The sequence below is a fragment of the Nonomuraea diastatica genome (assembly GCF_004349015.1).
In the GTDB taxonomy this organism is placed as follows: domain Bacteria; phylum Actinomycetota; class Actinomycetes; order Streptosporangiales; family Streptosporangiaceae; genus Nonomuraea; species Nonomuraea diastatica.
This window is the reverse complement of the sequence record NZ_SMKP01000030.1, coordinates 1-55,898: the sequence shown is the minus strand read 5'-3', so window position 1 is coordinate 55,898 and position 55,898 is coordinate 1. Positions and strand designations below refer to the sequence as shown.

Genomic DNA, 55,898 nt, shown 5'->3' with positions numbered 1-55,898 from the left:
AGGAGCGTGGGCTTGGCTCGCATAGTGTCACCGTCGGGCACGAGGGCGGGGCCCTCGACGTCCACAAACAACGACGTGCCGTTCACCATGACGCGCATGGAGGGTTCCTCCCCGTAAATGTTGGTCTTGCGACCAAGTCATGTGACCAACAATAGCCAGTTCTGGTTGGATATGCGTTCATGGATCTTCTCCTCGACCGGCTGCGCGCGGCCGGGTTCGACGCGGTCACGGCGCAGGCCGTTCAGGGCGGGGTGGTGGCGCTGGCCGGGCTGGCGACCCTGCGCGACGGCTCCCGCGTGTTCGCCAAGACGCTGCGCGCCGACGTCCACGACCTGTTCGAGGTCGAGGCGGAAGGGCTGCGCGTGCTGCGTGGCGCGGGCGTCACCACGCCCGAGGTGCTGGCGGTCACGCCCCGCCTGCTCGTGCTGGAGCCGTTACCGCCGCGCCGCGACGACGACGAACGCTTCTGGGAAGACCTGGCCCGTGCCCTCGCCCACCTGCACACGACCACGCGGAGCGACCGGTTCGGCTGGCACCGGGACGGCTGGCTCGGGCGCCTGCGGCAGGACAACACGTGGGACACCGACGGGCACACCTTCTTCGCGCGGCGCCGGATCCTGCGCTGGCTCCCGGAACCACTGGTGGAAGCGGCTTTCGACGCCGCGGAACGACGCACGCTCGAACGTCTCTGCGCCGCCCTGCCCGACCTGCTGCCGCCACGGCCGCCGGTGCTGACGCACGGCGACCTGTGGCGCGAGAACATCCTGTCCGGCCAGGCCGGCGGCCCCGCGCTGATCGACCCGGCCGTCTCCTACAGCTGGGCGGAGGCCGACCTCAGCATGTTGTGGTGCTCGCCGCGCCCGCCCGCCTCTGATCGTTTCTTCGAGGTGTACGCGGACGCGGCGGGTCTCGACGGCGGCTGGCGGGACCGCCTGCCCCTGTTCCACCTGCGGGAGCTGCTGAGCAGCATCGCGCACGACGACTACGCCGCCGAGTGTGCCGAGGCCGTGCGCGAGATCATCGCGCCGTTCGCCTAGCGGCGGCTCATCTCGCCGGCCGCCGGACCGTCGAGACCAGCAGGAGCAGGAGCGCGCTCTGGGCGAGCATGCCGGGCGCGAGCGGGGGCGCGTTGCCGACCGACTTCGTCAGCGCCGACCACCACTGGGCGAGCGGCGACAGCGAGTCCCACGCGGGGTCCATCGCGCCCATGCCGTGGTTGACGGACACGTGGGTGAACACGCCGTACGCCGCCGCGAGCAACACGATCAGGGCGAGCACCCTGACCACGGTGAGCGTGCCGGGGGAGTCGCGGAGCGCGACCAGCACCAGCGCGACCGTCAGCAGCGCCAGCGTCGCCCACGGGATCAGCTGCGTCGGGCTGCCCCAGTGGCGTTCGAAGGCGAGCTCGGCCGCGGCGCCCGCGATGCCGATCGCGACCAGGGCAAGCAGGCCGAGCCTGAGCATCGAGGGGCCTGCGGGAGCACGCCGGCGGCGGGCCGATTGCACAGTGGTGTCTTCGGCGGGGGTGGAGGACATGCGGGACACCGTCCGATGCGAAGGAGTCTTCGGTCGACTCCAAACTTCCCAGGCATCCTGGGAGAAAAATGGATGGTTTCTGAAGATCTGGTGAGAAATGCCGATGCACCAGCTGACCGGTACGGCGGCCCGCCGTACCGATCGCCGGCGGTCCTACATGTTGATCATGTGTCCGGCGAGGCCGTGCACGGCCTCCTTGACCGCCTCGCCGAGCGTCGGGTGCGCGTGTACGTTGCGCGCGACCTCGTGCACCGTCAGGTCCCACTGCTGGGCCAGGGTCAGCTCGGGCAGCAGCTCGGTGACGTCGGGCCCGATCAGGTGGGCGCCGATCAGCTCGCCGTGCGTGTTGTCGCTGATGATCTTGACGAAGCCGGCGCTGTCGCCCAGCCCGTGCGCCTTGCCGTTGGCCGTGAACGGGAACTTCGCCACCTTCACGTCGTAGCCCAGGTCGCGCGCCTGCGTCTCGGTGTAGCCGAAGCTCGCGACCTGCGGCTGGCAGTAGGTCGCCCGCGGGATCATCACGTAGTCGAGCTCCATGGTCTCCGCGTCGCCGATCGTCTCGGCCGCGATGATGCCCATGGCCTCCGCGGCGTGCGCCAGCATGAGCTTCGCGGTGACGTCGCCGATGGCGAAGATGTGCGGCACGTTCGTCCGGCAGCGCCCGTCAACGGCGATCGCCCCCCGGTCGGTCAGCGCCACGCCCGTCTTCTCCAGCCCGTAGCCGTCGACGCGCGGCTGGAAACCGATGGCCTGCAGAACCTTGTCGGCCTCGAGCACCTGCGTCTGGCCGTCCTTGGTGACGGTGACCTTGACGGAGGAGCCGGTGTCCTCGATGCCGTCGACGCGGGTGGAGGTCATCACCTCGATGCCGAGCCGCTTGTACCGCTTGGCCAGCTCGGCCGACACCTCCTCGTCCTCCAGCGGCACGACCCGGTCGAGGAACTCCACGATCGTCACCTTGACGCCGTAGTTGTGCAGCACGTAGGCGAACTCCACCCCGATCGCGCCGGCGCCCGCGATGATGATGCTGCCCGGCAGGTCCTCGGTGAGAATCTGCTCTTCGTACGTCACCACGCGCTCCGACAACTGCGTGCCCGGGATGAGCCTGGTGGTGGCCCCGGCCGCGATGATGCAGTGGGAGAACGTGATCGTCTCGCCGTTCACCTGGAGGGTGTTGGCGTCCAGGAACGTGCCCCGGCCGTCGTACTCCGTGATGGCGTTCTTCTTCATCAGGTAGTGGACGCCCTTGACCCGCCCGTCCGCCACCTTGCGGCTGCGCTGGAAGGCCGCGCCGAAGTCGAAGCTGACATCGCCGCTGATGCCGAAGGTCTTGGCCTCGTGGTTGAAGATGTGGGCGAGCTCCGCGTTGCGCAGCAGCGCCTTGGAGGGGATGCAGCCCACGTTCAGGCAGACGCCACCCCAGTATTTCTCCTCGACGACCGCGGTCCGCAGTCCGAGCTGGGCGGCGCGGACGGCGGCCGTATATCCTCCTGGACCCGCGCCGAGAACGACGACGTCATAGTGAGTGCTCATGAGTCGGACCATACCGTCCGGCCGCCGTCACCCCACACGTCAGACCTCCACGTTGTACGGCAGGGCGAGCTCGTCAGCGGGAACCCCCCGAATGCCCCAGTTGACCTTGGGCATCTCGATGATGGTGATCTCGACGTCTTCGGGATCATAGCCGGATCTCGCGTAGATCTCCCGGATCAGCGCCCGCTTGGCGTCGTCGCTGCGGCCGGTGAAGCAGACCACCTCGATGACGAGATAGCGCTCGCCGCGCTGCGGGCAGACGAAGTCGTCGGCGTCCAGCAGCAGGAACCGGTGGAACCTCTTCTCCTCGGGCAGTCCCCAGGCGCTCACCAGACACGACTGGACCAGGTCCGACACCTCACGCTGGCGGCCCGCCCACACGTCCCTGCGCCCGAACACCTTCACTTGTGCCATGGGGGCCAATATAGAAGGCGTGATCCGCATACTCCTCGCCGACGACGAGGCCATGATCAGAGCGGGCGTCCGGGCGATCCTCGCGTCCGACCCGTCGCTCGAGGTGGTGGCCGAGGCCGCCGACGGCAGACAGGCCGTCGACCTGGCCCTCAGCCACTGGCCCGACGTGGCGCTGCTCGACATCCGCATGCCCAGGCTCGACGGGCTGGCGGCCGCCGCCGAGCTGCGCAGGGCCGCGCCGGGCGTGGCCGTGGTGATGCTGACCACGTTCGGGGAGGACGACTACATCGCCAAGGCGCTCGACATGGGAGCCGCCGGGTTCCTGCTCAAGTCGGGAGACCCGCGCGAGCTGATCGCCGGGATCCACGCGGTCGCGGAGGGAGCGGCGTACCTGTCGCCCAAGGTCGCCCATCGGGTGATCACCCAGCTGTCGGGCGGCCGGATGGCCAGAGGCGCCGAGGCGCGTGACCGCGTCGAGAGCCTCACCGACCGCGAGCGGGAGGTGCTAGGCCTGCTCGGCGCCGGCCTGTCCAACGCCGAGATCGCCCGCAGGCTGCACATCGTGGAGGGCACGGTGAAGGCGTACGTCAGCGCCATCCTCACCCGGCTCGACGTGCGCAACCGGGTGCAGGCCGCGATCATCGCCTACGAGGCCGGGTTGGTAGCCTGACCCGTGATGTATCGCCTCGTGTTCACGCAGGTCTTGCGACGTTTCGACGCCGAGGCCGTGCACCACTTCACCGTGAGCGCACTCGCGCTCCTCGCGCGGCTGCCGCTGCTCAAGCGGCTGCTGCACCGGGCGTTCGCGCCGCACGACCCGGCCCTGCGGGTGACGGCGTTCGGGGTGCACTTCCCCGGCCCGCTCGGGCTGGCCGCAGGCTTCGACAAGGACGCCGCGTGCGCCGAGGGCATCGCCGCGCTCGGCTTCGGGCACGTCGAGGTCGGCACCATCACCGCCCACGGCCAGCCGGGCAACCCCCGGCCGCGCCTGTTCAGGCTGGTACGCGAGCGGGCGTTGATCAACCGGATGGGCTTCAACAACGCCGGCGCGGCGGCCGCGGCCCGCAGGTTGCGCCGCACACGCGGCGTCCCGGTCGTGGTCGGGGTGAACATCGGCAAGACCAAGGTGGTGCCCGAGTCCGAGGCGGTGGCCGACTACGTCACCGCAGCCAAAGAGCTCGCCCCCATGGCCGACTACCTGGTGGTCAACGTCAGCTCGCCCAACACCCCCGGCCTGCGCAACCTGCAGGCGGTCGCCCTGCTGCGGCCGCTGCTGACCGCGGTCAAGGAGGTCGCCGACAGCATGCCGCGCCGCACGCCGCTGCTGGTGAAGATCGCGCCCGACCTCGCCGACGAGGACGTCGACGCGGTCGCCGACCTGGCGGTGGAGCTCGGCCTCGACGGGATCATCGCGACCAACACCACGATCAGGCACGGCGGCGAGACCGGCGGGCTGTCCGGCCGCCCGCTCAAGGCCCGCTCGCTGGAGGTGCTGCGGCGGCTCCGGGCCAGGGTGGGCGACCGCCTCACGCTGGTGTCGGCGGGCGGCGTGGAGGACGCCGACGACGTCTGGGAGCGGCTCCTGGCCGGGGCGACGCTGGTGCAGGGCTACACCGGCTGGATCTACGGCGGCCCGCTGTGGGCCTCGCGCATCCACCGGCAGCTCTCCCGCCGGGTGCGCCGCCACGGCATGACGTCGATCGCGGACGCGATCGGCCGCAGCGCCCGAGACTAGGCTGGAACCGTGATCGCAGAGGTGCCCCTCACCGACGGTGTCGTCCTGCGCCCGGCCGCCGAGCGCGATGCCGAGGCCCTGCTCCACGCCTACGTCCGCAACAGCGAGCATCTGCGCCGGTGGGAGCCCCGGCGGCCGGCCGAGTTCTTCACCCTGCCCGGCCAGGTCTACCGGCTCAAAGACCTGCTCGCGCAGCAGGCGCAGGGCCGGGCGATGCCGTGGCTGCTCGTCCATGGCAACCGCGTCGTGGGCCGCATGACGCTCAACACGATCGTGCGCGGCCCGTGGCTCAGCGCCGACCTCGGCTACTGGATCGACGCCGGCTACGCGGGGCGCGGCCTGACCACCCGAGCCGTGCTGGCGGTGTGCCGGATGGCCGACCAGGACCTCGGCCTGCACCGGATCGCGGCGGGCACCCTGGTCGACAACGTGGCCTCGCAGAGCGTGCTCCGCAAGGCCGGTTTCGAGCTCTACGGCACCGCGCCGCGCTATCTGGAGATCGACGGGTGCTGGCAGGACCACCGGCTCTTCCAGCGCATCCTCAACGACCGTCCGGCCCTCTGACCGTCCGGCCCTGACCGGCGGCCGGGCGAGCACGTCCCAAGAGCGCCCGCCCGGCCTTCACAGCGGCGGTCCCGGGGGCGCCGCCCGGCTCACAGGCTGGGCCGGGTCGACTCCGGGTCGTGCGTCATGGCCTCGATGCGGACCATCCGTTCGGACATGGGCATCTCGCTCGGCCGGTGCGGGCGCCGCCGCTGCCACGGGTGCGGCCCCGCGAGCGGTCGATATTCCACCCCGATGGCGTCGAGCCGGCCCAGGTGCCGCTCCAGGCGGTCCGTGAAGCCCTCTGCGGCCCCGCCCGACCAGGCCACTTCGGCGAGCGCGCAGGCCCGCGGCCACAGCTTGTAGTCGACCGTGCGGGCGTCGGGCACGCGCTCGCTCCAGAGTTGCGCCTGCGCGCCCACGACCCGGGCGCGCTCGTCGTCCGTCCAGTCCTCGGGCGCCGGGCGGAAGGCGGCGACGTCCTCAAGGGTGATGGTGTCGCCGATGGCCCTCGGCTCGTCGGGGGAGCCGGACTCCGCGTAGTCGAAATACAGCGGGAACACCGGGGTCGCGACCACGTCGTGCCCCGCGGCGGCGGCACGACGGCCCACGCCCATGCCGCGCCACGGCATGACGATCGTGTCCTGGCGCAGCCCGCCTCCGACGAACGCCTCGTCCCACACCACGGTTCGCGTCCCCCGCTCGGCCAGCACGTCGGCCAGCCGCCGCAGGAACCACGCCTGCAACTCGACGGACGTGGACAGGCCCAGCGAGTCGCGGTAGGCGGTGATCTCCGTGGAGGCGGTCCAGTGGTCGAGCACCACCTCGTCGCCGCCGATGTGCACGTAGGGGGTCTCGCCCAGCGCCCCGATCAGCTCGTCGAAGATCGCGGTGAGGAACTCGACGGTCGGCGGCAGCGGCGACAGGATCGCGGGGGAGATGCCCCACCGGTCGAGCACGTCGTAGCGCTCGCCGGTGGCCCCCAGCGACGGGTAGGCGGCCAGGATCGCCGAGGCGTGCCCCGGCACGTCGATCTCGGGCACGATCGTGACGCACCTGGCGCGGGCGTAGGCGCCGATCTCCGCCAGGTCGTCGAGCGTGTAGTAGCCGCCGTGCGGGACGTCGTCGTACGCGTCCGGCTCGCCATGGGCGTTGACCGCCGTGCGCGGCCGGTGCGAGGAGACCTCGTGCAGCAGCGGGTAGGCCCGGCTCTCCACCCGCCACCCCTGGTCGTCGACCAGGTGCAGGTGCAGCCGGTTGAGCTTGTGCACCGCCATCAGGTCGATCAGGCGGAGGAGCTCCCGCTTGGGGAAGAAGTGCCGAGCCACGTCGAGGTGCAGCCCGCGCCAGGGGAAGCGCGGCGCGTCCTCGATCCGCACCCCTGGGACGGGCCACGACGCCTGCTCGGAGGCCCGGTAGGAAGCAGGGGGTAGCAACTGGTGCAGCGACTGGGCCGCGTAGAACGCGCCCGCCCGCCCGCCGGCCACGATCTCGACACCCCTGGACCCGGTGGTCAGCCGGTAGCCCTCCGCGCCAAGAACGGCGTCCTGCCGGACGTCGATCTCACCCGAGTCGCCCGGCCGCAGGTCGAGCAGGGGAAGGGCGAGCCGGACGGCGTCGGCCAGGTCGCCGGACACCGTGGCGCCTGAGGCCAGTTCGAAGGAAACGGAGAGATCACTGTGCAGCGTAGGGCGAGGAATCATGCTTTGAGATAGTGCTGCAATCCGTTGGCCAGCGCCAGCGCGATCTTCTGCCGGAACTTCGGGCGCCGGAACTTGGCCGCCTCGGCGGCGTTGCGCATGTTGCCGCACTCGACGAAGATCTTCGGCACCGTCGACAGGTTGAGCCCGCCGAGGTCGTTGCGGTAGTCGAGTGCCTTCCTGCCGATGTAGGTGGAGTAGGGCAGGCCCGTGCCCTTGGCGAAGGCGTCACGCACCGCGATGCCGAGCCTGCTCGAATCGTCCACGACCTCGTCGACCGGACCGTTGATCTTCTTGGGCATGATTACGTGGAAGCCGTGGTTGGCCGGCGCCGACCCGTCGGCGTGCACGGAGATCGCGGCGTCCGCCCCGGCCTTGTTGCCGATGGCGGCGCGCCGGGTGATGCAGGGGCCGACGCCGTCGTTGCTCGACCGGGTCAGCTTGACCGTGGCACCGCGCCTTTCGAGGATCTTGACCATCCGGGTGGACACGTCCCACGTGAACGCGGCCTCGCTGTAGCCATCGTTGGTGGCGGTGCCCGTGGTGTCGCAGGCCTTCTTCCTGGTCAGCACGTCGACCTGGCGGTTGATGGCCTTCGTAGCGCGGTAGTTGCCGCCGTTGTGGCCCGGGTCGATGACGATGACCATCCCGTCGAGTGGCCGCGCCTCCCGCGTCTCCTGAGGCCCGGCGGGCCTTTCGAGGGGATCGATCGTCTTGGCGGGCGCCGTGGACGGGGCCTGCTCCTTCGTGCTCGTGGTGGCGGCCCGACCTGCCGCGGCGTCACCGGAGCCGGTGGCGCCACACGCGGAGGCGATCAGGCCGCAGACGGCGAGGACCGTGACGGGAAGAGCACGCATGCCGTCCAACTTACGTGAAGCCAGGAGATCAGGACGGCTCATATGCCGAGTGCGGTGCGAACGCGTCGCGTCCTCGCCGGACGTGCTCTTACCAGACGCGCTCGCCGACCTCCTGCCGTTCGAGCAGGGCGGCCAGCTCCCGCGCGTCCTCGGCGTCGAGGCCGAGGACGACGCGGGGACGGCCCCACGGATGGTCGAGAGAGTGGGCGACGTAGCTGGCGACCGACTCGGCGGTGGCGTCGGCGCCCCGCCCCCGGCCCGTTCGCCAGTGGCCCCAGGCGCGCTCGAGCTCCGCCGCGGCGCGCTGGGCGCAGGACACCAGTTCCGGATCACGCATGACTGTTCCCCCGGATCAGACCGTGACCGGACCGAGCCGGCCACTCTTAGCATGACCCTGACGAGTAAACCGGCGCGTCGTCGCGCCGCCACGCGGCTTGACCCAGGTTTGGGCAACAGGAAACCTGCCGCGGCGCCGGCTTGCCGCGCAGGTTTCCCCTTCGCCTCAGGCGGGCCCCGTGCTCCGTCGCACGATCAGTTCGGAGCGCACCTCCCGCAGGCGGGAGCCCTTGGCGGGGTCTCCGATGCGGTCGCTGAGCAGCGCGGCCGCCGACCTGCCCATGGCACGGCGGGGCTGGTCGACGGAGGTGAGCGAGATGTGGCGGGAGGCCGCGAGGTGCGTGTTGTCGTAGCCGACCACCGACAGGTCCTCGGGCACGCGCAGGCCGAGGTCGGCGGCGGCCGCCAGCACGCCGAGCGCGACCGCGTCGCTGGCCGCGAAGATCGCCGTGGGCCGTGGGTCGCGGGTCAGCAGGGCGAGCGACGCCTCCCTGCCGCTGTCCTCGGTCGCGTCCGCGGCCTCGACCATGATGTACGGGGCCAGCGAGTGCCTGCGCATCGCCACGAGATAGCCCTCGCAGCGCGACGAGCGGGGGCCCTCGATGTGCGCGATCCGCTTGTGGCCGAGCTCGACCAGGTGGTCGATGGCCAGGCGGGCGCCGAGCTGGTCGTCGTCGACCACGATGTCGACGCCGTCGAGCTCGATGTCACGTTCCCCTACGACGACCGTAGGCGTGTAGGAGGTGGCCTCGATCAGCGTCTCGCTGGTCGGAGCGATGCCCAGCAGGACCAGCCCGTCGACTCTGAGCTCGAGGAAGGCCTCCACGGCCTCGTCCTCGAACGCGGGATCCCACTGGCTGTTCCCGATCAGCATGCGCAGGCCGTCGCCGTGCAGGCTCTCCTGAAGTCCGTCGAGGAACTCGGCGTAGAACGGGTTGTGCAGGTTGGCGACGAGCGCTCCCACCAGGTGGGTACGCCCTTCGACCAGGCTTCGCGCGACCGCGTTCGGCCGGTAGCCGAGCTCACGTGCGGCCTGCAGCACGGCCTGGCGCCGGTGCTCGCTCACGTGCGGAGATCCGCGCAGCACGAGTGAGACCAGCGATTTCGAGACGCCGGCTCGTTCGGCGACGTTGCGGATGGTGGGTCTGGGCCGAGGCAGGGTGTCTACCTCTCTGAGCTCGGCGATGGATGACGTGTTGACGGGCGGTCCTGACATGTGTCTCCCCCGCGATGCGGATATGGGCACCTGTCTGACCAAACGATCGAGTTAGCCGCAGGGTACGGCCTCCGTTACAGAGAGCCCGATATTGGCCGGACAGGCGGCACCTTCGGCTGGGGCACAGGTCGGATACTGTGCAGATGTGACACCAGGTAAGTCAGCTGAGAAGGCGCGTCCGGCTCGGCGCAGGCTCAGCGTCGACCGGCGTCGCGAGGAGCTCATGGCGGCGGCTCTGGAGCTGTTCAGCACGCGCGACGCGGAAGACGTCTCGATCGACGACGTGGCGTCGGCGGCGGGGGCTTCGCGGGCCCTGGTCTACCACTATTTCGGCGGCAAGCAGGAGCTCTACGTGGCCGCGCTGAGGAGCGCGGCGGAGCAGCTGGAGTCCCGGCTGCGGCCGCATGAGGGCGGCAGGCCGCTCGACGAGCTGGCCTCCGGGCTCAAACGGTATTTCGACTTCGTCGAGGAGCACGCGGCCGGGTTCGCCGCGCTCCTGCGCGGCGGTCCCGCCAACAGGGCGGGTGAGGTGGGCGAGATCGTCGACGGCGTGCGCCGGCGCCTCTTCCGCCTCATCCAGAAGCAGATGCGTGTCGAGGAGCCCAGCCCGGTGCTGCGCACGACGCTGAGGTCGTGGATCGCCTCCGTGGAGACGGCCGGCCTCGACTGGCTGGAGCACCGTGACGTGGAGCGACCGACGCTCGAGAAGATGCTGGTCGATCACATGGTCGCGCTGCTCGGGGTCGCCGCGAGGTATGACGGCGACGTCGCCGGGCTGCTGGAGCGGCTGGCGTAACGGCGGGAGACGGAAGCCGGGAAGGATGGCGCCGGGCGGGCGGCGCCAACTTCCCATGCGACGTCACGTCGTCACACGGTGGACCGGGCTCGTTGCACGCCTGGTCCACCCTCAACCCCCCTGAGGTCCGTGACGACCCTCTCGGCTACTCCGAGCGCTGCTGCGGGATCCCCGCGAGCAGTGCGCGGACCTCGGTCTCCCGGTAACGCCGATGACCGCCGAGGGTACGAATCGACGTCAACTTGCCCGCCTTGGCCCACCGCGTAACGGTCTTGGGGTCGACCCTGAACATGGTCGCGACCTCAGCGGGCGTGAGCAGCGGCTCGGCCTCGGGTGTACGAGCTGACATTTGTGCGGCCTCTCCTCCGTGTGGACCGGCTTAGCGATCCTGTGACTGCCTTTGCGCGTGTCACGGATGTCCCCCTATGGCGCAGAGCGTGCGGCTTTTCTGAGCCATATGCGGCATCACCCGATGTGACCATACCGCCACGCAGAGCGATTGGCGAGCCCTTCTTTGACCCAACTGCCCGCCCCCCGTGGCCATGTCACGCTCGGTGATTCTAGCGACACGGTTCGTGGTATCGCAGTGAAAACGGCAAACTACTCAGTTCGCAGAAGAGAGCAGCCGCGAGACGTGACCTACTCATGCAGGTCAGACGGCCGTATTGGGGTTCAGTTGGCAGATTCCAGTTGTTGCATTGACTTCCACCGCAGGATGACCCTCTGATACATGGCGTAGGCAAGTTCTTCTTGACCCGTGTCCAGGCCGGTGAGGGCGGCGGACAGCTCGGCGACCGACTGGTCGGCCTGCAGCGCGTCGTCGTCCATGAGGCGCACGAGGCCGCCGTAGTCGAGTTCGACCAGCGAGTGCGGGTGGAACTCCTCCAGCCACCTGGCGATGTCCTCGACGTCGAAATTGGGCGCCACGTCGCCGAGGTGCCGGCGCAGCACGTTGAGCGCCCGCGCAGCCCGCCGCCTGGCCTGCGCCATGGAGGTGACATAGATGAGGTTACGCCCCGTAGTCGTCGTCACGTCCTGCCCCGGGGTGGCGGAGCCGAGCACCAGCCAGCGCTCGTTGCCGTCGAACGGCACGAACCAGGCCGGTGGCACGTGCCACGTCGTGGTGCGGATGTGCGTGCGCAGCGCGGACGACCCCGCCCTGCGCTTGTAGCGATCGAAGTCGTCGGCGGTCTGCTCGGCGATCGTCTTGGGCACCAGACGGTCCATCAGCTTCGCCGGCGTGGCGCCACGCAGCCTTGAGAACGCCAGCCACGAGCGCAGACGGGTCTGCCATGGGCAAACGTACAGGCGGTCCTCAACGCGCCGCAGATAGGCGTTGGGGCTCTCCTGGGCGGGAACGGGCTGAGGGGGCATGCCGAGCAGACGCATGACCGACTCGTCGTGCTCCGCGTTGAGCGCGTTCGCGCGCCGCGGGCGGTCGCGTGAGTCGGCGTAGTCGGCCCACAGCTTGCGCTCAGGCTCGGCGAACGCGGTCAGTGGCTCATAGACGCGGAGGTAGGCGGCATAGGGCAGCACGGAGGCATCGTGTCACGAAGCGAACCCGCGCGCACTGTCGAGACTAGGCTATGAGGCGATCTCCGCCGCGAAGGTGCGGCGGACCGGACAGGGAGTCACTACCGTGACCGAAGTCTTCGGAGCGTCCCACAAGGACGTGCATGAGCAGGTCGTCTTCTGCGCCGACGAGCAGAGCGGCCTGCGTGCCATCATCGCCATCCACAACACGGCGCTGGGCCCGGCGCTGGGAGGCACCCGCTTCTATCCGTACGAGAACGAGCAGGCGGCGCTGGCCGATGTGCTCAACCTCGCCAAGGGCATGTCCTACAAGAACGCGCTGGCCGGCCTCGACCTGGGCGGCGGCAAGGCCGTCATCATCGGCGACCCGGCGCGCGACAAGAGCGAGGCGCTGCTGCGCGCCTACGGCAGGTTCGTCGAGTCGCTCGGCGGACGCTACATCACCGCCTGCGACGTGGGCACCTTCAGCGAGGACATGGACCTCATCGCCCGTGAGTCGCGCCATGTGACCGGCCGCACGCCGGCCCACGGCGGGGCCGGCGACTCGTCCATCCTGACGGCCTTCGGAGTGTTCCAGGGCATGCGGGCCTCTGCCGAGCGCGTCTACGGCACACCGTCGCTCCACGGCAGGAGAGTCGGCGTCGAAGGGGTGGGCAAGGTGGGTCACCGCCTGGTCGAGCTCCTGCGCGAAGACGGCGCCGAGGTGGTGATCTGCGACGTCGCCCCCAAGGCGGTCGAACGCGTGCGCGCGCGCCGCCCCGAGGTCGACGTGGTGGCCGACGCGCGGGCCATGGCGCGCTCCGACATCGACGTCTTCGCGCCCTGCGCGCTGGGCGGGGTGCTCGACGACGAGACGGTCACCGAGCTCCGCGCGAAGATCGTCTGCGGGGCGGCCAACAACCAGCTCGCGCATTCCGGCGTGGAGAAGCAGCTCGCCGAACGTGAGATCCTGTACGCACCCGACTATGTCGTCAACTCGGGCGGCGTCATCCAGGTCGCCGACGAGATCGAGGGCTTCGACATGGAGCGGGCCCGGTCCAGGGCCACCCAGATCTATGACACGACATTGAAAATCTTCGCGATAGCGGCCGACGAGGGCGTCCCTCCCGCGGTCGCAGCAGATAGGCTGGCGGAGCGCAGAATGTCGGAAGTCGGGCGGATACGGGCCATTTGGCTGGGCCACTGACGCCCCGCGCCCATACGACGTACCGAGCTGGGCACAAAACAGGTACGGTAATAGGCGAACGATAGGCTGACGCCCGGAGTCAGGCGGCGTCAGTGTGTGGTGCGTTAGCGACGAGGGGTCGGGGACGACCCCACACGAGGGGGTCGAGCCAATGGGGCGCGGCCGAGCAAAGGCCAAGCAGGTCAAGGTTGCTCGCCAGCTGAAGTACAACAGCGGTGGCACGGATCTTGACCGTCTTCGCGACGAACTCGGGGTCGGAGACTCCAGCCGCAATGACGACGCCGACGACCTCAACGATGAGCTGGCGGATCGCTATGCCGATTACGCCGATGACTATGGCGCAGGAGACGACGACGACGGCCGTGCCGGCCGCCGATAGCCGTTCTTCTGGGTGACGTGGCGGAGGGCCCGGCGATCGTGCCGGATCCCTGCCCGCACTCGTCGGGCCCCACGGGCAACCGTGGGGCTTTCGTCACGTGGGCGGCTTTTTCGTGGACCGGCTCGTTGAGGAAGCCGGTCATGACCGGTCAGGCGAAGATCGGGGCTCCCCGCCCCCGCAACCCGAGCATGGGCGGGCGGCGCTCGCGTTCCCAGGGCCTGCCATTCGGATGGAGCGCGATGGTCGAGGTGCTCGGCGGTGCGCGCGTCCGGGTGTGCGATCACCCGCTGCCGGAGGCCCAGGACGTCGGCCGTCTGTACGGATGCGAGGGGACGCACCTCGTGGCTAATGTGTCAAGGGCCAGGTCGTACCATTAGGTGCATGGATCTGGTGACAGGCGAGCCCCTCGCACTCGACCTGGTCAACACGAGTGTCCGCACGCCGTCGGGCCGCGACCACGACGCCCTGGCGACGGCGGAAGGTCTTCATACCTGGCTCGCCAAGCGGGCCGGCCGGCTGACCGTGCCCGAGGCTCCGCTCGGCCCCGACGACCTGGCCGCCGTCCGCGACCTGCGCGGCCATGTGGAGCGGGCTTTGGAGGCGGCTCGCCAGGCCGCACCGCCGCCGCCCGAGGCGGTCGAGGCGCTCAACCAGGCACTTCGCGTCGCCCCCGCGTATCCCTGTCTGGAGGTGCAGGGCGCGGTGCTACGGCGCGGCGCGGCCCGCGACGGCACGCCGCTCGACCGCCTGCTGACCGAGCTGGCCGAGGCCGCCGTGGCCCTGCTCACCGACCCCGGAGTGGGCAAGGTGCGCGGCTGCGAAGGGCCGGGATGTCGCCTGCTGTTCCTCCCGGCCCACCCGCGACGTCGCTGGTGCTCGCCCGACCTGTGCGGCAACCGTGTCCGCGTGGCCCGCTATTACCAGCGGCACAAGTGACCGGTCAGCGATAGCGCGCCCGGCCCTCGCCGGTGACGACCTCGCCCAGCACCCAGGCGTCGACGCCGCGGGCCGCCAGCACTCTGAGGGCCTCGTCGGCCGAGCCGGCGGCCACCACGGCGGCCATCCCGACTCCGAGGTTGAACGTGCGGTCCATGTCGTGCTGTGCGATCGAGCCGTGGCCCGCGAGCACCCCGAAGACGGCCGGCGGCGTCCACGACGAGCGGTCGAGCAGCGCGTCGAGGTGGCCGGGCAGCGACCTCGACAGGTTGTTCTCGATGCCGCCGCCCGTGATGTGGGCGTAGGCGTGCACCTCGGCAGAGCGCGCCAGCTCCAGGCAGTCGAGGGAGTAGATCCGGGTGGGCTCCAGCAACTCCTCGCCCAGCGCCCGCCCCAGCTCGGGCAGCTCGGTGTCGAGAGAGAGCGGGGCCTCGCGCAGCACGTGCCGCACCAGCGAGTAGCCATTGGAGTGCACGCCCGAGGACGCCAGCCCGAGCACCACGTCGCCGGCGCGCACCCGTGAGGGCCCCAGCAGGCCGGCGGCCTCGACGACGCCGGTGCCGGCGCCGGCGAGGTCATATTCGTCCGGGCCCATCGCCCCCGGATGCTCGGCGGTCTCCCCGCCCACCAGCGCGGCCCCCGCCAGCCGGCAGCCCTCGGCCACACCGCCGACGATCTCCGCGACGCGCTCGGGCACCACCTTCCCGCAGGCGATGTAGTCGGTCATGAACAGCGGCTCGGCCCCGCAGACCACGAGGTCGTCGAGGACCATGCCGACCAGGTCGATGCCGATCGTGTCGTGCTTGCCGTAGCGCTGGGCGATCATGACCTTGGTGCCGACGCCGTCGGTGGAGGAGGCCAGCAGCGGCCGCTGGTAGCGCAGCAGGGCCGAGGCGTCGAACAGGCCGGCGAAGCCGCTGGCGTCGTCGACCACCTCGGGCCGCCGTGCCCGCGCCACCCTGTCCTTCATCAGCGCGACGGCCCGGTCGCCGGCTTCGATGTCGACCCCGGCGGCCTCGTAGGTGCTCATGCCTTGCTCTCCAGGACGAACTTGCCCACGTTGTCCTCGTCGATGGGAATGGGGTAGGAGCCGGTGAAGCAGGCCATGCAGAGGCGGTCGGCGGGAATGGTGGTGGCCCTGGTCAGGCCCTCAAGCGAGATGTAGCCGAGCGTGTCGGCGCCCAGCGAGGCGCGGATCTCCTCGACCGTCAGCGAGCCCGCGATCAGCTCGGCCCTGGTGGCGAAGTCGATGCCGTAGAAGCACGGCCAGGCCACCGGCGGCGAGGAGATGCGGACGTGCACCTCCTTGGCGCCCGCCTCGCGCAACATCTTGACGATGGCGCGCTGGGTGTTGCCGCGCACGATCGAGTCGTCCACGACCACCAGGCGCTTGCCCTCGACGACCTCGCGCAGCGGATTGAGCTTGAGCCGGATGCCGAGCTGGCGGATGGTCTGCGAGGGCTCGATGAACGTGCGGCCGACGTAGGAGTTCTTCACCAGGCCCTGGCCGTAGGGGATGCCGCTCTCCTGCGCGTAGCCGACGGCGGCCGGCGTGCCGGACTCGGGCGTGGGGATGACCAGGTCGGCCTCCACCGGGTGCTCGCGGGCCAGCACGCGGCCCACCTCGACCCTGGTGACCTGGACGCCGCGTCCGGCGATGGTGGTGTCGGGGCGGGCGAGGTAGACGTACTCGAACAGGCAGCCCTTCGGCTCGGCCAGCGCGAACCTGCGCGAACGCACGCCGCGCTCGTCGACGGTGAGCAGCTCGCCCGGCTCGATCTCGCGGACGACCGTGGCGCCCACGATGTCGAGCGCCGCCGTCTCGGAGGCCACCACCCAGCCGCGCTCCAGCCGGCCCAGGACCATCGGGCGGACACCCTGCGGGTCGCGGGCCGCGTAGAGTGTCGTCTCGTCCATGAAGACCAGCGAGTAGGCGCCCTTGACCTGCGGGAGCAGCTCGGCGGCGGCCTCCTCGACGGTGCGCGTGCGGTCTTGAGCGAGCAACGAGGTCAGGACCTCGGTGTCGGTGGTCGCCCGGGTGGAGCCGGGGGCCAGGCGCTGCGCCAGCTCCGGCGTGTTGATCAGGTTGCCGTTGTGGGCGAGCGCGAGGCCGCCGACCTCGGTGGAGCTCAGCGTGGGCTGCGCGTTCTCCCACACGCTGGATCCGGTGGTGGAGTAGCGGCAGTGGCCGATGGCCAGGTGGCCGCGCAGGGTGCCCAGCACCGACTCGTCGAAGACCTGGGCGACCAGGCCCATGTCCTTGTAGACGAGGATGCGGCTGCCCTCGCTGACCGCGATGCCCGCGGACTCCTGGCCGCGGTGCTGCAACGCGTACAGCCCGTAGTAGGTGAGTTTGGAAACTTCCTCGCCTGGCGCCCAGACGCCGAAGACGCCACAGGCGTCTTTGGGAGCGTGGTCTTGGGAGTCCAGGTCATGGCCGAGCCGGCCGTCGCCCTTCAGCACATGCCTCAGTCTAGGTTGGCGGCTTCCGTGCTCGCACACTCGGGTCGGGGTCAGCCTATGTGGACTGACCTGCCCGCATTGGAGCCGTCGCGGATGATCTCCCCGGTCAGGTTGCGGTTGTCCGCCGAGCCGAGGAAGACGATCAGCGCCGCCAGGTCGTCCGCCGTGGACAGCCTGCGACTGGGGGTCCTGGACGCGACCTCGTCGAACACGTGCTGCGGGATCGGGTGCCGGCCCCCGGTGATGGTGAGCCCGGCCACGGCCACGTTGACCAGGATGCCGTCCCTGCCCGCCTCCCACGCCAGGGCGCGGGCCATGCCGTGCAGCGCCATCTTCGCGGTGCCGTACGGGCCGGGGCCCGGCTGTCCTTCCTCGGCCGCCCCTGACGAGACCAGGACGATCCGGCCGAACTTCCCGCGCCGCATCTGCGGCAGCGCTGCCTGGATCAGCAGGGCGTTGCCGACCACGTTGGCGTGCAGGGCGGCGGACCACTCCGCGGCCGGCACGTCCTCGAACGCCATGCTGCCGGGCATGACGGTGCCCCAGCGGACGGCGTTGGCCACGAGCGCGTCCACCGGGCCGGCCGCGGAGACGGCCGGCGCGACGGTCGCGTGGTCCTCCAGATCCAGATGTACGGCCGCCGCCTCGCCGCCCTCCTCCTCGATCCGCTTGACGACCTCGGCGGCGCGGTCGGCGCCCGAGTTGTATGTGATCGTGACCCGCGCGCCGGCCCGAGCGTAGGCGAGTGCGGTGGCGGCGCCGATGCCGGACGAGCCGCCGGTGACCAGTGCGTGCATGAGAGCCCCTTTGGAATGGATTAGCCGACTAATTAGCCAGCTAACAAGAAAGGCGGTGTGGCCACAAGGAGTTTTCGCCCGTAGTGAAACGTCAGGGCATGGCGCGGCGGATCAGCTGCGCGAGCAGGTCACGCTCGCCCGGATCGAAACCGCGCAGGAGGTCCTCGTCCATCGTGGTCCAGATCTCCTCAACGGGCTCGCGCAGCGCCTTGCCCGCATCGGTGAGATGGACGCGGGACACCCTCGGCCGGTCGGGGTCGGGACCTCGGTAGACGAAGCCCGTACGCTCCAGGCGCTGGAGGGTCTTGGTGACGGTGGGGGGCTCGACGCCGAGCCGGGCGATGAGCTCGCCCTGGGTCAGGCCGTCCTCCTTCCACAGCTGGTTGAGGAGCATCTCCTGCCCCACGTGCAGGCCGAGCGGGGACAGCGCGGCGGCCATCCGGTTACGTTGCGTCTTCACGACCTTGATCAGCGCATACGACAGGGTCTCGTCCAGCATCCCCCCATCTTGCCCGCGGGCAGGACCTTTGGCGCATGGTGACCCAAGGATGAGCGGCCTCTTACCGTGTCGTGCGGTTTAGGCGTCGCCCTGCGCGAAAGGGTGAAGTATCCGGCATGTAGACCCGTCGGGAGACGCAGACGTGACCACACCTGGGGACCCGGACGAGGCCCGCCGCGGACAGGATCCGCACGAAGGCCGTCCGGAAGAGGACGCGCCCCGCCACGCTCCGCCGCAACACGAGCCCGAGTGGTGGCGCGAGGGCACGCTGGACGAAGAGGCGCGGGGGCCCGTGCTCAGGCCGTACGAGCCGGGGCCCACGGGCGGTGACCGGACTCCGGAGGAGTGGTCCGCCGGTGGGCCCGGCGCCGGGCCCACCGGCGGCGCGGCGCCGGACGTTCCCGAGCACACCGGCGGGCGTGCCGGCGGAAGTGGCGCCGCCGAGTCCATGGGCGCCAGCGGTGAGTTCCGGAGCGCGGAGTCCGAGGGCGTCGGTCGGCGGGGTGAGGGTGCCGGATCGCGAGGCGAGGGCGCCGGTCGGCAGGGTGAGGGCCCCGGGCCGCAGGGTGAGGGCGCCGGTGAGGAGGGCGAGGAGCCGATCGCTCCCGCGCCACCCATCGTGCCGCGCCCGGACGTGCCGCCCACACATGAGCCCAGACCGGTAGGCGAGCCTCGCCATCCCGACCTGCCTACCTCGCCGGAGGTGCCACAGCCGACAGGGAGCGACGCCGAGGAGACCCAGGTGTTCCCGATCCCTGGTGGCACGCCGCCGTACCCGGGCTGGACGTCCACCCCGTCAGAGGGGGAGGTGCCGGGCAGGCCCGCGCCGTCGCGCTACGAGCAGGGCGACCAGCCGAGCTTCGCACCGCCGGGAGGCGGCTCGCCCGGGAAACCGCCGTCGCATGAGGGCGGCACCCCGGCTCAGGAGGGCAGTCGAACCCCGGAAGCCCAGGGCGGCCCGGAAGGCCGGCAGGGCGAGGAAAGGCGGCAGGGCCCGGAAGGTTGGCAGGGCCAGGAGGGTTGGCAGGGCCAGGAGGGCTGGCAGGGCGAGGAAAAGCGGCGGGGCCAGGAGGGCCAGGGTCAGGAGGGCCGGGGCGGGCCGCCGTACCAGGGCGGGGGAACGCCGCGGGACGACGAGCCGACCGTGCCGGGCACGGTGCCCTCCAGCCCGTACGGTGGCCCGCCCGGCTACGGCCCCGGCCCCGCATCCCCGTACGGCATGCCGGGGGCCGGTTACCAGCAGGCCAAGCCGGGCAGCGGCCTGGCCACCGCCTCGCTCGTGCTGGGGGTGGCCAGCCCGTTCCTGGTGTTCGTGTGCTTCACGGGTGTGATCACGGCCATTCTGTCGATAGTCTTCGGCGGCGTGGCCCTCGCCAAACGCGCCGGTAAGGGCCGCGCCATCGCCGGCATCGTGCTGAGCGTCCTGTCGCTGATCCTGTTCGCGATCGTGGCCATCTGGTTGTGGAACGTGGCACAGGAGTGCGCCGGCCTTCCCGGTCAGCTCGCCGACCGTTGTTTCGAGAGCCAGTTTCCCTGGATGGGCAGCGGCCGTTAGAGGGGGGCCGTTAGAGCGGCAGGTGCGCTGACAGGTCCGCGCGTGCCCCGCTGGCGGAGACGGCGCCGCTGGCCAGGGCCTCGGCCCAGGTGAGGCGGCCGAGCGCGAGCTCGATCCACGTGCGGCCGTCCATCTCGACCACGTTGGGCGGGGTGCCGCGCGTGTGGCGGGGCCCGGCGATGGCCTGCACGGCCGCGTACGGTGGCACGCGGACCTCGACGGTCCTGCCGGGCGCGGCGGTCGCCAGCCGGTCGAGCAGGTGGCGCACCGCCTGCCTGGCCGCGTCGCGCTCGGGCTTCCGCCCGCGGTCGTAGGCGGCCAGCACGGCGGCCACGAGGGCGTCGGGCAGGGCGGACGCGGGCCCGTCGTAGGCGGGTTGGTCGAGGGCGACGAGCTGGCCGTCGAGGGCCGATCTCAGCTTTTCCTGGTCGAGCTTGCGTGGTGGCACGCCACCATTGTCTCCCGGGAAGCGTTCATCAAGACGGAGTTCTTCGTTCACCTGTGGTTTCGCCGGTGGCCGTAGCGTTCCCCGCCGTACGACCGCACTTCGATGGAGGACCTGTGTCGAACCCCAAAGCGGGAGGTCGGCTGCTTCCGCTGATCTCCACCCCGCACAATGGTGGCCGATCCGCGCTGACCTGTCAGTTCCGCTGCGGCAACGCGTGCGCGCATGACGTGGCCAACACCACCGGCAACGCCTATTTCGGCGACGTGGTGAAGGAGGCGCTGTCGCGGCGCGGCGTGCTGCGCGCTGGGGCGCTCGGCGCTCTCGTGGCGGGCGTTGGCGTGGCGGGGGCGGCGCCGGCGCTGGCCGAGGAGCCCAAACCGGTACCCAGTGGTGGAAAGGGCGGGCGGGGCGGCGATCTCCGTTTCACGCCGGTGCGGCCGAACAAGGACGACAAGCTGACCATCCCGGAGAACTACCGCTCCTCGGTGGTGGTGCGCTGGGGCGACCCGGTGCTGCCCGACGCGCCGGCCTTCGACTTCGACAACCAGAGCGCCGAGGCGCAGAGCAAGCAGTTCGGCTACAACTGCGACTACGTGACGATGTTCCCGATGGGCCGCGACCGGGCGCTGCTCTGGGTGAACCACGAGTACACCGACGAGACCCTGATGTTCCGCGACTACCCGGGCGGCGCGGAGGCCACCGAGGAGCAGATCAGGATCGGCCTGGCCGGGCACGGCGGTTCGGTCGTGGAGATCGACCGGGAGGGTCGCGCCGGCGAGTGGAAGCTGGTCACCAAGGGGCGTCGCCGCTACAACCGGCGCATCACCGCTGAGACCCCCATGAAGTTCTCCGGGCCGGCGGCGGGCAGCGACCTGCTCAAGACGGACGCCGATCCCAAGGGCCGCAAACCCATCGGCATGCTGAACAACTGCGCGGGCGGCACGACCCCGTGGGGCACGGTGCTGACCGCCGAGGAGAACTTCGACCAGTACTTCGTCAACGGCGACAAGGTGCCGGCGAAGCAGAAGCCGTACGTCGAGCGCTACACGATCGCGGAGGGCACGCCGGAGATCAGCCGCCGGTTCGACCGGGTCGACGAGCGTTTCGACCTGGCCAAGCACCCGCACGAGTGCAACAGGTTCGGGTGGATCGTGGAGATCGACCCGTTCGACCCCGACTCCACGCCGATCAAGCGCACCGCGCTCGGCCGGTTCAAGCACGAGGCGGCCAACACGACGCTGTCCCGCGACGGCCGCCTGGTCGTCTACATGGGTGACGACGCGCGCTTCGAGTACGTCTACAAGTTCGTCTCGAAGGACCGCTACCGGCAGGGGGCCGACCGGCACAACCGCGACCTGCTCGACGAGGGCACCCTGTACGTCGCCAAGTTCACCGGCGACAGCCCGGAGAAGGAGATCGACGGGTCCGGCAGGCTGCCCGAGGACGGCGAGTTCGACGGCTCGGGCGAGTGGATCCCGCTGGTCTCGGGCGACAAGTCGTACGTGAAGGGGATGAGCGCGGAGGAGGTGCTGGTCTACACGCGGGTGGCGGCCGACAAGGTGGGCGCGACCAAGATGGACCGTCCCGAGGACATGGAGCGCAACCCGGTCACCGGCGGCGTGTACGTCGCGCTGACCAACAACTCCGACCGCACGGCGGCCCAGGCGGACGAGGCCAACCCGCGCGCCTCGAACAAGCACGGCCACGTCCTGGAGATCATCGAGCGGCGCGACGACGCCGCGGCGAAGAGGTTCTCCTGGTCGGTGCCGCTGGTCTGCGGCGACCCCGGCGACGCCAACACCTATTTCGCCGGCTTCGACAAGAAGAAGGTCTCGCCGATCTCCTGCCCGGACAACGTGACGTTCGACCGCGACGGAAACCTGTGGATCTCCACGGACGGCAACGCGCTCGGCACCAACGACGGCCTGTTCGTGATGCCGGTGCGCGGCAAGGAGCGCGGCCATCTGCGCCAGTTCCTCACGGTTCCGGTCGGCGCCGAGACGTGCGGCCCGATGGTCACGACGGACCAGCGCAGCGTGTTCGTGGCGGTGCAGCATCCGGGCGAGATCGACGGTGCCAATCCCGACAATCCGGGCAGCCGCTGGCCCGACGGCGACCAGCCGCGTCCGTCGGTGGCGGTCGTCTGGCACAAGAAGGGCCTGAAGATCGGCTCTTGACCTTAAGTCAACTTGAGGATCTAGTGTCCATGCCATGAGCATGGAAATGACCGCGTGGCACCAGCTGTATTCGATGAACAACCGGCAGGAGCGTCGCTCTGTCTCCAGGGCGACGCTCCGGCGTATCGCCGCGTTCGCCCGCCCGCACCGGCGCAGGCTCGCGCTGTTCCTGCTGCTCAGCGTGGTGGTGGCGGGACTGGCGGTGGGTTCACCGCTGTTGGCGGGCCGGGTGATCGACGCGATCTTCAACGCCGAGCCCCTCAGCGTGGTGGTCGTGGTGGCGCTGATGATCGCGGGCCTGGCCGTCGCGGAGGCGGGGATCGGACTGCTCAACCGGTGGTTGTCCGCGGGGCTGGGGGAGAGCCTGATCCTCGACCTGCGCACGGCCGTCTTCGACCACGTGCAGCGTATGCCGATCGCGTTCTTCACCAGGACCCGCACGGGCGCGCTGGTCAGCCGGCTCAACAACGACGTCATCGGCGCGCAGCGGGCGTTCACCGACACCTTGTCCAGCGTGGCGGGCAACATCGTGACGCTCGCGCTGACGCTCGTCGCGATGGTCGCCATCTCCTGGCAGATCACGCTGCTCGCGCTGTTGCTCCTGCCCGTGTTCATCGTGCCCGCGCGGCGCATGGGCACCCGGATCGCCGGGCTGCGGCGCGAGGCGGCCGACCACAACGCCGCCATGGGCACCCAGATGACCGAGCGGTTCTCCGCGCCCGGCGCGACCCTGGTGAAGCTGTTCGGCCGCCCCGCGCACGAGTCGGCGGAGTTCGCCTCCCGGGCCCGCCGGGTGCGCGACATCGGCGTACGCACCGCCATGACGCAGACGGTCTTCGTGACCGCGCTGACGCTGGTGTCGGCGCTCGCCCTGGCCCTCGTGTACGGGCTCGGCGGCTTCTACGCGCTGCGTGCCCAGCTCGCCCCCGGCGCGGTGGTGTCGATGGCCATGCTGCTCACCCGCCTGTACGCCCCGCTGACCGCGCTGGCCAGCGCCCGCGTGGACGTCATGAGCGCGGTCGTCAGCTTCGAGCGCGTCTTCGAGGTGCTCGACCTCAAGCCGCTCATCCAGGAGAAGCCCGACGCCCGCGAGGTGCCCGATGGCCCCGTGTCGGTCGAGTTCGACGACGTGCGCTTCGCCTACCCGTCGGCGGACAAGGTCTCCCTCGCCTCGCTGGAGGAGGTCGCCACGCTGGACACGCGCGGCGGCGTCGAGGTGTTGCACGGTGTCTCGTTCCGGGCCGAGCCCGGTCAGATGGTGGCGCTGGTCGGCTCGTCCGGCGCGGGCAAGTCCACGATCGCGCAGCTCCTGCCCAGATTGTACGACGTCGACGCGGGCGCCGTACGGCTCGGCGGCGTCGACGTGCGCGACCTGACCGCCGACTCGATCCGCGACACGCTCGGCATGGTCACCCAGGACGGCCACCTGTTCCACGACACGATCAGGGCCAACCTGCTCCTGGCCAGGCCGGAGGCGAGCGAGGACGACCTGTGGGACGCGCTCACCAGGGCCCGGCTGGCCGCGCTGATCGAGTCGTTGCCCGACGGGCTCGACACGGTGGTGGGCGAGCGCGGTTACCGGCTGTCGGGCGGCGAGCGCCAGCGCCTGACGGTCGCCCGGCTGCTGCTGGCCAGGCCCAGGGTGGTGATCCTGGACGAGGCCACGGCGGCGCTCGACTCCACGTCGGAGGCGGCCGTTCAGGCGGCGCTCGGCGAGGCGCTCGAAGGCCGTACGGCCGTGGTGATCGCTCACCGGCTGTCCACGATCCGCGCCGCCGACGTCATCCTGGTGATCGAGGACGGGCGGGTGGTCGAGCGCGGCACGCACGCCGAGTTGCTGGAGGCCGCGGGCCGCTACGAGGAGCTGTACCGCACTCAGTTCGCGGAGCCCACGGTGGCCGAGGCGGTGGCCTGAGGCTCTGCGGGCTCTGCGGGCTCGTCGCCGGGGGCGGGCTTGCGCAGGGAGTGGAGCGCGACCGGGATGCCCGCCAGCATCGCGGCCGCGGCGACGACGAGGGTGAACTGGTAGCCCTCGAGGAAGGCGAGCAGCGGCGCCCGGTCGCTGGCGGCCTGCCTGGCGCTCAGGATCGCGCCCAGCACCGTGATGCCGAGCAGCCCGAACACCTCACGTGACACGTTGAGCATGCCCGAGGCCACGCCCGACCTGTCCTTGGGCATTCCGTTGAGCACCGCGGCCGTCAGGGGCACCAGCATGCCGCCGCCCAGGCCGTACAGCAGGAACCAGGGAAGGACGTCGGTGTAGCCGCCGCCGGCGCCGACGCGGGAGATCAGGAAGATCGCCACGCCCATGAGCGCCATCCCGAGCCCGACCGTGCGCCCGATGCCGAGCCGGGCGCTGATGCGCTGCGACGACATCGCGACCACGGCCATGACGAGCGCCATCGGCACGAACGCGGAGCCGGCCTCGGTGGGGGAGAAGCCCAGCACGTTCTGCAGCCACAGCGCGCTGAAGAAGTAGATGCCGAACACGCCGAACGACCAGATCCCGCTGGTGAGGAGCCCGCCGCTGAACACCCGCGAGCGGAACAACGCCATCGCCGCCATCGGCTCGGCGGTCCGCGACTCGGCCAGCAGGAACGCCGCGGCCGCCGCCGCTGACACGCCGAACGCGGCCAGGATCTGGGGCGAGGTCCAGCCGGCCGCCTCCCCTTCGATGAGCGCGTACGTCAGGGCGGACAGGGCGACGGCGGAGGTGGCCAGGCCGGGGAGGTCGAGGTTGCGCCGTACCCGTGTGAAGGCGGGCCTGACCGCCCAGAGCGCGAGGCCGAAGGCCGCCAGCCCGAGCGGGACGTTGATCAGATAGATCCAGCTCCAGTGCAGGTGCTCGCTGATGAAGCCGCCGGCGAACGGGCCGAGCGCCATGGAGAGCGCCCCCGCGGAGCTCCAGATGCCGACCGCCCGGCCGCGTTCGCCGGGGTCGGGGAAGACCTGGCCGATCAGTGCCAGCGCCGAGGGCGTGAGCAGCGCCGCGCCGACGCCCTGAACGGCTCGCGCGGCGATGAGCGCCGCGCCCGTGGTCGCCAGGCCGGCGGCGAGCGAGGACAGCGTGAAGATCGTCAGGCCGCCCAGGAACACCCGGCGGGCGCCGTACACGTCGGCGAGCCGGCCGCCGGCCAGCATGAGCCCCGCGAAGAGCAGGATGTAGGAGCTCACGATCCACTCCAGGCCGGAGATCGACAGCTCGAGCTCCCGCTGGATCGTCGGCAGGGCGACGTTCCCCACGTTGTTGTCGAGGTACGTCATGAACGTCCCCAGGGTCACCGCGCCAAGCGCCCACCATCGCACGACATTTCCTCCTATACGGCGTACTTGTACGCCGTATAGTCGAACGTGTACGTCGTATAGTTGTCAACCGTGATGGGAAAACTGACCGCGCGGGCGATCGCGGAGCGGGCCTTGGAGATCGGCGACGCCGAAGGGCTCGACGCCGTCACGATCCGGCGGCTGGCCTCGGACCTGGGTGTCACCCCGATGGCTCTCTACTGGCACTTCAAGAACAAAGAGCAACTGATCATCGGCATGGCCGACCACCTGATCGGCGGCTTCGCGCCCAAGCCGGCCGACCAGCGCCCCTGGCAGGAGCAACTGCGCGACCTGACCGAGGGCCTGATCAACACCCTGCGCACACACCCCTGCGCCAAGCACGTGATCGAGCAGATCGACGCCGTCGCGGTGCCGAACTTCCTGGCCGTCTGGGACCAGGCGCTCGGGCTGGCCCGCACGGCGGGGTTCAGCGTGGAGGAGAGCTGCCTGATCACGAAATATCTGCTGCAGAGCGCCATCGCCATCGCCGACGCCCCGGTCCACGACCAGGCATTCCTGTCGGGCGAGGATCTCGCGCAGCAGGTCAGATTCAAGCGGCTCGGCCTGCAGTCGCTGCCCGGCGAGAGCTACCCGCACCTGGTGGAGATGGCCGGCCCGCTGGTCGAGCCGAAAGACCCGCACCTGTATGACACGTTCGGCGTCGACCTGGTGCTCAGCGGCATAGAAGCGCTGGCGGCCCGGCGTTAGAGTCATGATTCATGGCCTTCGAGCTGATCTGTGAGATCGAACCACCGACCAAGCCCGATCTGAAGCACGTCAGGCACCAGATCGGCACCATGAGCAAGGTCGCCCACGCCTTCCTCATCCCCGACAACCACATCGGCCGCGCGACCGTGTCGAGCGTCGCGGTGGCGCACGAGGTCGAGGCGATGGGCGGGCGCGGCATCGCCTGCCTCAACTCGCGCGACCGCAACCTGCTCGGTTTCCGCCGCGACCTGCTGACGGCGGCCGCGTACGGCGTCGAGCAGTTCCTGTTCGTCTATGGCGACAAGCCGGCGAGCGGCAACCGTACGAGCGATCTCACGGTGCGCTCGATGATCGCGGAGGCCAGGGAGTTCTCGCCCGCCTCCCGCCTGGGCGCCGCGGCGGGGCTGCGCCCGCTGCCGGCCTGGAAACGCGCGGCCGACTTCCTCTTCCTCCAGGTCTCCTTCTCGGTGGAGGCCCAGCTGCGCTGGCGCGAGGCACACCCGCTGGACGTGCCGGTCTACGCGGGCGTCATGGTGCTGGCCAGCGCCAACCACGCGCGCGGCCTGGCCGCCGCGATCCCCGACATCGCGCTGCCCGACGCCCTGGTGGAGCGGGTGGCCGCCGACCGCCAGGCGGGCGTGGAGGCGGCCTGCGAGCAGGTGCTCGCCCTGCGCGACTCCGGCGCCTTCGACGGCGTGCACCTCATCCCCGTCTCCCGCTACCGCGACGTGGAACGGCTGCTCGCCTCCTCCCTCAGATGAGCCCGAGCTCCAGCAGGGGGCACGATCGCGTTCGGTGCTCTGATGCGCTCGACGGCGACACGGGGTCGTTCCGTTCAGTGATATGTCAGCGGGTCTGAGGGCGGGCCAGGGCGGCGAGCAGGGCGCCGGCCAGGGCCACGGCGAAGAGCACCGCGTACGCCCGATAGAAGCCGTCCATGAGCTGCCCCACCGCCACCGGCGACAGCGCGGACAACGTTCCCGCGTACACCTGGGCCCTGAGCGCGGGCCCCACCGAACTGGTCAGCACGCTGAGCGACAGGCCGACGCTGATCACGACGCCGATGTTCATGATCATGACGCGGAATCCGTTGACCACCCCGAGACTCCCGGCCGGCAACGCCCGCATCACCTGCGTGGTGTTGCCGGTCAGGAACGTTCCGCTGCCGCAGCCCGCCAGGAACAACCCGATCCCGATCACCCAGTACGGCGTCGCAGGATCGGCCGTCAGCATCAGCGTGCCGAGCCCGGCCGCGCTCAGCGTGGCGCCGCCGATCGACAGCGCGTACGGCGACACCCGCCGCCCCAGCAGGCCCGTGATGGGGGAGGCCAGCCCGATCCCCACGGGTAAGGGAAGCACGCTCAGCCCCGCCGCGAACGCGTCCACACCCCTGGCCGCCTGGAAGTACAGCGCCACCACGAGGATCAGCGCGGAGCGGGCCAGCGCGTTGCAGAACGAGGCCAGGTTCGCGTACGCCAGCAGCCTCCCCGCGAACAACCGCAGATCCAGCACCGGGTTCGCGGAGCGCCGCTCGGCCAGCACGATCAGCGGCACCAGCACCACGAAGATCGCTGCCCCTGCCGCCACGACGGGGCTCGACAGCCCGCCGGAGCCGGCTTCCGACAACGCCAGCAGCACCGCCGACAACGCCGCGAACAGCAGCACGTTGCCCAGCGCGTCCACCGGCTCCTTCGGCCTTCTGGGCATCTTGCGTAAGATCGCCGCCCCCACGGCCAGCGCGAGCAGCCCGGCGGGCACGTTCACCCAGAAGATCCACTGCCAGCCCGCCGTCTCCGCGATCAGGCCGCCGAGCGTGGGCCCGGTCAGTTGCGCCACCGACAAGGTGCCGATGTAGACGCCCATGCCCTGGCTGAGCCGCTCTGGCGGGAACGCGTCCGTGATGATCACTGTGCCGTTCGCGAGGATCATCGCCGCTCCCACGGCCTGGAACACCCGCATCCCGATCAGGAACCACACGTCCGGCGACAGCCCGGCCAGCAGCGAGGCCAGGGTGAACAGCGCGAACCCCGTCAGGTAGACCTCGCGCCTGCCCAGCAGGTCGGCCACCCGGCCGAAGAACACCAGGCTCGCGGTGTTGACCAGCAGGAACACCAGCAGGATCCACCCGGACTCCAGCGGGCCCGCGTGGAAGTGCCGCACCACCGCGGGCAGCGCGACGTTGAGCGTGCTGCCCGCGACGCCGATGAGGACGAGCCCCAGGCTGGTGACCGCGCAGACGCGCCAGGCGTAGCGCAGGCGGCTGCCGTCTTGGGGGGTGACCGCGACCATGCCCCAACTATGACGTACGACGTACGGCTGACCTGCCGCCGGGGCTAGCGGGCACGTTTGCGCAGCCCCTCGACGTCGTGAATGATGACGCGCCGCCGGCCTGTCTCGATCAGGCCCCGGTCGCGCAGCGTGCGCAGCGCCTTGCTGACGGCCTCGCGGGAGGAGCCCGTCCACCCCGCCAACTCGTCCTGCGACAGCGGCAGCGCCACGCGTACGCCGCTGGTGGTCTGCTCGCCGTAGCGTTCGGCCAGCTCCAGCAGCCGCGTCGCCACCCTGCCCGTGGTGTCGAACGCGCCGTACTCGATGCGCTTCCTGTCGGAGTCGCGCAGACGCTCGCTGACGAGCTTCATGAGCAGCACCGCGACGCGCCCGTGGGACTCGAGGAAGGAGACGAAGTCGCGGACGACGACGCCGGTGACCGGCTCCAGCGTGGTGACCGTGGCCGAGCGCGGCGACCCGTCGATGGCCGACTGCTCGCCGATCAGCCCGCCGGGGCCACGCACGGCGAGCACCACCTCGTTGCCGCCGCTCGTGTGCGAGGAGACCTTCACCCGGCCATCCAGCAGCACGAGCACCCAGTCGGACGTGTCGCCCTCGGTGATGACGGTCGTGCCGCGGTCCCAGCGGCGCAGCCGGCCTGCCGAGCGCAGCGCCGCCACCTCCTCGTCGGTGAGCAGGGACAGGAACTCGCCGGGCCCTGCTTTCATCGTGGCTTTCCTTCGTGGATACCCCGGCTTCAGCCGGGGAGGAAACGGAGCTCCTGTGGAGCGGGGCAGGGACAGGCGATTGGCCGTCAGGGCGGATCGCCGTCCATCAGCGTCCGTCCAGCACGTTCTGCTAACACGGGAGCTGGTAAATGTGAGCATGACGCAGCAGGTTAAGCGGGCGTTCAAGTACCGCTTCTACCCCACCGACGAGCAGGCGGCAGAGCTGTCGCGCACGTTCGGCTGCGTCCGTCTGGTGTACAACAAGGCGCTGCAGGAGCGCACCCGCGCGTGGTATGGCGAGCAGCGCCGCGCCTCCTACGTGCAAGCGTCGGCCGCGTTGACGGAATGGAAGAAGACCGAGGAACTGGCGTTCCTGGCCGAGGTGTCCAGCGTTCCGCTTCAGCAGGCTCTGCGCCATCTGCAGACCGCGTTCGGCAACTTCTTCGCCAAGCGGGCCCGCTACCCGCGCTTCAAGTCGAAGAAGAAGTCCCGCGCCTGCGCCGAGTACACCCGTTCCGGTTTCACCTGGCGCGACGGAAGGCTTGTCCTGGCGAAGATGACCGAGCCGCTGGATATCCGCTGGTCGCGTCCGCTGCCCGAAGGTGTCGTGCCGACCACGGTGACCGTGTCCCGCGACAGCGCGGGGCGCTGGTTCGTGTCCATGTCGTGCGAGGACCACATGGTTGCGGCCCCAGCCACCACGAACGCCGTCGGCATCGATGCGGGCATCACCTCGCTGGTGACCCTGTCGACCGGCGAGGGGGTGACCAACCCCCAGCACGAGCGCCGTGACCGCGCCAAGCTGGCCAGGGCGCAGCGGGAGCTGCCGCGTTAGGCCGAGGGCTCGAACAACCGGGACAAGGCCCGGCGGAAGGTGGCCCGCGTGCATGCGCGGATCACCGACCGGCGCCGCGACTTCCCGCACAAGCTGTCGACCCGGCTCGTCCGTGGGAACCCCACGGTCGTCGTCGAGGACCTCACCGTCCGCACCATGGTCAAGAGCCGCACGCTCGCCCGCGCCGTCTCGGATGCGTCGTGGCGTGAGCTGCGGATGATGCCGGAGTACAAGTGCGCCTGGTGCGGGCGCGAACTGGTCACGGTCGACCGCTGGGTCCCCTCCGGCAAGCTGTGCGGGGCGTGCGGCGCCATCGCGGCGAAGCTGCCGAACGTCCGTGAATGGACGTGCGACTGCGGCACCGTGCATGACCGCGATGTGAACGCGGCCCGCAACATCCTGGCGGCCGGGCTGGCCGTGTCTGCCTGTGGAGCTGGTGTAAGACCTCAACGGGAGTCCTCCCGGACGGGGCGGCCGGCGACGAAGCAGGAACCCCTACAGCGCGAGCCGTAGGAATCCCCCTCAATCACGAGGGGGAGGAAGTCAAGGCCCGATTATGTCGGTACGGGGACCCGCCCCTCTACGGCAGATCGGTGAGAACGTACGCCGCGACGAGCTCCTCCTTGCCCTTGAGGTTGAGCCGCCCCAGGGGCCGCACCGTCGCGTCGCGGCCCAGTTGCTTGAGCGTCGTCTCGCCGATGACGACCGTGCCGGGCTCGGCGATCCCCTGGAGCCTGGCGGCCACGTTCACGCAGTCGCCCATGGCGTTGAAGCCGCGCAGCTCGGGGCTGCCGATGTTGCCGACCAGGGCAGGGCCGGTGTTGACGCCCACCCGGAAGGTCGGCCACTCGACGTCGTCGACCCGCTTCCACGCCATCTCCTCGGCCACCTCGGCGGCGGCGCGCTGCATGTCGAGCGCGGCCCGGCAGGCTGCCCTGGCATGATCGGCCTGCAGGGCGGGCGCGTTGAACAGGGCGAGCAGCGCGTCGCCGACGAACTGCACGATGGTGCCGCCGTTGTTGAGGATGCAGGGGACGGCCGCCGTGTGGTAGCGGTTGAGCATCTCGACGATCTCGCCGGGCGTCACCTTCTCGGAGAACGTCGTGAAGCCCTTGAGGTCGGCGAAGAGCGCGCTCAGCTCCTTCAGCTCGCCGCCGAGCGCCGCCTGACCGGGGTCGGCGAGCAGGGCGTGGGCCACGTCGGGCGACATGTACTGGTGGAACAGGGTGTGCAGCTCCCGGTAGAGGCGGGCGTTCTCCAGGGAGATGGACAACTGTCCCGCCAGCGTGGCGGCCAGCGCCTCGTCCTGGTTGGTGCGGCCGATCGGCACCTCCAGCACGCCGGCGAGTCTGCCCTTGACGGTCAGGGGGAAGGCGAGCAGGTGGTCGCGCCGGATCGGGGTGTCGCCGTCGAACCGGTAGTCGCGCGAGCCGATCCGGGTGGCGCCGTCGGCGACCAGGCCGATCTTGACGTCGCCGTACGCCTGCCGCACCCGCTCCAGCGACGAGGCCAGCAGCTCCTGTTCGGGCAGGCCGACCCGGGTCTGGGCGCTCACCGACACGAGGGCGGCCAGCCGCTCCGACAGCCGGCGCTCGTTGGCCAGCGCCTCGCCGGCCCGGTCGAGCACCGCCGCCTGGCCCTCGTTGAGCCGGAACTTGCCCGACAGCCGGGTCGCGGCCAGCGGCTCGCCGCGGCGTACGTGCTCGACCAGCTCTTCGAGCGCCTTGTCGTAGTCCTGCTGGATGCGGCGGACGGTCGCGGCCAGCGCCACCGAGTCGAACAGCCCTGCGCTCGACCCCTCTCGCCGGAACTGCAGGTAGGCGCTGTAGGCCACGAACACGAAGGCGAAGGTGAGCAGCAGGTGCCACTCCCACCAGGACAAATGCCAGTTGAGCTGCGACATCCCGGCGATCATGCTCTCCGTCAGCAGCGCGTACGCCGTGATCAGGCTGATCAGCATCGCCGAGGGGCGCCGCCGATGCAGCCGGAACATCAGCACGCTCGCCGCGCCGTAGAGCAGCAGGCCGGGGATGGACGCCCAGACCAGCCAGTCGATCGGCGTGACCATCGGCGGCTCGGTGAGCGGCGTCAGCCCGGGGACCAGCGACGTGACGCCCCACAACACCATGATGCCGACGAGCCCGCCGCGGATGAAGTGCTGGGCGCCGAGCACGGACTTGGCCGCCGCCTCGCCCAGCGGCAGCGCCGAGCCGAACGCGAACACCGCCGCGATCGACAAGCCCACCTGCTGGCCCACGTCGAACCCGAGCGAGCCGGTCGGCAGGATGATCTTCGGGGTGGCCAGGCCGTGCAGGAAGAAGAAGCCCGCGCTGCTCAGGAAGACCATGGAGACGAGGAACAACCGGGCGTCGTTGCGGCGCCGTGACGCCTCGCTGACCATGACGCCGAGCACGACGTTGACCCCGGCCACCAGGATGATCATCCAGAAGTGGCTAGCGTTGTGCTGCCAGGAGACGTTGATGTGCGGCTGGCTCAGCAGCAACCAGAGGCCGAGCAACGGCAGGACGAGGTGGAGGCCCCACACCACACCCCGCACGGGCTGGGTCGCGGGAGGCAGGTAAGAGGTCGGACCGGGGGTGGGCACAGACCGATTATGCACGCGAGATCCCCGCCGCCACTGCGTCGTTCTACCCACTGGGAGGGCCGGCCGGAAAACCGGCCGGCCCTCCGGCGGATCGTCAGCCGAACAGTGCGGGGAGCGCCGCCTCGTGCGTCTCCCGCAGCTGGGCCACGGGGATCTCGAACACGCCCTCGACGACCAGCGTGTCGCCGCCCGTCATGCCGAGCCCGTAGCAGGGCACCTCGTGGCGCCCGCACAACGACGCGAATTCGTCGTAGGCTTCCGGCCGCACGGCGACGAGCGCCCGCGAGGCCGACTCGCTGAACAGGTCGGTGAACGGCTCGCCGCTCAGCGCCACGGAGGCGCCGACGCCCCGCGCCAGGCAGGACTCGGCCAGCGCCACGGCCAGCCCGCCGTCGGACAGGTCGTGTGAGCCGGCCAGCAGCCCCCTGCGGGCGCCCTCGACCAGCACCGTGGCCAGCGCCCGCTCCGCCTCCAGGACGGCCTGCGGCGGCAGCCCGCCCAGGTGGCGGTGGGCGACGTGGGCCCACTCGGAGCCGCCGAACTCCTCGCGCGTGTCGCCGAGCAGGACGACCCGCAGCCCTTCCGCGGTGAACCCGGTCGGCACCCGCCTGGCGACGTCGTCGATGACGCCGAGCACGCCCACGACCGGCGTGGGATGGATGGCCGTCGAGCCCGTCTGGTTGTAGAAGGAGACGTTGCCGCCGGTCACCGGCACGCCGAGCGCCCGGCACGCGTCGGCCAGGCCGCGCGTGGCCTCGGCGAACTGCCACATGACCTCCGGGTCCTCGGGGGAGCCGAAGTTGAGGCAGTTGGTGACGGCGAGCGGCTGGGCGCCGGTCACGGCGACGTTCCTGTAGGCCTCCGCGAGCGCGAGCTGCGCCCCCGCGTAGGGGTCGAGCTTGGCGTAACGCCCGTTGCCGTCGGTGGCCAGCGCGATGCCGCGGGTCGTGGGCGCGTGTTCGGCGCCCGCCATGGTCTCGGCGATCCGCACCATGCCCGCGTCGGCCGGCTGGGCCAGCACGGTGTTGGAGCGGACGTAGCGGTCGTACTGGGAGGTCACCCACTCCCTGGAGGCCAGGTTGGGCGAGCCGAGCAGCTTGAGCAGCGTCTCGCGAAGGTCGGAGGGCCGCTCCAGCCGGTCGGGGGTGTCGGTGTTGAGCGCGGCCTGGCCGGCCGGCTCGTGGTAGGGGCGTTCGTAGACGGGGCCGTCGTCGGCGGCGGTGCCCGGCGGGATGTCGACGATGATCTCGCCCTCCCACGTCATGACCAGGCGGCCGGTGTCGGTGACCTCGCCGATGACGGTGGCAGGGACGTCCCACTTCTCGCAGATCGCCATGAACGCCGGGATGTCGCGCGGCTCGACCACGGCCATCATGCGCTCCTGCGACTCGCTCATCAGGATCTCCTCGGGCCTGAGCGAGGGGTCGCGGAGCGGGACGCGGGTGAGGTCGACGTGCATGCCGCCGGTGCCCTTGGCGGCCAGCTCGGTCGTGGCGCACGAGACGCCGGCCGCGCCGAGGTCCTGGATGCCGACGACGACGTCGGCGGCGTAGAGCTCCAGGCAGCACTCGATGAGCAGCTTCTCCATGAACGGGTCGCCCACCTGGACGGCGGGTCGCTTGGCGTGCGACTCGTCCTCGAAGGTCGCCGACGCCAGCACCGAGGCGCCGCCGATGCCGTCGGGGCCCGTGGACGCGCCGAACAGCACGACCTTGTTGCCGGGCCCTGGCGCGGTGGCCAGCTTGATTTGGTCTTTGCGCAGCAGGCCCACGCACAGGGCGTTGACCAGCGGGTTGCCGATGTAGCAGGGGTCGAAGACGACCTCGCCGCCGATGTTGGGCAGGCCCAGGCAGTTGCCGTAGTGACCGATGCCCTCGACCACGCCGGGCAGGACCCGGCGCGTGTCCACGGCGTCGGCGCCGCCGAAGCGCAGCGCATCCATGACGGCGATCGGCCGCGCGCCCATCGACATGATGTCGCGCACGATGCCGCCGACGCCGGTGGCCGCGCCCTGGTGCGGCTCGACGTAGGACGGGTGGTTGTGCGACTCGATCTTGAACGTGGCCGCCCAGCCGTCGCCGATGTCGACCACGCCGGCGTTCTCGCCCATGCCCACGAGCAGCGCCTCGGACTTGGGCGCCTTGGTGGCGAACTGCTTGAGGTGCACCTTGGACGACTTGTAGGAGCAGTGCTCGGACCACATGACGCTGTAGATGGCCAGCTCGGAGCCGGTGGGACGGCGGCCGAGAATCTCCTTGACCCGGGCGTACTCGTCCGGCTTCATCCCCAGCTCGGCGAAGGGCATCGGCTCGTCGGGGGTCTTGGCGGCCTTGCGCACGCTGTCGATCATTCGCCCTCCCGCTCCGGTCCGGCTGCGTTCACAAGCCGCTCGTTCCACCCGCTCATGCGTCCACCAGGTTCTTGAGGATGGAGGTGAAGAAACCGAGGCCGTCGGTGCCCGGCGCGCCGACCAGCTCCTCGACGGCGTGCTCGGGGTGCGGCATGAGCCCGACCACGTTACCCGCCTCGTTGCGGATGCCCGCGATGTCGTTGAGCGAGCCGTTGGGGTTGCCGCCGGCGTAGCGCACGACCACGTGGCCGCCGGCTTCGAGCGCGGCCAGCGTCTCGCCGGAGGCGACGTAGCGGCCCTCGCCGTGCTTGACCGGCAGCACGATCTCCTGGCCCTGCTCGAACGCGTTGGTCCACGCCGTCGCGGTCTGCTCGATGCGGACCCGCTGATCACGGCAGACGTAGTGAAGCGACACGTTGCGGGTCAGCGCGCCGGGCAGCAGGTGCGCCTCGCACAGGATCTGGAACCCGTTGCACGTGCCGATCACCGGCAGGCCCGCCCCCGCGGCCGGGACGAGCTCCGCCATGATCGGCGCGAACCGCGAGATGGCGCCGCAGCGCAGGTAGTCGCCGTAGGAGAAGCCGCCGGGCAGGAACACGGCGTCGACCCCCTTCAGGTCGTGGTCGGCGTGCCACAGCGGAACCGCCTGCGCGCCCACGAGGTGCACGGCTCTGGCGGCGTCCTGGTCGTCGAGAGTTCCTGGAAACGTGACTACGCCCACACGGGCAGCGCTCATGACAGTCGTCCCCTCCGAGGAATGCGCGCGCACGCGCCACCGTCTCTTCGGGGCGGACGGCGGTCTGCGGCGGTGTAACCCAGGTTATCGGGTGCTCGCGCATGGTCCGCATCGGCTGGCGCGCGATGCGCGGGCGCAGGTCAGACGGCTGCGAGCGCGCGGGGACGGGCCTGCGGCTCGTCGTCCCATGCGAGCGTCTTGCGCAGGTGGACCGTGGTGCCTCGGCCGGGCTCGGTGCCGAAGGAGATCTCGTCGACGACGGAGCGCATGATCAGCAGGCCGCGGCCGTTCTCGGTGTCGGGCGGGGGAAAGTGCGCGGGCATCGACGGCACGCCCGCGCCGCTGTCGGCGACGCGTACGTCGCAGTGGCCGTAGCCGATCGACGCGGTCACCTCGTAGCGGTTGGCGGGTCCTCCGTGCCGCACCGCGTTGGAGCACGCCTCGGAGACGGCGAGCAGCATGTCGGCGATGCAGGTCTCACTCACGTTGAGTGAGCGCAGGGCATCGCCTAGCACTCGCCTGACCATCGGTATGCCGATCGCATCCCGAGGCAGCGCCAACGAGAACTCAATATCCACCGGACTCCTCCGGGCGCCAGAATGTCACCTGGAGTAGGTTTCCCTGTGAAATCGGGGCTAACCGCAAAATCACGTTGTTGTTATTTACTGTTGGCTTGCCCGTGGCATTGTGGCACGTCAGAACCCCGCTTTAACCGACCAGGGGTAAATCAGGGGATCAAATGTGCGTTCTACTCCTCAACCCGGACGGTGTAGTCCTCGATCACCGTGTTGGCCAGAAGGGTCTCGGCCATCTTGCGCACCTCGGCCAGCGCCGTGTCGTCGGCCGGGCCCTCGAGCTCCAGCTCGAAACGTTTGCCCTGACGCACGGCCGCGACGCCGGAGAAGCCGAGCCTGGGCAGCGCTCTGGCGATCGCCTGGCCCTGCGGATCGAGGATCTCGGGCTTCAACATGACGTCCACGATGACGCGGGCCACTGCGTTCCTCCTGGGAGCGGTGGGTGGATGGGAAGCACAGCCTACCGGCGCGTGTGGCAGCCGACACAACGGGAACGGGGAGGACATGGGGCTTGCGCGCAGGGCTGTGACGTCTGCCACCATGGCCCCAAAGCGTACGAACCATCACCATATGGTTCTTCGCCAAGGAGGCCGGCCTGAGGTGGCAACCCCACCGACACCCGGCCCTGACGCACAGGAGTGGCCATGACCGAGCTTGTCGAGGTCGTCCGTGAGCACGACACATGTGCCGCGAGACCGGCGAAGGAGGTCTCGTGACAACCGAAGCCTCACGTGGTGCCGAGGCACCGCCGGAGCTCGTCCAGTTGCTCACCCCCGAAGGAGAGCGGGTCGAGCACCCCGACTACGACATCGACCTGACCCCCGAGGAGGTCCGGTCGCTCTACCGCGACCTGGTGCTCGTCCGCCGCATCGACCTGGAGGCCGTGGCGCTGCAACGCCAGGGCGAGCTGGGCATCTGGGCCTCGCTGCTGGGCCAGGAGGCGGCCCAGATAGGCTCGGGCCGCGCGCTGACCGACGTGGACATGGCGTTCCCCACCTACCGGGAGCACGGTGTGGCGTGGTGCCGCGACGTCGACCCGGTGAAGCTGCTCGGCCTGTTCAGAGGCGTCAACCACGGCGGGTGGGACCCCAAGGAGCACAACTTCCACCTGTACACGATCGTGATCGGCAGCCAGACGCTGCACGCCGTCGGATACGCGATGGGCATCCAGCGCGACGACGCCAGCGCCGCCACCATCGCCTACTTCGGCGACGGCGCCACCTCGCAGGGCGACGTGAACGAGTCGTTCATCTGGGCCAGCGTGTTCAACGCGCCGATCGTGTTCTTCTGCCAGAACAACCAGTGGGCCATCTCCGAGCCGCTGGAGAAGCAGAGCCGCATCCCCCTCTACCGCCGCGCCTCGGGCTTCGGCTTCCCCGGCATCAGGGTCGACGGCAACGACGTGTTCGCCTGCCTCGCGGTAACCAGGAAGGCGCTCGAAGCCGCCCGTACGGGGCAGGGTCCGACGCTCATCGAGGCGTTCACGTACCGCATGGGCGCCCACACCACCACCGACGACCCCACGCGCTACCGCGTGGCCAGCGAGCTGGAGGCGTGGAAGCTCAAGGACCCGATCGAGCGGCTCAAGGCCTACCTGTTCAAGAGCGAGCACGCCGACCAGGCGTTCTTCGACGGCGTCGACGGCGAGGCCGCCCAGCTCGGCGCCGATCTGCGCAGGCGCTGCCTGGCCATGCCCGATCCGGAGCCGCTCGCCATCTTCGACCACGTCTACAGCGAGTCCCACGCCCTGATGGACCAGGAGCGCGCCCAGTTCGCCGCGTACCTGGAGGGGTTCGCCAAATGACGATCATGAGCCTTTCCAAGGCGCTCAACGAAGGCATGCGCAAGGCCATGGAGGACGACCCCAAGGTCCTCATCATGGGCGAGGACGTCGGCAAGCTGGGCGGCGTCTTCCGCGTCACCGACGGCCTGCAGAAGGACTTCGGCGAAGATCGCGTCATCGACACGCCGCTGGCCGAGTCGGGCATCATCGGCACCGCGATCGGGCTGGCGCTGCGCGGCTACCGGCCGGTGTGCGAGATCCAGTTCGACGGGTTCGTCTTCCCCGCGGCCGACCAGATCATCACGCAGCTGGCCAAGATGCCGATGCGCTCGCTGGGCGCGATCAAGCTGCCGGTGGTCGTACGCATCCCCTGCGGTGGCGGCATCGGGGCGGTCGAGCATCACAGCGAGTCGCCGGAGGCGTACTTCACCCACACGGCCGGCCTGCGCGTCGTGGCCTGTTCCAACCCGGCCGACGCGTACACCATGATCCAGCAGGCCATCCGCAGCGACGATCCGGTGATCTTCTTCGAGCCCAAGCGCCGCTACTGGGAGAAGGCCGACATCGACACCGCCTCCACCGAATGGTGGCCGCCGCTGCACGCGGCCAAGGTGGTGCGGCCGGGCACTGACGCCACGCTGCTGGCCTACGGGCCCATGGTCAAGACGTGCCTGGAGGCCGCCACGGCGGCCGAGGACGACGGGCGCTCGCTGGAGGTGATCGACCTGCGCTCGCTCAACCCGCTGGACGAGCCGCTGGTCCTGGAGTCCGCCCGCAGGACGGGCCGGGTCGTGGTGGTGCACGAGGCCCCCGTCAACAACGGGTTCGGCGCCGAGCTCGCCGCCAGGATCACCGAGCAGTGCTTCTACCATCTGGAGTCGCCCGTCCTGCGGGCCGGCGGCTTCTCCACCCCCTACCCGCCGTCGAAGCTGGAGGAGCACTACCTGCCCGATCTGGATCGGGTGCTCGACGCCGTCGACCGGACCTTCGGGTACTGAGGGGATTTGTCCATGCGACGCGAGTTCAAGCTCCCTGACGTCGGGGAGGGCCTGACGGAGGCGGAGATCGTCCGCTGGCACGTCAAGTCGGGCGACGACGTCAAGGTCAACCAGATCGTCGTCGAGATCGAGACGGCGAAGTCGATCGTCGAGCTGCCGATCCCGTGGGACGGCGTGGTGGCCGGCCTGATGGCCGACGAGGGCACGACGGTCGAGGTGGGCGCCCCGATCATCGCCGTGGACACAGCCGTGGACACAGCCGTGGACACAGCCGTGGACACAGCCGTGGACACAGCGGGGGACGCTGACGGGCCGGGCGGCCGGGCCGCCGCCCTGGCCGACGACATGGTGCCGGAGCCGCCAGCGGAGGGCGCCGTCGAGCCCGGCGCGCACGGCAGCCCGGCGCCCAAGGAGGAACGCCAGGCGGTCCTGGTGGGCTACGGCGTCAAGACGGGCGCCACCAAACGACGTCCACGCAAGCAACCGTCGGCCACGGCCGCCCCGGTGGCCAACCCGGACCGCGTGGGGGTGGACGGCCCGCCCGCACCGGCCGCCGCCGCACCCGCCGCACAGGCGCCACCCGCGGGGCCGCGGGTCCTGGCCAAGCCACCCGTACGCAAGCTGGCCAAAGACCTGGGCGTGGACCTGGCGAACGTCACGGGCACGGGCCCCGCGGGTTCGATCACCCGCGAGGACGTGCACGCGGCCACCCAGGCCGCGCCCGTGGCGGCCCCCCAGCCGCGGCGCGAGCGTGAGGAGCGCGTCCCGATCAAGGGCGTGCGCAAGGTGACCGCCCAGGCGATGGTCGCCAGCGCCTTCACCGCCCCGCACGTCACCGAGTTCCTCCAGGTGGACGTGACGAGGACGATGGAGGCCGTCCGGCGCCTGCGTGACCTCCCCGAGTTCGCGGAGGTCAAGGTCTCCCCGCTCCTCCTGGTGGCCAAGGCCGTGCTCACCGCGGCCGGTCGGCACCCGGCGATCAACTCCTCCTGGGACGAGGCGGCGCAGGAGATCGTGGTCAAGCACTACGTGAACCTGGGCATTGCCGCCGCGACCCCGCGCGGCCTGGTGGTGCCCAACATCAAGGACGCCGAGGCGCTGCCCCTGCCCGAGCTCGCCGCGCGGCTGGGCCGGCTCACGGAGACGGCCAGAGCGGGCCGTACGCAACCGGCCGAGATGGCGGGCGGCACCATCACGATCACCAACGTCGGCGTGTTCGGCGTCGACGCCGGCACCCCGATCCTGAACCCCGGCGAGGCCGCCATCCTCGCTTTCGGCAGGGTCAGGGAGATGCCGTGGGTGGTCGACGGCGAGCTGGCGGTGCGCAAGGTGACGACGCTGGCGCTCTCGTTCGACCACCGGATCGTGGACGGCGAGCTGGGCTCGCTGTTCCTGCGTGACGTGGGAGCCATGCTGGAGGACCCGCTCCGCATGCTGGCCTGGAGCTGACCCGGGTACGGCGACCGCCGGGAGGACCCCTCTCCCGGCGATCGCCGTGGCGGGGACGCCCGCACCCGACCACATCAGAGGCGCCGGCGTCCCGATGAAATACATTGGCTCCATGATTCGCCACATTGTGCTGTTCACCTGGAAAGACGACGCCACCGACGAGCAGCGGGCCGCCGTGACGGCCGAGCTGGGCGAACTGCCCGGCGTCATCCCGCAACTGCGCGCCTTCACCGTCGGCGGCGACGCGGGCATCAACCAGGGCAACCACGACTACGCGGTGGTGGCCGACTTCGACAACGTCGACGACTACCTGATCTATCGCGACCATCCCCGGCACCAGGCGGTGATCGCCGAGCACATCAGGCCGATCCTCGCGAGCCGCGCCGCCGTGCAGCTGAAGCTCTAGATCTCAGGAGGGTTGTTCTCCCGGTGCATCAGCCGGTGGTCGGACGTCTGGCCCCGCCGAGGGGCCAGCACGATGCTCAGGACCACCCCCACCCCGCCGACGATCATGAAGATGATGCCGATGATGTCCATGTGGACGCTCTGTCCGAACACATCGGGCTCGATGGCGAACTTCAGGATGGCGCCGAGCGTGAGGAAGAAGATGCTGACCCCGACACCCATGACGACCTCCAGGGGAAAAAGCGTGTACAGCACCGGTCATACCCGAGTAAACGCGATCACACCCGCGACTTCTCAGGCCAGACAGGACAGGGGCCGGCCGCCGTTGTAGGTGATCATGTCGAGGATGGCGGTGGCCAGGTCGATCGGGGCGCCGAGCGGCTGCCCGTCGAGCTCGGCGTAGGCGCGGTGCAGGTTGCCCACGATGCGCTCGGCGTCCAGCAGCCCGGCCCACTCGCCCAGATCGGTCTCCCTGGCCGCGTCGAGTGGCGACAGCCCGGCTTCCCTGCCCCGTCTGGCGGTCTCCTGCACGAACCGCAGATAACCCTCGACCTGGCCGTAGACCTCGGGCCCGCAGATTTCCCCGTGGCCCGGCACGATGGTCACCGCGTCGAGCCGCCTGAGCTGCGCGAGGGCTTCCAGCGCCCCGGCGACCGAGCCCATCAGCACGAACGGCGTGCCGCCGTTGAAGACGAGGTCGCCGGAGAACAGCAGCCGCCGCTCGGGGATCCACACGTACGAGTCGTTGGTCGTGTGGGCCGCGTGCCCGACGTGCCTGACCTCGCACCTCAGGTCGTCGGAGTGCACGGCGACGCGGTCGGTGAAGGTGAGGAACGGCGGCGCCACCTCCATCGCGCCCCACTCCGCCGCGGGCGACCACGCGGAGCGGTAGGCGGGGACACCGTCGGCGATGATCTGGTCGCGCACGCCCTCGTGGCCGACGATCGTCGCCTCGGGGAACAACCAGTTGCCGAACGTGTGGTCGCCGTGGTGGTGGGTGTTGATCAACGTGGTGACCGGCCGGTCGCTGACCCGGCCGATGGCCTCCTTGAAGGCACGCGTCCGCCGCTCGGTCGAGCAGGCGTCGACGCAGATGACGCCGCGCCGCCCGGCCAGGAAACCGGTGTTGTTGATCCACCAGCTTCCGTCGGGCTGCACATAGGCGTAGACGCCGTCCGACACCTCTTCGACGCGGACGGGCGGCAGGGGATGATCGTGGGAAGCGAAGCTCATGCCCGCGAAGGTACTCGCCCGGCGGCCGCTGACCGTGGCCTGGGTGGACGGGACGCCCGCCCGGCGCGCCGAGCGGGCGTCCCCGGCCTGGAAGTGGCCTAGAACGCCTCCTCGGGCAGCGCCATGAGCTCCTGGCCGGTCGCGGCGAGCACGCGCCGCTCGGCGGCCAGGCGCGGCAGCACGGTCTTGGCGAAGAAGGAGGCCGCGCCGACCTTGCCGAGGTAGAACGGGTCCTCGCCGTCGTCCAGCTTGGCCAGGGCCACCTCCGCCTGCCGCAGCAGCAGCCAGCCGATCACCAGGTCGCCCAGCGCGAGCAGCAGCCTGGTGGTGTTGAGCCCGACCTTGTAGACCTCGTGCGGCGACTCCATCGAGGCCAGCGCCCAGCCGGCCATGGTGTCGCCCATGGCCTTGACCTCGGCGGCGGCCTCGGCCAGCAGCTTGCGCTCCTCCTTGAGCCGGCCGTTGCCCGCCTCGGAGCCGGCGAACTCGTTGATCTCGGCCAGCAGCGCGCCGATCGCGGCGCCCTGGTTGCGCAGGATCTTCCTGAAGAACAGGTCGAGGCCCTGGATCGCGGTCGTGCCCTCGTACAGGGAGTCGATCTTGGCGTCGCGGATGTACTGCTCGATCGGGTAGTCCTGCAGGTAGCCGGAGCCGCCCAGGGTCTGCAGCGAGCGGGAGAGCAGCTCGTACGACCGCTCGGAGCCGACCCCCTTGACGATGGGCAGCAGGAGGTCGTTCATGGCCTGGGCGTCCCGGTCCTCCGGGTCGATGATGAGGGCGTCCTGGAAGGTGGCGGTGTAGAGCACCAGGGCGCGCATGCCCTCCGCGTACGCCTTCTGCAGCATGAGCTCGCGGCGGACGTCGGGGTGGTGGGTGATGGCCACCCGCGGAGCGGTCTTGTCGGACATCTTTGTCATGTCCGCGCCCTGGATCCTGGCCCTGGCGTACTCCAGGGCGTTCAGGTAGCCGGTGGACAGCGTGGCGATGGCCTTGGTGCCGACCATCATGCGGGCGTGCTCGATCACCATGAACATCTGCTTGATGCCCTCGTGCACGTCGCCCACCAGCCAGCCGACCGCCGGGTGCTTGTCGCCGAAGGTCAGCTCGCAGGTCGTGGAGGCCTTCAGGCCCATCTTCTTCTCGACGTTGGTGACGTAGACGCCGTTGCGCTCGCCGAGCTCGCCGGTCTCGAGGTCGACGTGGAATTTCGGCACCAGGAACATCGACAATCCCTTGGTGCCGGGGCCGTGGCCTTCGGGGCGGGCCAGCACGAGGTGGAAGATGTTCTCGGTCATGTCCTGCTCGGCGCTGGTGATGAAGCGCTTGACACCCTCGATGTGCCAGGTGCCGTCGGGCTGCTCGACCGCCTTCGCCCGTCCGGCGCCCACGTCGGAGCCGGCGTCGGGCTCGGTGAGCACCATGGTGGCGCCCCAGTTGCGCTCGATGGCCAGCTCGGCGAAGCGCTTCTGCTCCTCGTTGCCCACCTGCCACAGGGTGTGGGCGAAGTTGGGGCCGGCCCCGTACATGTAGAGGGCCGGGTTGGCGCCGAGCACCATCTCGGCCGTGGCCCAGGCCAGGCTCCGGGGGATGCCGGGGCCGCCCAGCTCGGCGGGCAGGTCGAGGTGCGTCCAGCCACCGTCGACCAGCGCCTTGTACGACTTCTTGAAGCCGTCGGGGACGCGCACGGAGCCGGTCGCCGCGTCGAACACGGGCGGGTGCCTGTCGCCCTCCTCGAAGGAGTCGGCCAGGACGCCGGTGGCCAGCCTGCCGACCTCGTCGAGGATGCTGCGGGCGACCTCCTCGTCCACTTCCGCAAAGGGCCCCGTGCCGAGGATCTCGCGCCTGCCGAGCACCTCGAAAAGGTTGAACTCCAGGTCGCGCACGTTGCTCTTGTAGTGGCCCATGGGTGTCGCTCTCCTTGAACCGAGTTTCGTGTACTGGCCAGTAACCTTACTCTGGAATGCTACCCACGGGTAACCCCTGCTATGCATGGCATGCTCTCTCCATGGACGCCGAAGAACTCGCCGCCCGATGGCGAGAGCGACTGGAATCCTGGGCCATTCCCAAAGCGATCTTGGCCAAGGCTCCCGTCGATCCATGGGGCCACTCGCCCGAGCGGTTCGCCACCCGCACCGACCGGGCGCTGGCCGAGCCCGACGACGGCCCGACCATGACCCGGCTCGCCGAGGCCCTGTCCGACACCGGCAAGGGCACGCTGCTCGACGTCGGCGTCGGCGCCGGCGCCGCGTCGTTGCCGCTGCGCGAGCGCATCGGTCATCTCTACGCGGTCGACACCTCGGCGCCCATGCTCGACGATCTGGCGGGCAGGGCCGACAAACTCGGGGTGCCGGTCTCCACGATCGCGGGCCGCTGGCCCGACGTGGCCGACGACGTGCCCGTGACTGACGTGGCCATCGCCGCACACGTCGTCTACAACGTTCCCGACCTGGCCGACTTCCTGCGGGCGCTCGACCGCCGCACGCAGGGGCGGGTGGTGCTGGAGCTGCCGCACCGCCACCCCATGAGCTGGATGACACCGCTGTGGCAACACTTCCACGGGGTCGACCGGCCGGTGCGGCCCGTCGCGGAAGACTGCGTGGCGCTGGCCGCGGCGCTCGGCTACCCCGTCCGGGTGGAGGAGCGAGAGGCGCCCCTGGAACGTTTCACGTCGCTGGAAGAGCTGGCCGTCAGCGCCTGCCGCCGGATCTGCCTCGACCCGGCCATGGCGGACGAGGTGGCGGCGACGGTCCTGGAGCTCGGCATGTGGCCGATGCCCAGAGACCGGTGGACCACGGTCTGGTGGGAATGAGAGGCGTAGGCCGCACGTTGTCGCAGGTGAGCTGACGGCTCCCGGACGAGACGCGCCGTACCCGGCACGACAAGACGACGCATCCGCACCGTCTCGTTCACAGGGAGTTCGTGATCATGGCATGGATCCTTCTCGTGCTGGCCGGCGTCTTCGAGGTCGTCATGGCCCTCTCACTCAAACTCAGCAACGGGTTCACCCACCTGTGGTGGACCCTGTCGTTCCTGGGCATGGCCGTGCTGAGCTTCGGCCTGCTCTCGTACGCGCTCAAGTCCCTGGAGGTCGGCACCGCGTACGCCGTCTGGACCGGGGTCGGCGCGGCCGGCACCGCGATACTCGGCATGATCGCCATGGGGGATGAGGTGTCGCTGCCCCGCATCGCGTGCATCGCGCTGATCCTGGCGGGCGTCATCGGGCTGAGAACACTGGCTTGACGTCTTCGGTGGTGTCGGGTTGGGTGGCCTGATGATCGAAATTCATGCCGTCTCCATCGACGCCGACAACCCGTACGAGATCGCCAGCTGGTGGAGCAGGGCCACCGGGCTGCCGCTGGGCGAGGGCGACCAGCCCGGTGACGACGAGGTCATGCTCCGCACCAAGCAGGATCCGTTCCTGCTCTTCCTGAAGGTTCCCGAGGGCAAGACAGTCAAGAACCGCGTGCACCTCGACGTCAACGGCATGGACGGCAGGACCCGTAACGAGGAGGTCGAGCGGCTGGTCGGGATGGGCGCGACCATCGCCGACGACCGGCGCAGGCCCGACGGCACCGGCTGGGTGGTCATGCACGACCCCGAGGGCAACGAGTTCTGTGTCTGCCGCAGCCAGGAGGAGCGGGCGGACCAGAGCTGACGCGGGGTCACCGGGCCGATCGGGCCCTGCCCTGCAGGGTGAGCGTCACGATGGCGGAGATCAGGTAGACCAGCGCGCCGTGCCACAGGGCGTCGACGGCCGAGCCGAACACGCCCTCTCCGTCGAGCACGAGCTGCACCGGATAGTCCAGCACGGCCGTGATGCCGGCGGGCAGCAGCGCGAACTTCCACGGGTGCCGCAACGACCACAGGCGAGCCTGCCGGGTCACCCGGTCGCCGTCCTCCGGCTTCGACACCGCGCCGATCGCGGCGACCAGCGCGAACAGGCTGATGCCCAGGCCCAGCGCCCACACCAGGTCCCCGCCGCCCGTGAGCAGGCCGAACCCGTAGCTGGTCGCCGAGATGACGCCACCGCTGATGGCGGCAGCCTTCCAAGGAGCGCCACGCAGCGCGGCGCCTGACAGCGATACCTCGTCGCGTCGACTGATTTCGTTCATGCCCCCATGCTGCCTTTCCGATCACCCTGGGGGCATCGGGGGCGGACCCTGACCTGTCCCTGACATCATGCGGACATGCAGAAAGTCGTGATAACGCATCTTGGCCCCGGCGAAGCGGATCGGCTGCGGTCGGTACGGCTGCGCGCGCTCCAGGACGCCCCGGACGCTTTCGGGTCGTCGTACGGACGCGAGGTCGCCTTTCCGCCCGCGAAATGGGCCGAAAGATTGAGTGATCGAGGCTCGCGGTGGTGGGTGGCCGAGAGCGGCGGCGCCGACGTGGGCCTGGCGTGCGTGTTGCTGGAGGACAGCGGGGCGCACCTGTTGTCCATGTGGGTCGCCCCCGAGGCCAGAGGCGGGGGCGTGGGCTCCCGGCTGGTCGACAGGGCCGTGGAGTGGGCCAGGAGCACCGGCGCGGAGGAGATCGGCCTCTGGGCGGTCGACCAGAACCACGCCGCCCGCGCCCTCTACGCCCGCAAGGGCTTCACCCCGAGCGGCAGGGTCATGGCGCTGCCGTCCAACCCCGACCTCATGGAATCCCACTACGTGTTGTCGCTGCTCTTCCGGCAGGCCCGCCGGGACGACGTGCCCCCGATCGTGGCCATGCTGGCCGACGACCCGCTCGGGGCCCAGCGCGAGGGGGACCCGGGGGACGAGCGCTACCTGGCGGCGTTCGAGCGGATCGACGCCGACCCGTACGACGAGCTGATCGTGGCCGAGCGCGACGGCAAGGTGGTGGGCACCATGCAGCTGAGCTACCTGGCCGGGTTGTCGCGGCTGGGCGCGGAGCGGTGCCAGATCGAGGCCGTCAGGGTCGTCGCCTCCGAGAGAGGCAAGGGGCTCGGCCGCAAGATGATCAAGTGGGCCGTCGACCGGGCGCGGGCGCGCGGCTGCGCCATGGTGCAGCTCACCTCCGACAAGTCACGTACGGACGCGCACCGCTTCTACGACTCCCTCGGCTTCACGGCCTCCCACGTCGGCTACAAGCTCAAACTGGACTGACCTCGACCAGATTGTCGTGGAAGGCGGGCCCCCGGCTCATGTCGCCGTCCCGCTCCGCCACGACCGCGTTCGGATTGGCGCCGCCGGGGGCGAACTTCGGCCACCGCCCCTTCTGCGAGGCCACCACCCCGGCCGCCACCCGGTCGCTGATCTCCACGTCGGCCAGGAACTCGCCGTCGTCGTTGTGCACGCGCACCCGCTGACCGCCGGCCAGCCCGCGCGCCGCCGCGTCGGCCGGGTTGACCAGCACCACCGGATCCTTGGCCCGCCGCCGCAGCTCCGGGTTGTTGCCGAACGTCGTGTTGAGGAACAGGTGCGACGCCGGCGTGATCAGCGTCAGCGGGTACGGTGACGCCCCCGCCGCGCGCACCGTGTGGGGCGGCACGTACGCCTCCCCCGCGGGCGGGAAGCGCAGCCGGCCGGAGGGCGTCGGGAAGCCGTCGGCGAACGGCGTGAAGGGCTTGGGGTAGTTCATCCGCATCCAGCCCTCCTTGCGGAGCCGGTCCAGGGTGATGCCATCAAGGGAGGGATGCCCGCTCGACACCAACTGCTCGGCCAGCTGCAGGTCCGAGTCGTACAACGACGGTTCGGTCATCCCCATGTGCCTGGCCAGTCGCCTGAACGTCTCCGTCGTCGACAGGCATTCGCCGGGCGGCGGCACGGCGGGCTCGTTCCACAGCAGGTAGAGGTGCCCGTAGCCGGCGTGCAGGTCCATGTGCTCGGTCTGCATGGTCGCGGGCAGCACGATGTCGGCGTAGTCGACGGTGTCGGTGGGGAACTGCTCCATGACCACGGTGAACAGGTCCTCGCGGGCGAGCTGCCGCCTGATGGCGTTCGCGTCGGGGGAGGAGCCCGCCGGGTTGGCCGCGTACACCCACAGGCATTTCACGTCGTGGAGCTGCGAGGCGAGCTTGGTCATGACCAGCGTGCGCACCGGCCGGGCCAGCAGGTCGTCGCGCCGGTCGACGGCGAGGTGGACGTGGTCGCTGGTGGAGAAGGCGACGCCGCCGCCGGGGTACCTCCAGTCGCCGGTGACGCCGGGCATCGCGGCGATCGTGCGCAGCGCGGTGCCGCCGCCGGCGTGCCGCTGGAGGCCGTGCGTGGCGCGCAGCGCGGTCGGGCGGGTGCGGGCGAGCCGCGTCCCCAGCCTGCGGACGGACTCGGCCGGGATGCCGGTGATCTCGGCCACCCGCTCGACCGGGTGGCGCAGGATCTCCTCGCGGAAGTCGTCCCAGCCCTCGGTGTGCGCGGCCAGGAACTCGTCGTCCTGCGCGTTCTCCGCCAGCACCACGTTGAGCAGCCCGAGCGCCAGCGCGGCGTCCGTGCCCGGCCTGATCGCCAGGTGCTCGTCGGCCTGGTCGGCGGTCCTGGTGCGGATGGGGTCGATGGCGACGACGTAGGCGCCGTTCGCCCGCGCGTCCTGGATGAACTTCCACAGGTGGTGCCCGCTGGTCAGCGTGTTCGTGCCCCACAGCACGACCAGCTTGGCCAGCGCGAAGTTCTCCGGGTCCATGCCGGCCGCGGTGCCCACCGTCCGCCGCAGGCCGCTGTTTCCGGCGCTCGAGCAGATGTTGAGCCAGTGCTTGGAGGCGCCCAGCATGTTCCAGAACCGCCGCCCCGCCACACCCTCGCACCCCTGGAGGTAGCCGAGTGAGCCGGTGCCCAGATACGGCCAGATGGCCTCGCCGCCGTGCTCCTCGACGATGCCGCGCAGCCGTACGGAGATCTCGTCGAGGGCCTCGTCCCAGGTGATGCGCTCGAACTGGCCCGAGCCCTTCGGCCCGGTGCGGCGCAGCGGGTGGAGTATGCGGTCGTCCGCCCGCGTGTGCTCCAGATAGCGGTTGACCTTCACGCAAAGCGCGCCCCGGGTGTAGGGCTGGTCGGGGTTGCCGCGGAGGCCGACGGCCCGGCCGTCCTCCACCGTGACCACCCAGGAGCAGGTATCCGGGCAGTCCAGCGGACACGCCCCCAAAACTCTCAAATCACCCGGCATGGCACACAGCCTACGTCGCGCCGCCCGTCCAGGAAATCGGAGGTGAACGGTGGGAACTCCAGCGTGTAGCCTGCCCGGTGCGAGGACTACGGGGCTGATTTGAGGACACTGGATACCTAAAGATCGTACGGTCCGGCCGGGAAGGTGCAGAATCACTGTCGGTGGCCGAAATCAGGGAACGAGATGACACGGAGGACCTCGCGGAGGGGGATCCAGCCGTGGCCGAGTCACGCGCGGACACCGACGTCTACGTCGTAGAGCCGCTCCTGCCGCAGCGCCTCCGTCGCCCGTCCGACCTGCTGCGGTTCTTCGCCACGCTCACGGTGCTCGGCGCGGTGATCCTGCTCGCCCTGGTGGCCAAGCAGACGCTCATCGGCCTCGAGGCCGACGTCAAGGAGGGCGCCGAGCTCGTCCCCCTGCTCAGCAGGATCGCCGCGTTCCTCGGCGGCGCGGCGGTGCTCATCGTCCCCACGGCCTTCGCCGTCGAACGGGTTTTCCACCGCGACGGGCTGCGCGTCGCCGAAGGGCTGATCGCCGCGATCATCGGCATCGCCGGATCGTTCCTGCTGGGGCAGTGGCTCGTCGCGGGCAACGTCGACGACCTGCGCGTGCTGCTCACCGGCGACAGGAAGATCGAGCCGCTCAACACCCTGCTCACCTCGGTGATCGCGTACGCCACCGCCGTGCGGATCTCGCGCCGCCCCACGTGGCGGATGCTGATGTGGACCACGATCGCCCTCTACATCCTGGCCTTCTTCTCCGGCAGGCAGATCACGCTGCCGAGCGCCATCGTGACCGTGCTGGTCGGCATGGCCATCGGCTACGCCACCCTTTACGGCGTCGGCAGCCCCAACACCAGGCCGCCGGGCAGCGCCGTGGTGGCCGCGCTGCGCAAGCTGTCGTTCACGCCGATCTCGGCCCGCCGCATCGAGGACGACCACCAGGGCAGCCGCCGCTACGCCATCGGGCTGCAGGACGGCAGCAGCCTCGACGTCACCGTGCTCGACCGCGACCGGCAGGTGGCGGGGCTCCCCTACCGCCTGTGGCGGCGCATCAGGCTCCACTCCGAGACCAGGCGCAGAGCCATCAGGTCGCTGCGGGCCGAGCTCGAACGCGAGGCGCTCATGGCGTACGCGGCGCAGGCTGCCGGCGCCAGCACGCCCCGGCTGCTCGGCACCAGCGAGATCGGCACCGAGGCCGCGTTGCTCGCCTACGAGCACATCGAGACGCGCCCGCTCGACGAGGTGCCGGACGAGGAGATCGACGACGACCTGCTCGCCCAGATCTGGGAGCAGGTCGGGTTGCTGCAGATCCAGCGCCTGGCGCACCGCCGGCTCACCGGCGACAGCATCCACCTCGACGGCGCCGGCCGGGTCGTGCTCACCGACGCGCGCAGCGGCGAGATCGCCGCCGGAGACCTGCTGCTCAGGCTCGACGTCGCCCAGCTCCTCACCTACCTGGCGCTGCGCGTCGGCCCCGAGCGCTCGGTCAGGGCCGCCGCGGCCGTCATGGGGGCCGACGCGCTGGCCGCCGCCCTGCCGCTGCTCCAGCGCATCGCCCTGACCAGGGAGACCCGCGCGGCCCTGGCCAAGGCCAAGCAGGTCCTTCCCGGCATCCGCGAGCACATCGTGGCGCTCAAGCCGCAGGGCAAGGTCGAAGAGGTGCGGCTGGAGCGGTTCAGGCCGCGCACCCTGATCACCATCATCGCCAGCACGCTGGCCGCCTATTTCCTGCTGTCCCAGCTCAGCCAGGTCAACGTCTACCAGGTGGTGACCACGGCCAACTGGGCCTGGTCGGGGCTGGCGCTGGTCGCCTCGTTCGTGAGCTTCGTGGCCGCCGCGCTCATGTTGCGCGGGTTCGTGCCCGAGCACCTCCCTCTCTGGCGTACGGTGCTCGTGCAGTTCGCGGCCTCGTTCGTCAAGCTCGTCGCGCCCGCGGCGGTGGGCGGCGTCGCGATCAACACCCGCTACCTGCAAAAGCGCGGCATCTCGCCGGCCAGCGCGGTGGCCAGCGTGGGCGCCTCCCAGCTCATCATGCTGATCTTCCACATCGCGCTGCTGCTGTTGTTCGCCTACATCACCGGCTCCACCACCAACACCGCGTTCACGCCGTCGCGCGGGCTGGTCGTGGTGCTGCTCGCGGTGGCGTTGCTGGTCGTGGTGGTGCTCGGCGTGCCGCCGCTGCGCCGCATGGTCACCACGCGGATGAGCAGGCTCTTCTCCAACGTCCTGCCGCGGCTGCTCGACGTGCTGCAGTCGCCGCGCAAGATGATCGAAGCGGGCCTGGGCACGCTCATGATCACCATCGCGTTCATCGTCTGCCTGGACGCGTGCGTGGCGGCGTTCGGCGGCCAGCTCAGCTTCACCACCGTCGCCGTCGTCTACCTCACGGCCAACGCGATCGGCTCGGCCGCACCCACACCCGGCGGGCTGGGCGCGGTCGAGGGCGCGCTCGCGCTGGGCCTCACCGTGGCGGGGCTTCCCGCCGAGCTGGCCACGTCGGCCGTGCTGCTGCACCGGCTGCTCACGTTCTGGCTGCCGGTGCTGCCCGGCTGGGCCTCCTTCACCTACCTCCAGCGGCACGAGGCCCTGTGATCTTGTCGATGGCCGCGAGCTCGTCCTCGGTGAAGGCCGGGCCGTCCACGCATGCCACGTTGTCCTCGAGTTGCCGCACGCTGCTCGCGCCGATCAGCACGCTCGTCACCCGCGGATCCCTGAGCGCCCACGACAGCGCCATCTGAGCCAGCGTCTGCCCGCGGCCCTCGGCGATCTCGTTCAGGTCGCGCGCCAGCTCGCGGTCGATCCGTTCCCGCGGAAGGAAACGGCTGGTGGCCGCCCGCGAGTCGGCCGGCACCCCGTCGAGGTAGCGGTCGGTCAGCACGCCCTGCGCCAGCGGCGAGAACACGATGCAGCCCATCCCCGCCTCCTCCAGCACATCGAGCAGCCCGTCCTCGATCCACCGGTTGATCATCGAGTAGGACGGCTGGTGGATGAGCAGCGGCGTGCCCAGCTCGCGCATGATCCGCGCCGCCTGGGTGGTCTGTTCGGCCGAGTAGTTGGAGATGCCCGCGTAGAGCGCCTTGCCCGAGCGCACGGCCCGGTCGAGCGCCCCCATGGTCTCCTCCAGCGGCGTCTCCGGATCGGGACGGTGGCTGTAGAAGATGTCGACGTAGTCGAGGCCCATGCGCTCCAGCGACTGGTCGAGGCTGGCCAGCAGATATTTGCGCGAACCCCACTCGCCGTACGGGCCCGGCCACATGTCGTAGCCGGCCTTGGTGGAGATGATCAGCTCGTCGCGGTGGCGCGCGAAGTCCTCGCCCAGGAGCCGGCCGAAGTTCCGCTCCGCCGACCCGTACGGGACGCCGTAGTTGTTGGCCAGGTCGAAATGCGTCACCCCGAGGTCGAACGCCAGGCGCAGGATCGCCCGCGCGTTGTCGATCGGCCGGTTGTCGCCGAAGTTGTGCCACAGGCCCAGCGAGACCGCCGGCAGCTTCACCCCGCTGCGGCCGCTGCGGTTGTACGGCTGACGCTCGTAACGCCGGTCGTCGGCCTGGTACGTCATGACGTGCCCCTCTCGATGATCCAGGCCAGCGCGAACGCCTCTTCACGCCAGGCGTCGTAACGTCCGCTGCGGCCGCCGTGCCCCGCGCCCATCTCGGTCTTGAGCAGGAACGGCCCGCCGTCCGACGTCGCCCGCAACCGTGCGATCCACTTCGCCGGCTCGTGGTAGAGGACACGCGTGTCGTTCAGGCTCGTGATCGCCAGAATCGGCGGGTACGCCCTGCCGTCCACGTTCTCGTACGGCGTATAGCCCTTCATGTAGGCGTAGACCTCGGGATCGTGCAGCGGATCGCCCCACTCGTCCCACTCGATCACGGTCAGCGGCAGCGACGGATCGAGGATGGTGTTCAGGGCGTCGACGAACGGCACCTCGGCCACCACGCCCGTGAACAGCTCGGGCGCCAGGTTCGTGGCCGCGCCCATGAGCAGCCCGCCGGCCGAGCCGCCCCTCGCGATGACCCGCTCGCTCCAGCCGCTCTCCTTCATGTGCCCGGCCACCGCCACGAAGTCGGTGAACGTGTTGCGCTTCCTGGTCAGCTTGCCCTCTTCGTACCAGCGGCGGCCCAGCTCGCCGCCGCCCCTGACGTGCGCGACGGCGAAGATGAACCCGCGGTCGAGCAACGACAACCTGGCGATCGAGAAGCCAGGGTCTATGGAGGTCTCGTAGCTGCCGTACCCGTAGAGCACGGTGGGAGCCGGTCTGGCGGTGTCCTTCCGCTTCACGATGGACACGGGGATCTTCGTGCCGTCCCCGGCCGTGGCCCAGTCGCGGAACTGCTCGTAGTCGGCCGGGTCGTAGCCGCCCAGCACCGGGCGCTGCTTGAGCAGGATCAGCTCGTGCGAGTCGAGCTCGTAGTCGTACACGCTGGGCGGGGTGACCATGCTCGTGTACCCCAGCCGGAGCCGCGTGGTCGTGAACTCGGGGTTGCTCGCCGGCCCGACGTCGTACAGCGGCTCGGGGAAGTCGATCTCGTACGCGTTCCGCTCGGAGGCCTCGACCCGCTCCCGCCAGGTGTCGCCGGTGGAGCCGTAGGGCAGCACCCGCAGGCCGGTCAGTCCCTCGCGCCGGAAGTGCACCACGGCGTGGCCGGAGAACGCGTCGATCTCCAGGAGCCGCGTGTCGTCCCTGTGCGCGGTCAGCGGGGTCCAGGAGCCGGGGTCGTCGAGCGGGGCGGTGGCCAGCTCGAAGTTCTCGGCGTTCTCGTTGTGGAGCACGTAGAAGAAGTCGCCCGCGTGCTCGACGCCGTATTCGACGCCGGTCTTCCTGGGGCGGACGACCGCGAACTCGCCCGACGGATCCATGGCGTCGAGGACGCGCACCTCACTGGTGATCTTGCTGCCGGCGCTGAGCACGAGGTAACGCTCGCTCCGGGTCAGCCCGATGCCCACCCAGTAGCGCTCGTCGCTCTCCTCGTAGACCAGCACGTCCTCCCGCGTTCCCAGGGTGTGCCGGTAGACCTGGAAGGGTCGCCAGGCGTCGTCGACGCGCGTGTAGAAGAACGCGGAGCCGTCCGCCGACCAGGCTCCTCCGTAGAAGATGTCCGTGATCTCGTCGGGGAGCACCTCACCGGTCTCGAGATTCTTGAACCTCAGCGTGAAGCGCTCGTCACCCTTGTAGTCGGTGGAGTAGGCCAGCATCGAGCCGTCAGGGGTGACGGAGCTGGCGCCGACCGAGAAGAACGCGCTGTCGCCGGCCAGCTCGTTGCCGTCGAGGATCACCTGCTCGCGGTCGAGCCGCTCGCCCGGCGTGATCACCGGGGGCGCCTCACTGTCGGCGGGGACGCGGCAGGAGACGGCGTACTGCTTGCCCTCCTCTGTGCGCGTGTAGTACCACCAGGCGCCCTTGCGGCTCGGCACCGACAGGTCGGTTTCCTGGGTGCGTGCCTTGATCTCCTGGAACACCTGCTCCTGGAGTTCGGAGAGGTGAGCGGTCTCCTTCTTGAGAAAGTCGTTCTCCGCCTCCAGGTAGGCGGTGGTATCGGGATCTTCCTTGTTGCTCAGCCATGCGTACTCGTCGATGACGGTGTCACCATGATGGATGCGCTCGGTCCGGACCTTCTTTGCCACTGGTGGCGTGTTGCTGCTCACGTGGGGAGTCTATGTTCGGTCGTGATCGATCTGTGGCCGTAGAGCACGACGAACGAGTCCCGAGTGGTCGGGAGCGCTGCTAATCTTGAGAAGCCGACGCGGTGCGGCACAACCTCTTCCTCTCACTCCGGTGATATTGGCGTGTTGTGTCGTGGGTCGTCGGTGATCCCCTGTGACCGCTGGGTTCGGAGGTCGGTTCGCAGAACCGTCTACGGGCTGGTAAGTTAGAGGGGTTGTTTCCGAAAAGGGGGCGGCGCTTAATTCCCGCAGGTTGTGCAGGTCTGGTCAATTTGACAGAGACTTGAACGGCTGAAAGAGTTAAGACACAACGAAATGAACGCCTCTGAGCGGGGATCCCGGGTTCGGGGTTTTGGCGGGGATGTACGCGTGCGTTTCTTGAGAACTCAACAGTGTGTTAAAAGCCAGTGCATGATGCACAACCCCGTCTATCGGCGTTGAGTCGATTCGACGGATTCCTTTTGTTTGGTTGGGTTCAGACCTTTTTTGGAG

52 protein-coding genes, 2 pseudogenes and 1 riboswitch (1 of these 55 running past the window's edge) are annotated in these 55,898 nt (G+C 70.2%); of the genes and pseudogenes, 24 read left to right on the top strand and 30 right to left on the bottom strand.

Annotated features, from left to right (window positions below; all coding sequences use genetic code 11):
* Window positions 1-98 carry the beginning of an alpha/beta fold hydrolase gene (locus E1294_RS13505; RefSeq protein ID WP_132508370.1) on the bottom strand. 754 nt of this gene lie to the left of the window's left edge, so only the first 98 of its 852 coding nucleotides appear in the window; it begins with the start codon at window positions 96-98; its stop codon lies off the left edge, out of view.
* Window positions 99-179: 81 nt separating this feature from the next.
* On the opposite strand from E1294_RS13505, the gene E1294_RS13500 reads away from it, so the two are divergent.
* A complete protein-coding gene (locus tag E1294_RS13500) occupies window positions 180-1,037 on the top strand; it encodes a fructosamine kinase family protein (RefSeq protein WP_132508368.1) in 858 nt (285 codons plus the stop codon).
* Window positions 1,038-1,044: 7 nt separating this feature from the next.
* On the opposite strand, the gene E1294_RS13495 is transcribed toward E1294_RS13500, so the two are convergent.
* From E1294_RS13495 to E1294_RS13485, 3 genes are all read right to left on the bottom strand, one after another.
* On the bottom strand, window positions 1,045-1,536 hold the full coding sequence (locus E1294_RS13495) for a hypothetical protein (RefSeq protein WP_246082992.1): 492 nt from the start codon (window positions 1,534-1,536) through the stop codon (window positions 1,045-1,047).
* A gap of 153 nt (window positions 1,537-1,689) precedes the next feature.
* A complete protein-coding gene (gene lpdA / locus E1294_RS13490) occupies window positions 1,690-3,069 on the bottom strand; it encodes a dihydrolipoyl dehydrogenase (protein ID WP_132508366.1) in 1,380 nt (459 codons plus the stop codon).
* A 39-nt stretch (window positions 3,070-3,108) separates the two neighbouring features.
* Window positions 3,109-3,483 (bottom strand): tautomerase family protein, encoded by a 375-nt coding sequence (locus tag E1294_RS13485; protein WP_132508364.1) that lies wholly within the window; start codon window positions 3,481-3,483, stop codon window positions 3,109-3,111.
* A gap of 19 nt (window positions 3,484-3,502) precedes the next feature.
* Here E1294_RS13485 and E1294_RS13480 point away from each other — a divergent pair, with 19 nt between their 5' ends.
* From E1294_RS13480 to E1294_RS13470, 3 genes are read left to right on the top strand one after another with little or no spacing between them, the layout of a single operon-like run.
* Complete coding sequence (locus tag E1294_RS13480) at window positions 3,503-4,153, top strand: response regulator (RefSeq protein ID WP_132508362.1); 651 nt, start codon at window positions 3,503-3,505, stop codon at window positions 4,151-4,153.
* A gap of 6 nt (window positions 4,154-4,159) precedes the next feature.
* A complete protein-coding gene (locus tag E1294_RS13475; protein WP_132508360.1) occupies window positions 4,160-5,218 on the top strand; it encodes a quinone-dependent dihydroorotate dehydrogenase in 1,059 nt (352 codons plus the stop codon).
* 9 nt (window positions 5,219-5,227) lie between these two features.
* Window positions 5,228-5,782, top strand: a complete 555-nt coding sequence (locus tag E1294_RS13470) for a GNAT family N-acetyltransferase (RefSeq protein ID WP_132508358.1) — start codon at window positions 5,228-5,230, stop codon at window positions 5,780-5,782.
* A gap of 89 nt (window positions 5,783-5,871) precedes the next feature.
* On the opposite strand, the gene E1294_RS13465 is transcribed toward E1294_RS13470, so the two are convergent.
* The 4 genes from E1294_RS13465 to E1294_RS13450 all read right to left on the bottom strand — a co-directional run bounded on the left by E1294_RS13465 (window position 5,872) and on the right by E1294_RS13450 (window position 9,870).
* Window positions 5,872-7,464 (bottom strand): beta-N-acetylhexosaminidase, encoded by a 1,593-nt coding sequence (locus E1294_RS13465; RefSeq protein ID WP_132508356.1) that lies wholly within the window; start codon window positions 7,462-7,464, stop codon window positions 5,872-5,874.
* Window positions 7,461-8,318 carry an N-acetylmuramoyl-L-alanine amidase gene (locus E1294_RS13460; protein ID WP_132508354.1) on the bottom strand — a complete coding sequence of 286 codons (858 nt, stop codon included), beginning with the start codon at window positions 8,316-8,318 and terminating at the stop codon, window positions 7,461-7,463. Before E1294_RS13460 ends, E1294_RS13465 begins: the two co-directional genes overlap by 4 nt.
* Window positions 8,319-8,406: 88 nt before the next feature.
* Complete coding sequence (locus tag E1294_RS13455; protein WP_132508352.1) at window positions 8,407-8,655, bottom strand: hypothetical protein; 249 nt, start codon at window positions 8,653-8,655, stop codon at window positions 8,407-8,409.
* A gap of 165 nt (window positions 8,656-8,820) precedes the next feature.
* Complete coding sequence (locus tag E1294_RS13450; protein WP_246082991.1) at window positions 8,821-9,870, bottom strand: LacI family DNA-binding transcriptional regulator; 1,050 nt, start codon at window positions 9,868-9,870, stop codon at window positions 8,821-8,823.
* Window positions 9,871-10,093: 223 nt separating this feature from the next.
* Here E1294_RS13450 and E1294_RS13445 point away from each other — a divergent pair, with 223 nt between their 5' ends.
* A complete protein-coding gene (locus tag E1294_RS13445; protein WP_132508350.1) occupies window positions 10,094-10,666 on the top strand; it encodes a TetR/AcrR family transcriptional regulator in 573 nt (190 codons plus the stop codon).
* Between the two features lie 145 nt (window positions 10,667-10,811).
* Here E1294_RS13445 and bldC read toward each other — a convergent pair whose 3' ends face one another.
* The gene (gene bldC / locus E1294_RS13440) at window positions 10,812-11,015 is read right to left on the bottom strand and encodes a developmental transcriptional regulator BldC (RefSeq protein ID WP_013133571.1); all 204 of its coding nucleotides are present in this window, start codon (window positions 11,013-11,015) and stop codon (window positions 10,812-10,814) included.
* Window positions 11,016-11,338: 323 nt separating this feature from the next.
* Window positions 11,339-12,202: a DUF8083 family protein gene (locus tag E1294_RS13435; protein ID WP_132508348.1), complete on the bottom strand. Its 864-nt coding sequence runs from the start codon at window positions 12,200-12,202 to the stop codon at window positions 11,339-11,341.
* Between the two features lie 103 nt (window positions 12,203-12,305).
* On the opposite strand from E1294_RS13435, the gene E1294_RS13430 reads away from it, so the two are divergent.
* From E1294_RS13430 to E1294_RS13420, 3 genes are all read left to right on the top strand, one after another.
* Window positions 12,306-13,385 carry a Glu/Leu/Phe/Val family dehydrogenase gene (locus tag E1294_RS13430; RefSeq protein WP_132508346.1) on the top strand — a complete coding sequence of 360 codons (1,080 nt, stop codon included), beginning with the start codon at window positions 12,306-12,308 and terminating at the stop codon, window positions 13,383-13,385.
* A 151-nt stretch (window positions 13,386-13,536) separates the two neighbouring features.
* Window positions 13,537-13,764, top strand: coding sequence for a DUF3073 domain-containing protein (locus E1294_RS13425; protein WP_132508344.1), 228 nt, complete (start codon window positions 13,537-13,539; stop codon window positions 13,762-13,764).
* 381 nt (window positions 13,765-14,145) lie between these two features.
* Window positions 14,146-14,700: a CGNR zinc finger domain-containing protein gene (locus tag E1294_RS13420; RefSeq protein ID WP_132508342.1), complete on the top strand. Its 555-nt coding sequence runs from the start codon at window positions 14,146-14,148 to the stop codon at window positions 14,698-14,700.
* Between the two features lie 4 nt (window positions 14,701-14,704).
* On the opposite strand, the gene purM is transcribed toward E1294_RS13420, so the two are convergent.
* The 4 genes from purM to E1294_RS13400 all read right to left on the bottom strand — a co-directional run bounded on the left by purM (window position 14,705) and on the right by E1294_RS13400 (window position 18,459).
* The gene (gene purM, locus E1294_RS13415; protein WP_132508340.1) at window positions 14,705-15,730 is read right to left on the bottom strand and encodes a phosphoribosylformylglycinamidine cyclo-ligase; all 1,026 of its coding nucleotides are present in this window, start codon (window positions 15,728-15,730) and stop codon (window positions 14,705-14,707) included.
* Window positions 15,727-17,163: an amidophosphoribosyltransferase gene (purF, locus tag E1294_RS13410; protein ID WP_132508338.1), complete on the bottom strand. Its 1,437-nt coding sequence runs from the start codon at window positions 17,161-17,163 to the stop codon at window positions 15,727-15,729. Before purF ends, purM begins: the two co-directional genes overlap by 4 nt.
* A 50-nt stretch (window positions 17,164-17,213) precedes the next feature.
* Window positions 17,214-17,960, bottom strand: a complete 747-nt coding sequence (locus E1294_RS13405) for an SDR family NAD(P)-dependent oxidoreductase (protein ID WP_132508336.1) — start codon at window positions 17,958-17,960, stop codon at window positions 17,214-17,216.
* A gap of 91 nt (window positions 17,961-18,051) precedes the next feature.
* Entirely contained in the window at window positions 18,052-18,459 is a 408-nt protein-coding gene (locus tag E1294_RS13400) for a MarR family winged helix-turn-helix transcriptional regulator (RefSeq protein WP_132508334.1), read from the bottom strand.
* Window positions 18,460-18,601: 142 nt separating this feature from the next.
* On the opposite strand from E1294_RS13400, the gene E1294_RS13395 reads away from it, so the two are divergent.
* Window positions 18,602-20,014 carry a DUF4190 domain-containing protein gene (locus tag E1294_RS13395; protein WP_132508332.1) on the top strand — a complete coding sequence of 471 codons (1,413 nt, stop codon included), beginning with the start codon at window positions 18,602-18,604 and terminating at the stop codon, window positions 20,012-20,014.
* A gap of 10 nt (window positions 20,015-20,024) precedes the next feature.
* On the opposite strand, the gene E1294_RS13390 is transcribed toward E1294_RS13395, so the two are convergent.
* On the bottom strand, window positions 20,025-20,462 hold the full coding sequence (locus E1294_RS13390) for a sterol carrier family protein (protein ID WP_132508330.1): 438 nt from the start codon (window positions 20,460-20,462) through the stop codon (window positions 20,025-20,027).
* A 113-nt stretch (window positions 20,463-20,575) separates the two neighbouring features.
* Here E1294_RS13390 and E1294_RS13385 point away from each other — a divergent pair, with 113 nt between their 5' ends.
* Both E1294_RS13385 and E1294_RS13380 read left to right on the top strand, forming a co-directional pair.
* Entirely contained in the window at window positions 20,576-22,639 is a 2,064-nt protein-coding gene (locus E1294_RS13385; RefSeq protein ID WP_132508328.1) for a PhoX family protein, read from the top strand.
* 34 nt (window positions 22,640-22,673) lie between these two features.
* Window positions 22,674-24,554, top strand: coding sequence for an ABC transporter ATP-binding protein (locus tag E1294_RS13380; protein ID WP_132508326.1), 1,881 nt, complete (start codon window positions 22,674-22,676; stop codon window positions 24,552-24,554).
* Here the strand turns inward: E1294_RS13380 and E1294_RS13375 are convergent.
* Complete coding sequence (locus tag E1294_RS13375; protein WP_246082990.1) at window positions 24,515-25,945, bottom strand: MFS transporter; 1,431 nt, start codon at window positions 25,943-25,945, stop codon at window positions 24,515-24,517. The genes E1294_RS13380 and E1294_RS13375 overlap by 40 nt on opposite strands.
* Window positions 25,946-26,017: 72 nt before the next feature.
* Here E1294_RS13375 and E1294_RS13370 point away from each other — a divergent pair, with 72 nt between their 5' ends.
* A complete protein-coding gene (locus E1294_RS13370) occupies window positions 26,018-26,671 on the top strand; it encodes a TetR/AcrR family transcriptional regulator (RefSeq protein ID WP_246082994.1) in 654 nt (217 codons plus the stop codon).
* A gap of 11 nt (window positions 26,672-26,682) precedes the next feature.
* On the top strand, window positions 26,683-27,432 hold the full coding sequence (locus E1294_RS13365; protein WP_132508322.1) for a methylenetetrahydrofolate reductase: 750 nt from the start codon (window positions 26,683-26,685) through the stop codon (window positions 27,430-27,432).
* 85 nt (window positions 27,433-27,517) lie between these two features.
* Here the strand turns inward: E1294_RS13365 and E1294_RS13360 are convergent, their stop codons facing one another.
* Together E1294_RS13360 and E1294_RS13355 are read right to left on the bottom strand one after the other, a co-directional pair.
* Window positions 27,518-28,960, bottom strand: a complete 1,443-nt coding sequence (locus E1294_RS13360) for an MFS transporter (RefSeq protein ID WP_132508320.1) — start codon at window positions 28,958-28,960, stop codon at window positions 27,518-27,520.
* Window positions 28,961-29,004: 44 nt separating this feature from the next.
* Window positions 29,005-29,667 (bottom strand): Crp/Fnr family transcriptional regulator, encoded by a 663-nt coding sequence (locus tag E1294_RS13355; RefSeq protein ID WP_132508318.1) that lies wholly within the window; start codon window positions 29,665-29,667, stop codon window positions 29,005-29,007.
* Between the two features lie 157 nt (window positions 29,668-29,824).
* Between E1294_RS13355 and E1294_RS13350 the strand changes: the two are divergent.
* A pseudogene (locus tag E1294_RS13350) lies at window positions 29,825-31,015 on the top strand (RNA-guided endonuclease InsQ/TnpB family protein).
* 67 nt (window positions 31,016-31,082) lie between these two features.
* Here E1294_RS13350 and E1294_RS13345 read toward each other — a convergent pair.
* From E1294_RS13345 to purS, 5 genes are all read right to left on the bottom strand, one after another.
* A complete protein-coding gene (locus E1294_RS13345; protein WP_246082989.1) occupies window positions 31,083-33,107 on the bottom strand; it encodes an adenylate/guanylate cyclase domain-containing protein in 2,025 nt (674 codons plus the stop codon).
* Window positions 33,108-33,201: 94 nt separating this feature from the next.
* Window positions 33,202-35,457, bottom strand: coding sequence for a phosphoribosylformylglycinamidine synthase subunit PurL (gene purL, locus E1294_RS13340; RefSeq protein WP_132508316.1), 2,256 nt, complete (start codon window positions 35,455-35,457; stop codon window positions 33,202-33,204).
* A 52-nt stretch (window positions 35,458-35,509) separates the two neighbouring features.
* Window positions 35,510-36,193: a phosphoribosylformylglycinamidine synthase subunit PurQ gene (purQ, locus tag E1294_RS13335; RefSeq protein ID WP_132508314.1), complete on the bottom strand. Its 684-nt coding sequence runs from the start codon at window positions 36,191-36,193 to the stop codon at window positions 35,510-35,512.
* A 140-nt stretch (window positions 36,194-36,333) separates the two neighbouring features.
* On the bottom strand, window positions 36,334-36,720 hold the full coding sequence (locus tag E1294_RS13330) for an ATP-binding protein (protein WP_132508394.1): 387 nt from the start codon (window positions 36,718-36,720) through the stop codon (window positions 36,334-36,336).
* Window positions 36,721-36,941: 221 nt separating this feature from the next.
* Window positions 36,942-37,187 (bottom strand): phosphoribosylformylglycinamidine synthase subunit PurS, encoded by a 246-nt coding sequence (gene purS / locus E1294_RS13325; RefSeq protein ID WP_132508312.1) that lies wholly within the window; start codon window positions 37,185-37,187, stop codon window positions 36,942-36,944.
* A gap of 293 nt (window positions 37,188-37,480) precedes the next feature.
* Between purS and pdhA the strand changes: the two genes are divergently transcribed.
* The 4 genes from pdhA (at window position 37,481) to E1294_RS13305 (ending at window position 41,404) form a co-directional block, all read left to right on the top strand.
* Entirely contained in the window at window positions 37,481-38,572 is a 1,092-nt protein-coding gene (gene pdhA, locus E1294_RS13320) for a pyruvate dehydrogenase (acetyl-transferring) E1 component subunit alpha (protein WP_132508310.1), read from the top strand.
* Window positions 38,569-39,549: an alpha-ketoacid dehydrogenase subunit beta gene (locus E1294_RS13315; protein ID WP_132508308.1), complete on the top strand. Its 981-nt coding sequence runs from the start codon at window positions 38,569-38,571 to the stop codon at window positions 39,547-39,549. Before pdhA ends, E1294_RS13315 begins: the two co-directional genes overlap by 4 nt.
* A 12-nt stretch (window positions 39,550-39,561) precedes the next feature.
* Window positions 39,562-40,998 (top strand): dihydrolipoamide acetyltransferase family protein, encoded by a 1,437-nt coding sequence (locus tag E1294_RS13310; RefSeq protein WP_132508306.1) that lies wholly within the window; start codon window positions 39,562-39,564, stop codon window positions 40,996-40,998.
* 112 nt (window positions 40,999-41,110) lie between these two features.
* Window positions 41,111-41,404, top strand: coding sequence for a Dabb family protein (locus E1294_RS13305; RefSeq protein ID WP_132508304.1), 294 nt, complete (start codon window positions 41,111-41,113; stop codon window positions 41,402-41,404).
* On the opposite strand, the gene E1294_RS13300 is transcribed toward E1294_RS13305, so the two are convergent.
* From E1294_RS13300 to E1294_RS13290, 3 genes are all read right to left on the bottom strand, one after another.
* Window positions 41,401-41,658 (bottom strand): hypothetical protein, encoded by a 258-nt coding sequence (locus E1294_RS13300; RefSeq protein ID WP_246082987.1) that lies wholly within the window; start codon window positions 41,656-41,658, stop codon window positions 41,401-41,403. The genes E1294_RS13305 and E1294_RS13300 overlap by 4 nt on opposite strands.
* Before the next feature lie 39 nt (window positions 41,659-41,697).
* Window positions 41,698-42,636 carry an MBL fold metallo-hydrolase gene (locus tag E1294_RS13295; RefSeq protein WP_132508302.1) on the bottom strand — a complete coding sequence of 313 codons (939 nt, stop codon included), beginning with the start codon at window positions 42,634-42,636 and terminating at the stop codon, window positions 41,698-41,700.
* 98 nt (window positions 42,637-42,734) lie between these two features.
* On the bottom strand, window positions 42,735-44,540 hold the full coding sequence (locus tag E1294_RS13290; protein WP_132508300.1) for an acyl-CoA dehydrogenase: 1,806 nt from the start codon (window positions 44,538-44,540) through the stop codon (window positions 42,735-42,737).
* 101 nt (window positions 44,541-44,641) lie between these two features.
* Between E1294_RS13290 and E1294_RS13285 the strand changes: the two genes are divergently transcribed.
* The 3 genes from E1294_RS13285 to E1294_RS13275 all read left to right on the top strand — a co-directional run bounded on the left by E1294_RS13285 (window position 44,642) and on the right by E1294_RS13275 (window position 46,291).
* The gene (locus E1294_RS13285) at window positions 44,642-45,445 is read left to right on the top strand and encodes a class I SAM-dependent methyltransferase (RefSeq protein ID WP_246082986.1); all 804 of its coding nucleotides are present in this window, start codon (window positions 44,642-44,644) and stop codon (window positions 45,443-45,445) included.
* A 25-nt stretch (window positions 45,446-45,470) separates the two neighbouring features.
* Window positions 45,471-45,529, top strand: a riboswitch (guanidine-III (ykkC-III) riboswitch).
* 32 nt (window positions 45,530-45,561) lie between these two features.
* On the top strand, window positions 45,562-45,876 hold the full coding sequence (locus E1294_RS13280) for a DMT family transporter (RefSeq protein ID WP_132508296.1): 315 nt from the start codon (window positions 45,562-45,564) through the stop codon (window positions 45,874-45,876).
* Between the two features lie 31 nt (window positions 45,877-45,907).
* Window positions 45,908-46,291: a VOC family protein gene (locus tag E1294_RS13275; protein ID WP_132508294.1), complete on the top strand. Its 384-nt coding sequence runs from the start codon at window positions 45,908-45,910 to the stop codon at window positions 46,289-46,291.
* A 7-nt stretch (window positions 46,292-46,298) separates the two neighbouring features.
* Here the strand turns inward: E1294_RS13275 and E1294_RS13270 are convergent, their stop codons facing one another.
* Window positions 46,299-46,748, bottom strand: coding sequence for a hypothetical protein (locus E1294_RS13270; RefSeq protein WP_165977260.1), 450 nt, complete (start codon window positions 46,746-46,748; stop codon window positions 46,299-46,301).
* 75 nt (window positions 46,749-46,823) lie between these two features.
* Between E1294_RS13270 and E1294_RS55705 the strand changes: the two are divergent.
* Both E1294_RS55705 and E1294_RS55700 read left to right on the top strand, forming a co-directional pair.
* Window positions 46,824-47,234, top strand: a pseudogene (locus tag E1294_RS55705) (GNAT family N-acetyltransferase); the annotation flags it as partial.
* A gap of 42 nt (window positions 47,235-47,276) precedes the next feature.
* Window positions 47,277-47,747, top strand: a complete 471-nt coding sequence (locus E1294_RS55700; RefSeq protein WP_246082993.1) for a GNAT family N-acetyltransferase — start codon at window positions 47,277-47,279, stop codon at window positions 47,745-47,747.
* Here E1294_RS55700 and E1294_RS13260 read toward each other — a convergent pair.
* Complete coding sequence (locus E1294_RS13260) at window positions 47,734-49,740, bottom strand: molybdopterin-containing oxidoreductase family protein (protein WP_132508290.1); 2,007 nt, start codon at window positions 49,738-49,740, stop codon at window positions 47,734-47,736. The genes E1294_RS55700 and E1294_RS13260 overlap by 14 nt on opposite strands.
* Window positions 49,741-49,958: 218 nt before the next feature.
* Between E1294_RS13260 and E1294_RS13255 the strand changes: the two genes are divergently transcribed.
* Window positions 49,959-52,334 carry a lysylphosphatidylglycerol synthase transmembrane domain-containing protein gene (locus tag E1294_RS13255; protein ID WP_132508288.1) on the top strand — a complete coding sequence of 792 codons (2,376 nt, stop codon included), beginning with the start codon at window positions 49,959-49,961 and terminating at the stop codon, window positions 52,332-52,334.
* On the opposite strand, the gene mgrA is transcribed toward E1294_RS13255, so the two are convergent.
* The gene (gene mgrA, locus E1294_RS13250; RefSeq protein WP_132508286.1) at window positions 52,303-53,301 is read right to left on the bottom strand and encodes an L-glyceraldehyde 3-phosphate reductase; all 999 of its coding nucleotides are present in this window, start codon (window positions 53,299-53,301) and stop codon (window positions 52,303-52,305) included. The two genes, E1294_RS13255 and mgrA, sit on opposite strands and share 32 nt — an antisense overlap.
* Window positions 53,298-55,388, bottom strand: a complete 2,091-nt coding sequence (locus E1294_RS13245; RefSeq protein ID WP_132508284.1) for a S9 family peptidase — start codon at window positions 55,386-55,388, stop codon at window positions 53,298-53,300. Before E1294_RS13245 ends, mgrA begins: the two co-directional genes overlap by 4 nt.
* Window positions 55,389-55,898 lie beyond the last annotated feature (510 nt).

Excerpts from the sequence above, each read along its gene's own strand:
- E1294_RS13500 (WP_132508368.1), top strand. The coding sequence starts at position 180 with ATGGATCTTCTCCTCGACCGGCTGCGCGCGGCCGGGTTCGACGCGGTC.
- E1294_RS13495 (WP_246082992.1), bottom strand. The coding sequence starts at position 1,536 with ATGTCCTCCACCCCCGCCGAAGACACCACTGTGCAATCGGCCCGCCGC.
- lpdA (WP_132508366.1), bottom strand. The coding sequence starts at position 3,069 with ATGAGCACTCACTATGACGTCGTCGTTCTCGGCGCGGGTCCAGGAGGA.
- E1294_RS13485 (WP_132508364.1), bottom strand. The coding sequence starts at position 3,483 with ATGGCACAAGTGAAGGTGTTCGGGCGCAGGGACGTGTGGGCGGGCCGC.
- E1294_RS13475 (WP_132508360.1), top strand. The coding sequence starts at position 4,160 with ATGTATCGCCTCGTGTTCACGCAGGTCTTGCGACGTTTCGACGCCGAG.
- E1294_RS13465 (WP_132508356.1), bottom strand. The coding sequence starts at position 7,464 with ATGATTCCTCGCCCTACGCTGCACAGTGATCTCTCCGTTTCCTTCGAA.
- E1294_RS13460 (WP_132508354.1), bottom strand. The coding sequence starts at position 8,318 with ATGCGTGCTCTTCCCGTCACGGTCCTCGCCGTCTGCGGCCTGATCGCC.
- E1294_RS13455 (WP_132508352.1), bottom strand. The coding sequence starts at position 8,655 with ATGCGTGATCCGGAACTGGTGTCCTGCGCCCAGCGCGCCGCGGCGGAG.
- E1294_RS13450 (WP_246082991.1), bottom strand. The coding sequence starts at position 9,870 with ATGTCAGGACCGCCCGTCAACACGTCATCCATCGCCGAGCTCAGAGAG.
- E1294_RS13445 (WP_132508350.1), top strand. The coding sequence starts at position 10,094 with ATGGCGGCGGCTCTGGAGCTGTTCAGCACGCGCGACGCGGAAGACGTC.
- bldC (WP_013133571.1), bottom strand. The coding sequence starts at position 11,015 with ATGTCAGCTCGTACACCCGAGGCCGAGCCGCTGCTCACGCCCGCTGAG.
- E1294_RS13425 (WP_132508344.1), top strand. The coding sequence starts at position 13,537 with ATGGGGCGCGGCCGAGCAAAGGCCAAGCAGGTCAAGGTTGCTCGCCAG.
- E1294_RS13420 (WP_132508342.1), top strand. The coding sequence starts at position 14,146 with ATGGATCTGGTGACAGGCGAGCCCCTCGCACTCGACCTGGTCAACACG.
- purM (WP_132508340.1), bottom strand. The coding sequence starts at position 15,730 with ATGAGCACCTACGAGGCCGCCGGGGTCGACATCGAAGCCGGCGACCGG.
- E1294_RS13405 (WP_132508336.1), bottom strand. The coding sequence starts at position 17,960 with ATGCACGCACTGGTCACCGGCGGCTCGTCCGGCATCGGCGCCGCCACC.
- E1294_RS13400 (WP_132508334.1), bottom strand. The coding sequence starts at position 18,459 with ATGCTGGACGAGACCCTGTCGTATGCGCTGATCAAGGTCGTGAAGACG.
- E1294_RS13380 (WP_132508326.1), top strand. The coding sequence starts at position 22,674 with ATGAGCATGGAAATGACCGCGTGGCACCAGCTGTATTCGATGAACAAC.
- E1294_RS13370 (WP_246082994.1), top strand. The coding sequence starts at position 26,018 with ATGGGAAAACTGACCGCGCGGGCGATCGCGGAGCGGGCCTTGGAGATC.
- E1294_RS13365 (WP_132508322.1), top strand. The coding sequence starts at position 26,683 with ATGGCCTTCGAGCTGATCTGTGAGATCGAACCACCGACCAAGCCCGAT.
- E1294_RS13360 (WP_132508320.1), bottom strand. The coding sequence starts at position 28,960 with ATGGTCGCGGTCACCCCCCAAGACGGCAGCCGCCTGCGCTACGCCTGG.
- E1294_RS13355 (WP_132508318.1), bottom strand. The coding sequence starts at position 29,667 with ATGAAAGCAGGGCCCGGCGAGTTCCTGTCCCTGCTCACCGACGAGGAG.
- purL (WP_132508316.1), bottom strand. The coding sequence starts at position 35,457 with ATGATCGACAGCGTGCGCAAGGCCGCCAAGACCCCCGACGAGCCGATG.
- purQ (WP_132508314.1), bottom strand. The coding sequence starts at position 36,193 with ATGAGCGCTGCCCGTGTGGGCGTAGTCACGTTTCCAGGAACTCTCGAC.
- E1294_RS13330 (WP_132508394.1), bottom strand. The coding sequence starts at position 36,720 with ATGGTCAGGCGAGTGCTAGGCGATGCCCTGCGCTCACTCAACGTGAGT.
- E1294_RS13315 (WP_132508308.1), top strand. The coding sequence starts at position 38,569 with ATGACGATCATGAGCCTTTCCAAGGCGCTCAACGAAGGCATGCGCAAG.
- E1294_RS13310 (WP_132508306.1), top strand. The coding sequence starts at position 39,562 with ATGCGACGCGAGTTCAAGCTCCCTGACGTCGGGGAGGGCCTGACGGAG.
- E1294_RS13305 (WP_132508304.1), top strand. The coding sequence starts at position 41,111 with ATGATTCGCCACATTGTGCTGTTCACCTGGAAAGACGACGCCACCGAC.
- E1294_RS13295 (WP_132508302.1), bottom strand. The coding sequence starts at position 42,636 with ATGAGCTTCGCTTCCCACGATCATCCCCTGCCGCCCGTCCGCGTCGAA.
- E1294_RS13290 (WP_132508300.1), bottom strand. The coding sequence starts at position 44,540 with ATGGGCCACTACAAGAGCAACGTGCGCGACCTGGAGTTCAACCTTTTC.
- E1294_RS13285 (WP_246082986.1), top strand. The coding sequence starts at position 44,642 with ATGGACGCCGAAGAACTCGCCGCCCGATGGCGAGAGCGACTGGAATCC.
- E1294_RS13280 (WP_132508296.1), top strand. The coding sequence starts at position 45,562 with ATGGCATGGATCCTTCTCGTGCTGGCCGGCGTCTTCGAGGTCGTCATG.
- E1294_RS13275 (WP_132508294.1), top strand. The coding sequence starts at position 45,908 with ATGATCGAAATTCATGCCGTCTCCATCGACGCCGACAACCCGTACGAG.
- E1294_RS13270 (WP_165977260.1), bottom strand. The coding sequence starts at position 46,748 with ATGAACGAAATCAGTCGACGCGACGAGGTATCGCTGTCAGGCGCCGCG.
- E1294_RS55700 (WP_246082993.1), top strand. The coding sequence starts at position 47,277 with ATGGAATCCCACTACGTGTTGTCGCTGCTCTTCCGGCAGGCCCGCCGG.
- E1294_RS13260 (WP_132508290.1), bottom strand. The coding sequence starts at position 49,740 with ATGCCGGGTGATTTGAGAGTTTTGGGGGCGTGTCCGCTGGACTGCCCG.
- mgrA (WP_132508286.1), bottom strand. The coding sequence starts at position 53,301 with ATGACGTACCAGGCCGACGACCGGCGTTACGAGCGTCAGCCGTACAAC.